The 57,671-nt window shown below is 74.1% G+C and carries 19 protein-coding genes and 2 pseudogenes (1 of these 21 running past the window's edge); all 21 read right to left on the reverse strand.

The window, feature by feature from the left end:
- Positions 1 to 5,759: SDR family NAD(P)-dependent oxidoreductase (locus tag AC068A_RS24855; RefSeq protein ID WP_478588311.1), on the reverse strand; the 5,759-nt coding region annotated here is incomplete at its 3' end.
- Between the two features lie 98 nt (positions 5,760 to 5,857).
- A complete protein-coding gene (locus tag AC068A_RS24860) occupies positions 5,858 to 10,726 on the reverse strand; it encodes a type I polyketide synthase (protein WP_478588313.1) in 4,869 nt (1,622 codons plus the stop codon).
- 2 nt (positions 10,727 to 10,728) lie between these two features.
- A pseudogene (locus AC068A_RS24865) lies at positions 10,729 to 17,862 on the reverse strand (SDR family NAD(P)-dependent oxidoreductase); the annotation flags it as partial.
- A gap of 157 nt (positions 17,863 to 18,019) precedes the next feature.
- Positions 18,020 to 19,417, reverse strand: a complete 1,398-nt coding sequence (locus AC068A_RS24870; protein ID WP_478588314.1) for an NAD(P)/FAD-dependent oxidoreductase — start codon at positions 19,415 to 19,417, stop codon at positions 18,020 to 18,022.
- Positions 19,418 to 19,460: 43 nt separating this feature from the next.
- Complete coding sequence (locus AC068A_RS24875) at positions 19,461 to 20,651, reverse strand: DUF993 family protein (protein ID WP_478588316.1); 1,191 nt, start codon at positions 20,649 to 20,651, stop codon at positions 19,461 to 19,463.
- Positions 20,652 to 21,006: 355 nt separating this feature from the next.
- Complete coding sequence (locus AC068A_RS24880) at positions 21,007 to 23,547, reverse strand: ABC transporter permease (protein WP_478588318.1); 2,541 nt, start codon at positions 23,545 to 23,547, stop codon at positions 21,007 to 21,009.
- Positions 23,547 to 24,338 (reverse strand): ABC transporter ATP-binding protein, encoded by a 792-nt coding sequence (locus tag AC068A_RS24885; protein ID WP_478588320.1) that lies wholly within the window; start codon positions 24,336 to 24,338, stop codon positions 23,547 to 23,549. The genes AC068A_RS24880 and AC068A_RS24885 overlap by 1 nt, the downstream gene beginning before the upstream one ends.
- Positions 24,339 to 24,382: 44 nt before the next feature.
- Positions 24,383 to 26,008, reverse strand: coding sequence for an MFS transporter (locus AC068A_RS24890; RefSeq protein ID WP_478588322.1), 1,626 nt, complete (start codon positions 26,006 to 26,008; stop codon positions 24,383 to 24,385).
- Positions 26,005 to 26,772: a thioesterase II family protein gene (locus AC068A_RS24895; protein ID WP_478588324.1), complete on the reverse strand. Its 768-nt coding sequence runs from the start codon at positions 26,770 to 26,772 to the stop codon at positions 26,005 to 26,007. Before AC068A_RS24895 ends, AC068A_RS24890 begins: the two co-directional genes overlap by 4 nt.
- Before the next feature lie 357 nt (positions 26,773 to 27,129).
- On the reverse strand, positions 27,130 to 28,389 hold the full coding sequence (locus tag AC068A_RS24900) for an LLM class flavin-dependent oxidoreductase (RefSeq protein ID WP_478588326.1): 1,260 nt from the start codon (positions 28,387 to 28,389) through the stop codon (positions 27,130 to 27,132).
- A 48-nt stretch (positions 28,390 to 28,437) separates the two neighbouring features.
- Positions 28,438 to 28,959, reverse strand: a complete 522-nt coding sequence (locus tag AC068A_RS24905; protein ID WP_478588328.1) for a flavin reductase family protein — start codon at positions 28,957 to 28,959, stop codon at positions 28,438 to 28,440.
- Between the two features lie 30 nt (positions 28,960 to 28,989).
- Positions 28,990 to 30,348, reverse strand: a pseudogene (locus AC068A_RS24910) (type I polyketide synthase); the annotation flags it as partial.
- Between the two features lie 9 nt (positions 30,349 to 30,357).
- The gene (locus tag AC068A_RS24915; RefSeq protein ID WP_478588330.1) at positions 30,358 to 46,431 is read right to left on the reverse strand and encodes an SDR family NAD(P)-dependent oxidoreductase; all 16,074 of its coding nucleotides are present in this window, start codon (positions 46,429 to 46,431) and stop codon (positions 30,358 to 30,360) included.
- Between the two features lie 106 nt (positions 46,432 to 46,537).
- A complete protein-coding gene (locus AC068A_RS24920) occupies positions 46,538 to 47,884 on the reverse strand; it encodes a methylaspartate mutase (RefSeq protein ID WP_478588332.1) in 1,347 nt (448 codons plus the stop codon).
- The gene (locus AC068A_RS24925) at positions 47,881 to 48,384 is read right to left on the reverse strand and encodes a cobalamin B12-binding domain-containing protein (protein ID WP_478588334.1); all 504 of its coding nucleotides are present in this window, start codon (positions 48,382 to 48,384) and stop codon (positions 47,881 to 47,883) included. The genes AC068A_RS24920 and AC068A_RS24925 overlap by 4 nt, the downstream gene beginning before the upstream one ends.
- Positions 48,377 to 49,636 carry a type III PLP-dependent enzyme domain-containing protein gene (locus AC068A_RS24930; RefSeq protein WP_478588336.1) on the reverse strand — a complete coding sequence of 420 codons (1,260 nt, stop codon included), beginning with the start codon at positions 49,634 to 49,636 and terminating at the stop codon, positions 48,377 to 48,379. Before AC068A_RS24930 ends, AC068A_RS24925 begins: the two co-directional genes overlap by 8 nt.
- Positions 49,633 to 51,147 (reverse strand): AMP-binding protein, encoded by a 1,515-nt coding sequence (locus tag AC068A_RS24935; RefSeq protein WP_478588406.1) that lies wholly within the window; start codon positions 51,145 to 51,147, stop codon positions 49,633 to 49,635. Before AC068A_RS24935 ends, AC068A_RS24930 begins: the two co-directional genes overlap by 4 nt.
- A gap of 323 nt (positions 51,148 to 51,470) precedes the next feature.
- Positions 51,471 to 52,760, reverse strand: coding sequence for an FAD-dependent monooxygenase (locus tag AC068A_RS24940; protein WP_478588338.1), 1,290 nt, complete (start codon positions 52,758 to 52,760; stop codon positions 51,471 to 51,473).
- Positions 52,761 to 52,825: 65 nt separating this feature from the next.
- Entirely contained in the window at positions 52,826 to 55,861 is a 3,036-nt protein-coding gene (locus AC068A_RS24945; protein ID WP_478588407.1) for an AfsR/SARP family transcriptional regulator, read from the reverse strand.
- Between the two features lie 41 nt (positions 55,862 to 55,902).
- The gene (gene mftE / locus AC068A_RS24950) at positions 55,903 to 56,637 is read right to left on the reverse strand and encodes a mycofactocin biosynthesis peptidyl-dipeptidase MftE (RefSeq protein WP_478588340.1); all 735 of its coding nucleotides are present in this window, start codon (positions 56,635 to 56,637) and stop codon (positions 55,903 to 55,905) included.
- Positions 56,634 to 57,671, reverse strand: the 3' portion of a protein-coding gene (mftF, locus tag AC068A_RS24955) for a mycofactocin biosynthesis glycosyltransferase MftF (RefSeq protein WP_478588342.1). Its footprint extends 753 nt past the window's final position; 1,038 of the gene's 1,791 nt are visible here — the last part of the coding sequence; the start codon falls outside the window, past its right edge; it ends in the stop codon at positions 56,634 to 56,636. The genes mftE and mftF overlap by 4 nt, the downstream gene beginning before the upstream one ends.

Below are 57,671 nucleotides of genomic sequence, written 5' to 3' on the forward strand. Positions count from 1 at the left end.
ACGAACGCCTCGGGGGTCGCCATCACCGCCACACCACCGGCCAGCGCCAGCGAGCACTCCCCCGACCGCAGCGCCTGCACCGCCAGGTGCAAGGCAACGAGCGAGGAGGAGCAGGCGGTGTCGATGGTGACGGCTGGTCCTTCGAAGCCGAAGACGTAGCTGACGCGGCCCGAGGCGATGGCGCCGGTGCCGCTGTTGGCGGCGTAGTCGTGGTACATCATGCCGGCGAACACGCCGGTCGAGCTGCCCTTGAGGGTCGCCGGGTCGATGCCGGCCCGCTCGATCGCCTCCCAGGACGTCTCCAACAGCAGACGCTGCTGCGGATCCATACCGAGGGCCTCGTTCGGGGAGATCCCGAAGAACGCCGGGTCGAAGTCGCCCGCATCGTGCAGGAACCCGCCGTGCTTGACGTAACTGGTACCCGGACGCTCAGAAGCCGGATCGAACAGCTCGTCGACGTTCCACCCGCGGTTGGACGGGAACTCGGAGATCGCATCCACACCGCCCGCAACGAGCCGCCACAGGTCCTCGGGGGTCTCCACCCCACCGGGATAGCGGCAGGCCATGCCCACGATCACGATCGGGTCGTCCTGGGCGGCGAGAGCACCGGTGGCCGTGGCGGCGGGCGCGTCGGTGTCTTGGCCGGAGACCTCGTCGAGCAGGTATGCGGCGAGTTCGGCGGGGGTGGGGTAGTCGAAGACCAGCGTGGCGGGCAGCCGCAGTCCGGTGGCCTCGTTGAGGCCGTTGCGGAGCTCGACGGCGGCCAGGGAGTCGACGCCGAGGTCGCGGAACGCCCGTTCGGGTTCGATGGCGCGGGCGTCGGCGAAGCCGAGGACGAGGGCGGCCCGGGACAGGACGAGGTCCAGGAGGGCGGCCTGGTGTTCTGCCTGCGGCAGGGAGGCCAGGTGGCGCTGGAGGGCGCCGGCCTCGGCCACGGGGGTCTGTGCGGAGCGGCGGCGCCGCGTGGCGGTGGGGATGAGGCGCCGGAAGAGGGGCGGGGCGCCGTCGCCCTGGGCACGCAGGGCAGCCAGGTCGAACTTGGCGGGGACGAGGGTGGCTTCGCCGCCGGCCAGGGCGGCGTCGAAGAGGACGGTGCCCTCCTCGGGGGTGAGGGGGAAGATGCCGCCCTGCGAGATGCGGGAGCGTTCGGCCTCGGCGAGGGTGCCGGCCATGCCGCCGGTCCACAGGCCCCAAGCCAGGGACAGGGCGGGCAGACCGACCGCCCTGCGGTGGGCGGCCAGGCCGTCGAGGAAGGTGTTGGCGGCCGCGTAGTTGCCCTGGCCGGGCGCGCCGAGCGTGCCGGAGCCCGAGGAGAACAGGACGAACGCGGACAGGTCGTGGCCGGCGGTCAGCTCGTGGAGGTTGAGTGCCGCGTCGACCTTCGGGCGCATGACGGTGTCGATGCGGTCGGGGGTGAGGGAGGCGATGACGCCGTCGTCGAGGACGCCGGCGACGTGGACCACCGCGGACAGTTCGATATCGGTGAGGAGGGCGGCGAGCGCGTCGCGGTCGGCGACGTCGCAGGCCGCGACCTTCACCTCCGCGCCGAGGGCCGCCAGGTCCGCTACCAGTTCCTGGGCGCCCGGTGCGTCCGCGCCGCGGCGGCTCGTCAGCAGCAGGCTGCGCACGCCGTGCTCGGCCACGAGGTGGCGGGCGAACAGGCCGCCCAGACTGCCCGAGGCACCGGTGAGCAGCACGGTCCCGCTACCGAACGCCGGGGCCGCCTCGCTAGCGGCGTCGGCCGCCGCCGGGACTTCGGTACGGACCAGGCGGGCGCCGTACGCGGTGGTCCCGCGGACGACGACCTGGGACTCTCCCGCCGCCAGCGCGAGGTCGACGGCGGCGGAGGGGTCCTCGGTGTCGGCGGGCACGTCGACGATCACGAAGCGGCCCGGGTCCTCGGACTGCGCGGAGCGGACCAGGCCCCAGACCGCAGCACCGGCCAGGTCGGTGACGTCCTCACCCGGCAGTGCGACCGCGCCGCGCGTGACGAACACGAGGGTGCCGGTGGCCGTGGCCGATTGGAGGCGCGCCAGGGCCGCGTGGGCGGCGGCGCGTACGGCCGTGGCGTCCGTGCCGGGGACGCTGTCGAAGACGGCGGTGTCCTGGGGGCGCGCTGCGGGGGTGGCCGGCAGCGGCGTCCAGTCCAGACGGAACAGCGACTCGTGGTGGCCGGCGCGGGCGGCCGCGAGCTGCTCTTCGCTGATGGGGCGGAGCATCAGGGATTCGACGGTCGCGACGGGCCGGCCGACGGCGTCGGCGAGCGCGAGGGAGACGCCCGCGCCGGTCGGCGTCAGGCGGACGCGGACGGAGGTGGCCCCGGCGGCGTGCAGGGTGACGCCTGACCAGGCGAACGGCAGGGCGGCCTGGTCGCCGGTGACCCCGGTGAAGCTGACCGCGTGCAGGGCGGCGTCGAGCAGGGCGGGGTGCAGGCCGAGCCGTTCGGCGTCCTTGTGGTCCTGCTCGGGCAGGGTGATGTCGGCGTAGACCGAGTCGCCGGCCCGCCAGGCGGCCTTGAGGCCCTGGAACACCGGGCCGTACTGGAGGCCCAGGCCGGCGAGGTCGGGGTACAGGGTGTCGACGTCGATCGGGGTGGCGCCGGCCGGCGGCCACTGGGAGAGGTCGGCGTTGCCCGCGTCGGCGCCGGAGGCAAGGACACCGGTGGCGTGCCGGGTCCACGGCTCGTGCGCGGAGGAGCGGGAGTGCACGGTCAGGGAGCGGGTGCCGGAGCCTTCGGCGGCGCCCACGGTGACCTGGACCTGTACGGCCCCGCGCGGGGGCAGGACCAGCGGGGCTTCGAGGGTGAGCTCCTCGAGGACGTCGCAGCCGACCTGGTCGCCGGCGCGTACGGCGAGCTCGACGAAGCCGGTGCCGGGGAAGAGGATGGTGCCGCCGACGACGTGGTCGGCGAGCCAGGGGTGGGTGGCCGCGGAGAGCCGGCCGGTGAGCACTGCGCCCTCGGAGTCGGCGAGCATGACGGCGGCGCCGAGCAGGGGGTGGTCGGCTGCGTCGAGGCCGGCGGAGGTGATGTCGGCGGCGCCGTTCTCCGGCGTGATCCAGTAGTGCCGGCGCTGGAAGGCGTAGGTGGGCAGGTCGACGCGCCGGGCGCCGGTGTCGGCGAAGACTGCTTCCCAGTCCACCGACACGCCGTGGACATGCAGCCGGGCGATGGTTGCGAGCAGGGCGGCGGCCTCAGGCCGGTCACGGCGCACCGCCGCAGCCAGCACAGCCGTCTCCGACTCGACCGACTGCTGGGCCATCGCCGTCAGCACGCCGTCCGGACCCAGCTCCACGAAACGGGAGACGCCCTCGGCCTCCAACGCCCGCACACCGTCGGCGAACCGGACGGCCACGCGGACGTGCCGGACCCAGTACTCCGGATCGGCCAGCTCACCGGCAGCCGCAACCGTGCCCGTCAGCGCGGACACCACCGGGATCGTCGGGGCGCTGTACGACAGCGACGCCGCCACCTGCCGGAACTCGTCCAGCATCGGGTCCATCAGCGACGAGTGGAACGCGTGCGACACCTTCAGACGGGTCGCCTTGCGGCCCTCCCCCTCGAAGTACGCCTTGACCTTCAGAACCTCGGCCTCGTCGCCCGAGACCACGACCGCGCTCGGACCGTTGACCGCGGCGATCGACACCGACTCCGACAGAAGCGGAAGCACCTCCGCCTCGCTCGCCTGGAGCGCGACCATCGCCCCACCCGCCGGCAGTGCCTGCATCAGACGGCCGCGGGCGACCACCAGCCGGGCCGCATCCGCCAGCGACAGCACACCCGCGACATGGGCGGCGGCGATCTCGCCGATCGAGTGGCCGGCCAGGAAGTCGGGCTTCACGCCCCACGACTCCACCAGCCGGAACAACGCCACCTCGACCGCGAACAGCGCAGGCTGAGCGAACTCCGTACGGTTCAGACGCTCCGCATCCTCACCCCACACGATCTGCGACAGCGGCAGGCCCAGCTCCGCCACCACCGCATCGAACGCGGACGCGAACACCGGGAACGCCTCGTACAGCCCACGGCCCATGCCGAGCCGCTGCGCACCCTGCCCCGTGAACAGGAACGCCGTCAGGCCGCTGCCGGCGAGGCCGCGCAGTACGTCGGCGCGTGCCTCGCCGTTCGCCAGTGCTCCGAGCGCGGCGAGGGCGGCCTCGCGGTCCTCGGCCAGGACCACGGCGCGGTGCTCCAGGCAGGCGCGGGTGGTCGCCAGGGAGTAGCTGAGGTCGAGTTCGCGCAGCTCGGGGTGGTCGGCCGTGTACGCCTGCACGCGGGCGGCCTGGGCCTCGAGGGCGTCGGCGCTGCGGGCGGATACCAGCCACGGCAGGGGGGTGGCGGCGGGGCGGGTCGCGGGGGCGGGGGCCGGCTCGGCGGGCTGCCCTTCGGCGGGCTCCGGTTCGGGGGCCTGCTCCAGGATGAGGTGGGCGTTGGTGCCGCTGACGCCGAAGGCGGAGACGGCGGCACGGCGCGGGTGGTCGGCGTGCGGCCAGGGGCGGGCCTCGGTGAGCAGTTCGACGTCGCCGGCGGACCAGTCGACGTGGGTGGTGGGCCGGTCGACGTGGAGGGTCCTGGGCATGGTTTCGTGGCGCATCGCCATGACCATCTTGATGACGCCGCCGACGCCGGCGGCGGCCTGGGCGTGCCCGATGTTCGACTTGAGCGAGCCCAGCCGCAGCGGCCGGTCCTTCGGGCGTCCCTGGCCGTACGTGGCGAGCAGGGCCTGGGCTTCGATGGGGTCGCCGAGCACCGTGCCGGTGCCGTGTCCTTCGACGAGGTCGACCTGGGCTGCGGGGATCCGGGCGGCGCTCAGTGCCTCGCGGATGACGCGCTGCTGGGAGGGGCCGTTGGGGGCGGTCAGGCCGTTGCTCGCGCCGTCCTGGTTGACGGCGGAGCCCTTGATGACGGCGAGGACGGGGTGGCCCTTGGCGCGGGCCTCGGAGAGGCGCTCCAGTACGAGCATGCCGGCGCCCTCGGCCCAGGCGGTGCCGTCGGCGGCCTCGGCGAAGGCCTTGATGCGGCCGTTGGCGGCGAGGCCGCCCTGGCGGGCCATGCCGATGAACGGGCCGGGGGTCGACATCACCATGACGCCGCCGGCGAGGGCCAGTGAGCATTCCCGGTCGCGCAGCGCCTGCGCGGCGAGGTGGATGGCGACGAGGGAGGACGAGCAGGCGGTGTCCACGGTCACCGCGGGGCCTTCGAGGCCGAGGGCGTAGGAGACCCGGCCGGCGATGACGGCGGCCACTGCGGCGGTGCCCATGAAGGGTCCGGCAGCCTCGGGGGCCGTGTTGAGGAGGTCGCCGTAGTCCTGGAATCCGGAGCCGGCGAACACGGCGACCTGTCCGCCGCGCACCTTGTCGGCGGGGATTCCGGCCCGCTCCAGCGCATCCCAGGAGACCTCCAGCATGAGGCGCTGCTGCGGGTCCATGGCGACGGCTTCCTTCGGCGAGATGCCGAAGAAGGCGGGGTCGAACTCGGCGGCGCCGGTCATGAAGCCGCCGACGCGGGCGAAGTCGCCGTCCTCGGTGTCGATCTGCCAGCCGCGGTCCTGGGGGAAGTCGGAGACGGCGTCGACCTCGTCGGCCACCAGCTGCCACAGGTCCTCGGGGGAGGTGACCCCGCCGGGGTAGCGGCAGGCCATGCCGACGATGGCGATCGGGTCGGCGTCCCTGGCCTCGTACTCCTGGAGCCGCTGACGTGTCTGGGCCAAATCGGCAGTGACCCGCTTGAGATAGTCAAGGAGCTTCTGATCGTCAGCCATTCCCCGCCTCGCAACGTCCTCTGGAATACGCATGGTTCTGGTGTGGTGAAACGGGCCCTGCGCGCGTCAGTCGGAGACTGCGCGCAGGGCCGGGGCCTTCAGGCGAGGCCGAGTTCCTTGTCGATGAACGCGAAGACGTCGTCCGCCGTCGCGTCCTCGGTGAGCTGGTCGGCCGCGGAGGCCGGTCCGCCGCCCAGGCGGGCCGTCAGGCTCTGCAGCCTCCCGGGGATCTTGTGCCGTTCGATGTCCTCGGGGTGGAGCGCCGTCAACGCTGCCTCAAGCCGGTCGAGTTCGGCCAGGACGGACATCGCGTCTGCGTCGATCGCGGCATCCGGGCACAGTTCGCCGTGCAGGTACGCGGCGAGTGCGGTAGGGGTCGCGTGGTCGAAGACCATCGTGGCGGGCAGGGTGCGGCCGGTGGCCGTGGAGAGCCGGGTGCGCAGGTCGGTGGCGGCCACCGAGTCGAAGCCGAGGTCGGTGAACGGCCGGCCGGGCTCGACCGTCTGTGGGTCGTCGTAGCCGAGGAGGGCGCCGACGTGGGTGCGTACGAGGTCGAGCAGGGCCCGGTGCTGCTGGGCCTGCGGGAGGCCGTGCAGCCGTTGGGTGAAGGCGTCCGCGCCGTCCGTCCCCGCGGTGTCGGGTACGGATTCCAGTGCGGCGCGGGCCTCGGGCACGGTGTCGATGAGCGGGCGGGGCCGGGCCAGCGTGTAGACGGGGGCGAACCGGGCCCAGTCGATGTCGGCGACGACCAGGTGGCTCTCGTCGTGGTCGAGGGTGCCGGCGAGGCCGGCGAGGGCGGGCCGGGCGTCCATGGGCAGGGTGCCGATCCGGGTGAGTGCGGCGCTGAGTTCGGCGTCGACCATGCCGCTGTCCCAGGGGCCCCAGGCCACCGAGGTGGCGGTGGCGCCGCGGGCCCGGCGGTGGGCGGCGAGCGCGTCGAGGTAGGAGTTGGCGCTGCCGTATGCGGCCTGGCCGGCGCTGCCCCATACGGCGGAGCCGGAGGAGAAGAGCACGAAGGCGTCCAGTGGCCGGTCGGCGAGCAGGTCGTCGAGGTGGCGGGCGCCGCTGACCTTGGCGTCGGCGACGGCGGCGAACTCCTCGAGGCTGAGGTCGGACAGGGGTGCGATGCGCTGCATGGCACCCGCGGCGTGCACGACGGCGGTGAGCGGCAGGTCCGCGGGAACGCTGTCGAGCAGGGCGGCGACGGCGTCACGGTCGGCGACGTCGCAGGCGGTGACGGTGACGCGGGTGCCGCGGGCCTCCAGTTCGCCGACCAGTTCCCGGGTTCCGGGCGCGGCGGGGCCGCGGCGGCTGGTGAGCAGCAGGTGCGGCGCGCCGCGGTCGGCGAGCAGCCGGGCCACGTGGGCGCCGAGCCCGCCGGTGCCGCCGGTGATCAGGGTGGTGCCGGAGGGCTGCCGGTCGCGGACGGCGGGCGCGTCGCCGAGGGGTACGCGTACCATGCGGCGGCCGAGCACGTGGCGGCCGCGGACGGCGAGCTGGTCCTCGCCGCCGGGTGCGGCGAGGACGGCGCACAGGGTCCGTACGGTCTCCTCGGTGACCTCGGCGGGCAGGTCGACGAGGCCGCCCCAGGTGTCGGGGAGGTCGAGGGCGAGTCCCGCGCCCAGGCCCCAGAGCGCGGCCTGGAGGGGTTCGGGGACGGTGTCGGCGGGGGTGGCGGCCACCGCCCGGGAGGTGACCGACCACAGGGGGGCGCCGATTCCGGCGTCGCCGAGCGCCTGCACGAGGGTGACGGTGGTGGCGGTGCCCCGGGAGAGGGCCGGGTGGTCCGGGTGGGGGCGGTCGTCGAGGGGGAGCAGGGAGAGCGCGCCGGCCAGGCCGGTGTGGGCGCGCAGTTCGTGGGCGAGCGCGGTCCTGGTCTGGTCGCCGATCACGACGCGTACGGTCCACACGCCGTGCGCGGCGAGGCCCTCGGCTAGGGCGGTCACCCGGGGGTCGCCGGAGAGGTCCGCGGGCACGGCCAGCAGCCAGGTCCCGTCGGGGGCGGCGGGTCCGGAGGCGGCGGGGGTGCGGGCGGGCAGCCACTGGACGCGGTAGCGCCAGGAGTCGGTACGGGCCTGCTCGCGCCGGCGGTGGCGCCAGTCCCGCAGGGCGGGCAGCACCTGGTCCAGGGTTTCGGCGGGTACGCCGGTGTGGTCGGCCAGGGCGGCGCTGTCGGCGCGCTCCAGGGCGTCGAGGACGGCGCTGTCTGCGGCGTCCGGGGTGGTGGGGCCGTTCGGGGCGGGCGCGGCGGCGTCGGGGTCGCGCCAGAACCAGCGGCGTTGGAAGGCGTAGGTGGGCAGGTCGACGCGCTTCGCGCCGTAGGGCGCGAAGTACGCCTGCCAGTCCACGGCCACTCCACGGCAGTGCGCCAGCGCCACCGCGGCCACCAGCTCGCCCTCCTCGCCGCGGCCCCGGCGCAGCAGCGGCACGAACGCGCCGTCACCGCCCGACAGGCAGGCCGGACCCGTCGCCGACAGCACCGCATCCGGGCCCACCTCGACGAACGTGGTGACGCCCTTGTCCTCCAGCACCCCGACCGCATCCGCAAACCGCACCGCGTCACGGACGTGCCGGACCCAGTACTCCGGATCGGTCAGCTCACCGGCAGCCGCAACCGTGCCCGTCAGCGCGGACACCACCGGGATCGTCGGGGCGCTGTACGACAGCGACTGCGCGACCTCGCGGAAGGCATCCAGCATCGGGTCCATCAGCGGCGAGTGGAAGGCGTGCGACACCTTCAGACGGGTCGCCTTGCGGCCCTCCCCCTCGAAGTACGCCTTGACCTTCAGGACCTCGGCCTCGTCGCCCGAGACGACGACCGCGTTCGGGCCGTTGACCGCGGCGATCGACACCGACTCCGACAGAAGCGGAAGAACCTCCGCCTCGCTCGCCTGGAGCGCGACCATCGCCCCACCCGCCGGCAGTGCCTGCATCAGACGGCCGCGGGCGACCACCAGCCGGGCCGCATCCGCCAGCGAGAGCACACCGGCCACGTGGGCGGCGGCGATCTCGCCGATCGAGTGGCCGGCCAGGAAGTCGGGCTTGACGCCCCACGACTCCACCAGCCGGAACAGCGCCACCTCGACCGCGAACAGGGCCGGCTGCGCGAACTCCGTACGGTTCAGACGCTCCGCGTCCTCACCCCACACGATCTCCATCAGCGGCAGGCCCAGCTCCGCCACCACCGCATCGAACGCGGACGCGAACACCGGGAACGCCTCGTACAGCCCACGGCCCATCCCGAGCCGCTGCGCACCCTGACCCGTGAACACGAACGCGGTCAGGTCCTCGGCCCGGCCGGCGCGTCCCTGCACGAGCCCGGCCGCGGGCTCGCCCGCGGCCAGCGCGCCGAGGCGGCGCAGCAGCTCCGCCCGGTCGGTGGCGACGATCGCGGCCCGGTCCTGGAGCGCGGCCCGGGTGCCGGCCAGGGACCAGCCGAGGTCGGCGAGGCGGGTCGTGGTGTCGGCTTCGAGGTGCGCGAGCATGCGCTGGGCCTGGGCGCGCAGCGCGGCCGTGCCCTTGCCGGAGAGCACCAGCGGGATCGCGGCATCGGCGCGGACGGCCGGGGCTGCTGCCGCCGGTGCGTCGGCCTTCGGTTCGGGAGTCGGCTCGGGCGCGGGTGCCTCTTCGAGGATCACGTGGCTGTTGGTGCCGCTGAAGCCGAAGGAGGAGACGGCGGCGCGGCGCGGGCGGCCGTTGTCCGGCCAGTCGCGGGCCTCGGTGAGCAGCTGGATGCGGCCTTCGGACCAGTCGACCTTGGGGCTGGGCCGGTCGACGTGCAGGGTCTTGGGGAGCCTGCCGTGGCGCATCGCCATGACCATCTTGATGATGCCGCCGACGCCGGCGGCGGCCTGGGCGTGCCCGATGTTCGACTTGAGCGAGCCCAGCCACAAGGGCTGGTCCTCGGGGCGGTCCTGGCCGTACGTGGCGAGGATCGCCTGGGCTTCGATGGGGTCGCCGAGTACCGTGCCGGTGCCGTGTGCCTCGACGGCGTCGACCTGTGCGGGGGTCAGTTGGGCGCCGGCGAGGGCCTGGCGGATGACGCGGCGCTGGGAGGGGCCGTTGGGGGCCGATATGCCGTTGCTGGCGCCGTCCTGGTTGACGGCGGAGCCGCGCACCACCGCGAGGACCGGGTGGCCGTTCTTGCGGGCGTCGGAGAGCCGCTCGACAAGGAGCATGCCGACGCCCTCGCCCCAGCCGGTGCCGTCGGCGGCTCCGGCGAAGGACTTGCAGCGGCCGTCGGGGGCGAGGCCGCGGTCCTGGCTGAATCCGACGAAGGAATGCGGGTGTGCCATGACGGTGGCGCCGCCGGCCAGGGCGAGGGTGCACTCGCCCGAGCGGAGCGACTGGATGGCCAGGTGGAGGGCGACGAGCGAGGAGGAGCAGGCCGTGTCCACCGTGACGGCGGGGCCTTCCAGGCCGAGGGTGTAGGCGATGCGGCCGGAGGCGACGCTGGCCAGGCTGCCGGTGCCGCCGCCCACGAGGTAGTCGTGGTAGACGACTCCGGCGAAGACACCGGTCTGGGTCTCCTTCAGCGTGGCGGGGACGATGCCGGCCCGTTCCAGCGCTTCCCAGGCGGTCTCCAGCAGGAGGCGCTGCTGGGGGTCGGTCTCCCGGGCGTCCTTGGGGCTGATCCGGAAGAAGTCGGCGTCGAACTCGCCGGCGTCGTGCAGGAAGCCGCCCTCGCGGGAGTACGTCTTGCCGGGTGTGGCGGGCTCGGGGTCGTAGAGGCCCTCGAGGTCCCAGCCGCGGTTCTCCGGGAACGTGCTGATGGCGTCCGTACCGGAGTCCACCAGCTGCCACAGTGCCTCGGGGGTGTCCACGCCGCCGGGGAACCGGCAGCTCATCGCCACGATGGCGATGGGCTCGTGGGCCCTGGCCTCGGCCTCCCGCAGGCGGCGCTTGGTCTGCTGGAGGTCGGCCGTGGCGCGCTTGAGATAGTCGCGGAGCTTGTCGTCGTTGCCCATGGTCAGGAACCAATCTCAAGGTTGTCCAGGGCCCGGAAGAGTTCGTCGTCCGTGGCCGATTCGAAGTCGTCGTGCGTGTCCTCGCCCGGCTCGCCGCCGTGCGTGTCCCGCCAGTTGCGCAGCAGTGCCTCGAGGCGCGCGGTGATGCGGGCGGCATCGGTGTCGAGGCCGGAGGTGTCGGCGAGGGCGGTCTCCAGCCGGTCGAGCTCCGTGAGCAGGTGCTCGGCGGGGTTCGGCTCCTCCGGCCGGTCGTGGGTGAGCAGGAGCTCGGTGACGGACTGCGCGTTGGGGTGGTCGAAGGCGAGGGTCTCGGGAAGCTTCAGGCCGGTGGTGGTGGTGAGGCGCCTGCGCAACTCGCTCGCGGCGACGGAGTCGAAGCCGAGTTCGGTGAAGGCCCGGTCGGGCTCCACGGCGTCGATCGATGTGTGTCCGAGCACCGCGGCGACGTGGCGGCGGACCAGGGCGAGCGCCTCGCGGCGGCGCTGGCCGTCGGGCAGCGCCATCAGCTCGTGCCAGCGTGCGGTCTCGGCGTCGAGGCCGGCCGCCGGCTCCGGGGCGCCGGTGCCGCCGATGGCCACGGTGTGGCCGGTGGTCTCGGCGAGCCAGTACGGGCGGCGTTGGAAGGCGTAGGTGGGCAGGTCGACGCGCTGGGCGCCGTAGGGCGCGAAGTACGCCTGCCAGTCCACGGCCACTCCACGGCAGTGCGCCAGCGCCACCGCGGCCACCAGCTCGCCCTCCTCGCCGCGGCCCCGGCGCAGCAGCGGCACGAACGCGCCGTCACCGCCCGACAGGCAGGCCGGACCCGTCGCCGACAGCACCGCATCCGGGCCCACCTCGACGAACGTGGTGACGCCCTTGTCCTCCAGCACCCCGACCGCATCCGCGAACCGCACCGCATCACGGACGTGCCGGACCCAGTACCCCGGATCGGTCAGCTCACCGGCAGCCACAACCGTGCCCGTCAGCGCGGACACCACCGGGATCGTCGGGGCGCTGTACGACAGCGACTGCGCGACCTCGCGGAAGGCATCCAGCATCGGGTCCATCAGCGGCGAGTGGAAGGCGTGCGACACCTTCAGACGGGTCGCCTTGCGGCCCTCCCCCTCGAAGTACGCCTTGACCTTCAGGACCTCGGCCTCGTCGCCCGAGACCACGACCGCGCTCGGGCCGTTGACCGCGGCGATCGACACCGACTCCGACAGAAGCGGAAGAACCTCCGCCTCGCTCGCCTGGAGCGCGACCATCGCCCCACCCGCCGGCAGTGCCTGCATCAGGCAGCCGCGGGCCACCACCAGCCGGGCCGCATCCGCCAGCGACAGCACACCGGCCACGTGGGCGGCGGCGATCTCACCGATCGAGTGGCCGGCCAGGAAGTCGGGCTTCACGCCCCACGACTCCACCAGCCGGAACAACGCCACCTCGACCGCGAACAGCGCAGGCTGCGCGAACTCCGTACGGTTCAGACGCTCCGCATCCTCACCCCACACGATCTCCATCAGCGGCAGGCCCAGCTCCGCCACCACCGCATCGAACGCGGACGCGAACACCGGGAACGCCTCGTACAGCCCACGGCCCATCCCGAGCCGCTGCGCACCCTGACCCGTGAACACGAACGCCGTGGTGCCAGCGCCCGTGCGGGCGTTGCCGGTGACCACGCGGCCCGACGCGTCGCCGGCGGCGAGGGCGGCCAGGGAGTGTACGGCCTGGTCGCGGTCCGGGGTGAGGACCGCGGCGCGGTGCTCGTGGGCGGTCCGGGCGTTCGCCAGGGTCCAGGAGATGTCGGCCAGGCGGAGGTCGTCGCGGGTGCGCAGGTGCTCGGCGAGCCGAGCGGCCTGGTCGCGCAGTGCCTGCGGGGTGCGGGCGGAGACGAGCAGCGGCAGGGCTGCGGGGGTGGCGGGGGCAGGGGCCTGGCCGGCGGTGTCCGCGGGCTGCGGGTCGGTGTGCTGCGGGGCCTGCTCGACGATGACGTGGGCGTTGGTGCCGCTGATGCCGAAGGAGGAGACGCCGGCCCGGCGCGGGCGGCCGGTCTCCGGCCAGTCGCGGGCTTCGGTGAGCAGTTCCACCGCGCCGGAGTCCCAGTCCACCTCGGGGGACGGGTGCTCGGCGTGCAGGGTCCTGGGGAGTGCTCCGCGGCGGATCGCCTCGACCATCTTGATGACGCCGGCGACGCCGGCCGCGGCCTGCGCGTGCCCGATGTTCGACTTGATCGAGCCCAGCCACAGGGGTTGGTCCTCGGGGCGGTCCTGGCCGTACGTGGCGAGGATCGCCTGGGCTTCGATGGGGTCGCCGAGCTTGGTTCCGGTGCCGTGTGCCTCGACCGCGTCGACGTCGGCGGCGGCGAGACCGGCATTGGCCAGGGCCTGGCGGATGACGCGCTGCTGGGAGGGGCCGTTGGGTGCGGAGAAGCCGTTGCTGGCGCCGTCCTGGTTGACGGCGGAGCCGCGCACCACCGCGAGGACCGGGTGGCCGTTCTTGCGGGCGTCGGAGAGCCGCTCGACGAGGAGCATGCCGACGCCCTCGGAGAAGCCGGTGCCGTCCGCGCCGGAGGAGAAGGAGCGGCAGCGGCCGTCGGCGGACAGGCCCTGCTGGAGGCCGAACTCGATGAGCACCTCGGGGGTGGCCATGACGGTGACGCCGCCGGCGACGGCGAGGGCGGACTCGCCCGAGCGCAGGGACTGGATGGCCAGGTGCAGGGCGACCAGTGAGGAGGAGCAGGCCGTGTCCACCGTGACGGCCGGGCCCTCGAGGCCGTACGTGTACGAGAGCCGGCCGGAGGCGATGGAGCCGGTGGCCCGGGAGCGGGCGTAGTCGTGGTACATGGCGCCGGTGAAGACACCGGTCTGGGTGCCCTTGAGGGTGGCGGGATCGATGCCGGCGCGTTCGAACAGCTCCCAGGAGGTCTCCAGGAGCAGGCGCTGCTGGGGGTCCATGCCGAGGGCGTCATTCGGGGAGATGCCGAAGAAGCCGGCGTCGAACTCGGCGGCGTCGTGGAGGAAGCCGCCGGAGCGCGTGTAGGTGCGGTCGGGGGTGCCGGGTTCGGGGTCGTAGATGCCCTCCAGGTCCCAGCCGCGGTCGGTGGGGAACTCCGAGATCGTTTCAGTGCCTTCGGCCACCAGCCGCCACAGGTCCTCGGGGGTCTCGACGCCGCCGGGGAAGCGGCAGGCCATGGCCACGATGGCGATGGGCTCGTCGTCGGCCGGGGCGGTGGCCGCGGTGGCGGCCGGGGCGGCGGCGGCGCCGCGCGCGGTGTCCTTGAGGTACTGGGCGGCGGAGCGGGCGGTCGGGTAGTCGAAGACGAGGGTGGCGGAGAGCTTCAGGCCGGTGCCGGCCGACAGCCGGTTGCGCAGTTCGACGGCGGTGAGGGAGTCGAAGCCGAGCTCCTTGAAGGCGCGGTCGGGCTGGACGGCGTCGGCGGAGTCGTGGCCGAGGACGTCGGCGGCGTGGCTGCGTACCAGGTCGAGCAGGAGGCTGTCGCATTCGGCCTCGGGGAGCCGGGCGAGCCGGTCGGCCAGCTCGGAGCCGCCGGCGGCCGTGCGGGAGGCGGCGGCCGCGGCCTTGCGGGCGGGTACGCGGACCAGTTCGCGCAGGACGGCGGGGACGTGTCCGTGGCCGGCCTGGGTGCGCAGTGCGCCCAGGTCGAGCTTGACCAGCAGCTGGAGCGGGTCGTCGGCCCCGAGTGCCTGGTCGAACAGGGCCAGTCCCTCGGCGGTCGCCATGGCGGGGAAGCCCTGGCGGCGCAGCCTCTGGATGTCGGCGGCGTCCAGGGTGCCGGTCATGCCGGTGCCTTCGGCCCACAGGCCCCAGGCCATGGAGGTGCCGGTGAGTCCGGCGGCGCGGCGGTGGGCGGCGAGGGCGTCGAGGAAGACGTTGGCGGTGGCGTAGTTGGCCTGGCCGGCGGCCCCGAGGGTGCCGGCGGCGGAGGAGAACAGGGCGAACAGGGCGAGGTCCCGGCCGGCGGTGAGCTCGTGCAGGTGCCAGGCTGCGTCCGCTTTGGGCGCGAGGACGGTGTCCATGCGCTCGGGGGTCAGGGAGGCGATGACGCCGTCGTCGAGGACGCCCGCGGAGTGGACCACGCCGGTGAGGGGGTGCTCGGCGGGGATGGCGGCGAGGAGGGCGGCGAGCGCGTCGCGGTCGGAGACGTCGCAGGCGGCGAGGGTGACCTCGGCGCCGTGGGCGGCGAGGTCGTCGCGCAGGGCGGCCGCGCCGGGGGCGTCGGCGCCGCGGCGGCTGGTGAGGACGAGGTGGCGGACGCCGTGCTCGGTGACGAGGTGGCGGGCGACGAGGGCGCCGATGCCGCCGGTGCCGCCGGTGACCAGGACGGTGCCCTGCCCGTCGAGGGGGCGGGCGGCGGTGGCGGTGGTGGTGGTGTTCTGGGGTTCGGTGCGGACGATGCGGGGGGCGTGGGCGGTGCCGGTGCGCAGGGCCAGCTCGGGTTCGCCGGTGGCGAGGGCGGCGGGCAGGGCGCGCCGGGACGCGTCGGTGCCGTCGAGGTCGATGAGGGTGAACAGGCCGGGGTTCTCGGCCTGGGCGGCGCGGACCAGGCCCCAGACCGGGGCGGTGGCCAGGTCGGGGACGGTGCCGGCGGCGGGTACGGCGCCCTGGGTGACGAGGACCAGGCGGGAGGCGGCGAGCCGTTCGTCGGCGGCCCAGGTCTGCAGGATCGCCAGGGTCTCGTGGGCGGTGGCGCGCACGGCGTGCGGGACGTCGCCGGCGGGGGCCGTGCGGGTGAGGAGTACGGTCGCGGGGGCGGCGGCGCCCGCGTCGAGCGCGGTGCGCAGCGCGTCGAGGTCCGGGTGGGCGGTGGGGTCGGCGAGGTCGGTGAGGTCGGCGAGGCCGAGGGTGTCGGTTCCGATGAGGGTGACCGGGTGGGCGGCGCTGCGGTCGGTGGCAGGCAGCGGTGCGGGCAGCGGGCTCCAGGTGAGGCGGTAGGGCTGTTCGCCGCGCCCGGTGGCGGCGCCGAGCTGTTCGGTGGAGACGGGCTTGGCGACGATGGAGCCGACGGTGAGGACGGGGCTGCCGCTGTGGTCCGCGGCCTGGAGCAGGGTGCTGCCCTTGGTGTCGGTGACCAGCCGCACCCGCAGGGCGGTGGCGCCGACGGCGTGCACCGAGACGCCGGTCCAGGCGAACGGGAGGAGGGTGTCGGCGCTGGTGTCGCCGAGCAGGTCGGCGTGCAGGGCGGCGTCGAGGAGGGCGGGGTGCACGACGAAGCGGGCGGCGTCCGGGTGCGCCTGCTCGGGGAGGGTGACCTCGGCGAAGGTCTCGTTTCCGCGGCGCCACAGGGCGGTCAGGCCCTGGAAGACGGGCCCGTAGGCGTAGCCGCGGCCGAAGAGGCGCTCGTAGGCGCCTTCGAGGCTCTGGGGCTCGGCGCCGGGCGGGGGCCACTGGGTGAGGTCGAAGGCGGCGGCGGGTGCGCCGGTGGTGAGGGTGCCCTCGGCGTGGCGGATCCAGTCCTGGCCGTCGCCGTCGGCGCGGGAGTGGATGGTCACGGTACGGGTGCCGGAGTCGTCGGCGGGGCCGAGGAGGACCTGGAGGTCGACGCCGCCGTGCTCGGGCAGGATCAGGGGGGCTTGGAGGGTGAGTTCGTCCAGGACGTCGCAGCCGGCCTGGTCGCCCGCGCGGACGGCGAGGTCGACGAAGGCGGTGCCGGGCAGGAGTACGGCGCCGAGGGCCTCGTGGTCGGCGAGCCAGGGCTGCTTCTGCAGGGAGAGGCGGCCGGTGAACAGGTGGCCGCCGGTGGCGGGTTCGGTGGCGGCCCGCAGCAGCGGGTGGTCGACGGGGGTCTGGCCGAGGACGGCGGGGCCTGCGTCGAGGGCGGGCACGTCCATCCAGTACCGCTTGCGCTGGAACGCGTACGTGGGCAGGTCGGTCAGCCGGGCGCCGGTACCGGCGAAGAAGCCGGCCCAGTCGACGGGGACTCCGCGCACCCAGGTTTCGGCGAGGGAGCGGGTGAAGCGGGCGAGTCCGCCTTCGCCGCGGCGCAGGGAGCCGACGGTGGCCGCGTCCTTGCCGGCGGCGTCGGCGGTCTCCTGGATGCCGTTCTTGAGGACGTGGTGGGGGGTGGGCTCGACGAAGAGGGTGAAGCCGTCGTTGAGGAGGGCGGTGGTGGCCTCTTCGAAGCGGACGGTCTGGCGCAGGTTGGTGTACCAGTACTCGGCGTCGAGGCCGGCGGTGTCGAGGGGGGCGCCGGTGACGGTGGAGTAGAACGGCAGGCGTACCGAGCGGGGGGTGACGGGGGCCAGGGCGGCGATCACCTCGTCGCGGATCTCCTCCACGTAGTGCGAGTGGGAGGCGTAGTCCACGGGGATCATGCGGGCCCGGACGCCTTCGGCTGTCAGCTCGGTGAACAGCTCCTGGAGGGCGGCGGTCTCACCGCAGGCGACGGCGATGCCGGGACCGTTGACGGCGGCGAGCTGGAGGCGGCCCCGGCGGTGCTCGAGCCGGGCGCCGATCTCCGCGGCCGGGAGGGGGACGGACATCATGCCGCCCTTGCCGGCGAGGCTGTCGCGGATGATCCGGCTGCGCAGGGCGACGACGCGGGCGCCGTCCTCGATCGAGAGGGCCTCGGCGACGGTCGCGGCGGCGATCTCGCCCTGGGAGTGGCCGACGACGGCGGCCGGCTCGACCCCGTGGCTGCGCCACAGGGCGGCGAGCGAGACCATGACGGCCCACAGGACGGGCTGGACGACGTCGACCCGGTCGAGGGTGGGCTGGTCCTCGTGGCGGCGCAGTACGCCGACGAGGTCCCAGTCGGTGAACGGGGCCAGTGCGGCGGCGCACTCGGCCATGCGCTGGGCGAACACCGGTGACTGGTCGAGGAGTTCGACCGCCATGCCCTCCCACTGGGAGCCCTGTCCGGGGAAGACGAAGACGGTGCGGGGAGTCCCGGAGACCGAGCCGGGGACGACGGCCGGGGCGGTGGCGTCCCCGGCGAGGCCGGCGAGTCCGTCGAGGAGGCTCTCGGTGCCGTCCCCGAGGACGACCGCCCTGTGAGGGAGCGCGGCCCGGGTGGTGGCGAGCGACAGGCCGATGTCGGCCGGGCGTTCGCCGGGGCGGTCCGCGAGGTACCGGCGCAGTTTCTCGGCCTGCGCCCGCAGGCCCGCCGCATTCTTGGCCGAGATGGGCCACGGAATTACCGCAGGAATGTTCTCACTAGCCACCCAGGCCACCCCATTTTGAGTCGGATCTGAAATCGGATTTCGCCGTTTTCACAGGCGATATGACGCTACTGAGGCAGGTGCGGACGGCCAACCCCAGAGAAACGGGAAAAGGGTCCCCCCTACCGGTTTCAAGGGACTATGCGGCTTCGGCCCGCGGGGTCGCGGTGAGAATGCCGCCGATTTCCGGGTACTGGGCGATGGCCTGGTCCCTCGTCAGCGGGGCCCGGCGCGGGCCGCGGGCCACGGTCAGCAGGGCCGGCAGCGTCATCATGCTGCTCGGCGGGGCCTGGAGCGCGGCCACGTCGAACGAGGCCTTGGACAGTGCGGCGTTCTCGGTGGTGAGTCGGGCGAACCGGGAGGTGAAGCGGCGCAGCAGGTCCGGGGCGCGCTTGATGTTCATCTCGACGTCGGGGAACCACTGGTCGGTGCCGGTGGCCATCTGCCAGGGGCCCTCGGAGGACTTGGCTATGGCGGTCTGCGCCCTGTTGCCGAGGCCGGGCGTGATGCCGTGGCGGGCGGCTTCGTTGCGCAGGGCGAGGGCGCCGAGCGCGGCCAGCGACATGCCGGTGGCGTAGTTGGCGTTGAGGGTGGTGGCGGCGTCGCCGACGACGACCAGGCCGTCGGGCAGCGGCAGCTTCTCGTAGCAGCGGCGCCAGTTGGGCAGGCCCCGGTAGGCGCGGATGGGGCCCGCCGGGGTGGCGGTGGCGATGAGGTCGGCGACGATGGGGTCCCGCAGCCGCCGGGCGAAGGCGTTGAAGCCCTCCTCGTCGGTCGGCGGCTGGCCGCCGCGGGTGCCGATCAGGGCGACGATCCAGCGGTTGCCCTCGTTGGGGAGGAGGGCGGCACCGCTGCCGGGGAGCCCGGTGCCGGCCTGGGCTTGGATGAGGACGCCGGGGAAATCGGCGGTGGCGCCGGCCGGGGCCTCGTAGAGCCGGCTGGAGTAGGCGAAGCCGGCGTCGACCTTGAGCTCCTGCGGGGCGGGCAGCCCCAGCTCGGCGAGCCAGTGGGGGGTGCGGGAGCGGCGGCCGGTGGCGTCGACGACGAGGTCGGCGGGGACGGTCTCCTCGTCGGCGCCGGCGCGCTCGATGCGCACGCCGGTGACCTTGGTGCGGTCGCCGGCGAGTCCGGTCGCCTTGGCTGCCTCGATGACGGTGATCCGGTCGTCGGCGAGCGTCTGCCGGCGGACCACGTGGTCGATGAGGTCGCGGCTGCAGCAGACCACGTAGGCGTCGCTGTCGTGGTTGCGGTACCAGCCCTCGGCGGACAGGGTCAGCAGGTCGGTGGGCATCCGGCGGCGCTTGGCCCCGGCGGCGTACAGCCGGTCAGTGGTGCCCGGGAGCAGGGCGTCGAGGGCGTCGGCCCCGCCGCTCATGAGCATGTGGTTGTGATGGCCCTGGGGCAGCCCCTTGCGGGGCGCGGGCTGGTCCGGGAACCGGTCGCCCTCGATGACGGTGACGCGTTCGGCCGTGCCGGCCAGGGCGGCCGCCGCGAGCATGCCGGCCATGCCGCCGCCGAGCACCACTGCACTGGTCATTGTGTGAATTCCTCCTGGTCTGGCGGGTACGGGGTCGGCGAGGTCACTGCTCGATGCCGTTGATGCTGAGGAACTGGCGGACGCGGTGCGCGGCGAGCTCCGGGTCGGGGAAGAGGCCGAGTTCGTCGGCGAGCCGGTAGGCGCGGGCCAGGTGCGGCACCGAACGGGCGCCCTGCTCGGCCCAGACCATGCGGAAGTGGTCGGCGTGGCCGGACAGCCAGGCGGTGAAGGACAGGCCGGTCTTGAAGAACAGGGTGCTGCGGCCGGGCCCCTCGAAGACGTGGCGGGCCAGGGCGAGCGTGGGGTCGAGGGTGGTGCGGAAGCCCGCCGTGTCGCCCTGGTCCAGGGCGCGGAAGGCTTCGGCGGCCGCGGGGGCGATGAGGGCGAACACCGGGGACAGGGCGTGGCTGTGGCCCTGTTCGTCGCCGGCGATGAGGTCGGTGTACGTGTCGTGGTCGCCGGTGTAGAAGCGGATGCCCTCGGGCAGGCGGCGGCGCAGCGCGACCTCGGCCGCGGGGGTGAGCGGGGCGACCTTGACGCCGTCGATGCGGTCCCGGTGGGCGGTGACGAAGTCGATGAACGCCTGGGTGGCGTCCTCCTGGTCGGCGTGGCCCCAGTAGCCGGTGTGGCCGGGCACCCATTCCGGCAGCAGCCAGTGCAGGATGGCGGGCCGGCTGGTCTGCTCCAGCAGCCGCGCGTACACGGCCGTGTACTCCTCGGGGGTGCGGACGGCCTGCGCGAGGGCGGTGCTGGCCTGGATGATCGCGACGGCCCCGGCCTCCTCGGCGGCGGCGAGCTGCTCCTCGTACGCCGCGATGACGTCGTCGACGGTGTGCGGGGAGAACGGGTCGAGCTGGTCGGTCCAGACGCCGACGGCGAGTCGGCCGCCGACGGCGCGGGCCTCGGCTCCGCTGCGGCGGATCAGCTCGGCGGCGGTCGGCCAGTCCAGGCCGGCGCCGCGGTGGGCGGTGTCCAGGGCCTCGGCGACGGTGAAGCCGTGCGCCCACAGGTGGCGGCGGAAGGCGAGCGTGGCGTCCCAGTCGAGGGACTGTGCCGGGGGCGGGCCGAGCGGCGGGCCGAACGGCTCGTTCGGGGCGTAGGGGTCGCCCAGGACGTGCGCGGCGGCCAGGACGGAGCGGCGGGCGAAGGGGCGGGGGTCGGGCGTGAAGGTGCGGGCGGCGGCGGTGGGCTGATAGGTCGTCAGCGTGCCGTCGGGCGCGGGAATGCGGATCACTCGGGCGCTCCTCGGAGGGGTGTGCGAACGCGGTGGTCGCCGAAAGGCGAAATGGAGAGGGGGAACAGGCGGCCGAGTGGGTGCGGAACAGACCTCGGCGCAGGGTTTTCGCATCGGGTGCGGGAACAGCGGACAGCGGATTTCGAGAAGGTGCGGGAAGGAAATTGCCGCTGCCGCCTGATGGCTGCTCGTCCCGGTCGTCGAATTCCAGCCTAGGCCGGTCCTGCCACCCGGGCTGCCCCTAGGCAACCCCTACGCCCTGTGAAGGGGCCGCCGACGACTCGACGCCCGCCCCCCGGGGGTGTGGGGGCGGGCGTCGAGGGACAGGGCGGGCCGGGGGTGCCGACCCGGGCCGTCAGGCGGCCAGCGCGGCTTCGATGGGCCGCTCCTTGAGGGCCTGTCGGGCCGGGAGGAGCGTGGCGCCCATCGTCAGGAGGGCGGCGAAGCCCACCACGGCGAAGTACATCCACGCCGGGCCGGCGGGGATGAGCCGGTCCGCCCGGGCGATGCAGAAGGGGATCAGCGTCATCGGGGCCACGAGCGTGCCCAGTGCGATGCCGATCACGGCGGTCACGCCGCCCTCGACGGCCATCATCCGCAGGACCTGGGCCTTGGTGGCCCCGGTGAGGCGCTGGAGCGCGAACTCGCGGGCGCGGCCGCGGACGGCCAGCCAGAGGCTGTTCATCACGGAGATGGTGATGAAGCCGAGGAGGGTGCCGACCATCAGGTAGCTGACCAGCGCCTGGGCGCCGAGGTGGTGGGCGAAGGCGTCGGTGAGCCGGTCGCGGTCGACGACCTCGGCGCCGGCCAGGCCATTGGCGACGGTGCCGAGGGCAGCTGCCATCTGCCGGTCGTCGACGCCCGGCTTGGGCGCCACGACGATGTGGCTGGGCAGGCCCGCGGTGGTGTGGCGGGCCAGGGTGCGGGCCGACACCATCACCGACTCGAAGCTCTGCTTGGTGTCGGTGAGCGCCACGACCTTCAGCGTCTCCTGGGAGCCGTCGCCGAAGCCGACGGTGACGGAATCGCCGATGCCGGCCTTGAGCTCCTTGGAGAACTTCGCGTCGAGGACGACGGACTTGTCGTCGAGGTCGGCGAGGCGGCCCTCGGCCTGCTTGGCGGCGCCCACCGCGGCGGCGGCGTCGGGGGTGTACCCGAGCAGCTGCCAGCCCTCGAGGTCCTTGTTGCCCCACGGGTCCTTCGGGCTCTTGATGAAGCCGACGCTGGCGGAGAACTCGGAGGCTGCGGCGACCTCGGGAAGGGCGCGGACCTTGTCGAGCACGTCCGGGCCCAGGCCGCCGGGGCCGCCGCGCAGGACGGCGTCGCTGGCCAGGGTCTCGGTGTACACGGACTTGACGCTGCTCTCGGTGGAGACCAGGTACAGGTTGGCGGTGGCGATGCCGGTGAGCAGCATGATCGGTGTGATGACGGAGGCCAGGCGGACCGCCCGCATCTGGGTGTTGAGCCCGGCGAGGTAGCCGGAGAGGCCGGAGAAGCGGCGCAGCACCGGGGCGATGGCCTTGGTGAGGCCCTTGGCGATGCTCGGTCCGAGCAGGGACAGGCCGACGGCGAAGAAGATCGACGCGAAGGTCGAGGGGCTGGCGATGAGCGGGCCGGTGACCAGGTTCAGTGCGACGAACCACAGGTTCGCGGTCAGCAGCAGGCAGATGACCGCGAAGGTCGGGCGGATCTTGCCGAGGCGGTACTTCTCGGTGGCCTCGGCGGCGAGCGCCTCGGCCGGCTTGGTCAGGGTCGCCCGGCGGCCGGCGAGGACGGCGGCGATGCCGGAGGCCAGGAGCGCGACGGCGCCGGCGATGGTGGTCGGCAGCCAGCCCCGGTAGAAGATGAAGCCCTCGGGGGCGATGCCGGTGTCGGTCAGCCGGTCGAAGAGCCATTTGCCGACCAGGAGCCCGGGCACGGCGCTGAGCAGGGTGGCGATCAGCGCGATGCTGAGCGTCTCGCCGACGATCATGCGGCGCAGCTGCTTCGGGGTGGTGCCGACGGCGCGCAGCAGCGCCATCTCCTTGTGCCGCTGCTGGAAGGAGAGCGACAGGGTCGAGGCGACGCCGAGGATGCCGACCATCAGGGCGAGGGCGGCGAGGAGGCCGGCGATGACCAGAAGGTCGGTCATGTCGATCTCCGCGTACTCGGCCTTGCCCCGCTCGTCGCCGGTCAGGGCGATGGCGTTGGTGCCGGCGAGGACCTTCTCGACCTCGGCGACCAGCCGGGGGATGTCGGTGCCCGGTGCGGTCAGCAGGCCGATGTCGTCCGCCTTGTCCGGGGTGCGGGAGAGGCTGCGGATGTCGGCGGCGGAGAAGAACAGGCTGGTCTCCACCGCGTCGGCGGTCGGCCGGGCGATACCGGTGACGGTGAACTGGCGGACCTGGCCGTTGGCGGCGATGTCGACCCGGGAGCCGACGGAGGCGCCGGCCTCGGCCGCGACGGCGGTGTCGAGGACGACCTCGCCGCTCGCCGAGGGCTCCCGGCCGTCGGTGAGCCGGTAGGGCATCAGGGCTGCGGACTGCCAGCCGTGGCCGAAGGACTTGTCCTCCTTGCCGAGGGGCTTGGCGTCCCGGACGACGGTGGCGGCGAACGAGTGGTCGACGACGGCCTGCTCGACGCCGGGCAGCGACCGGAGCCGGTCGGCGAGTCCGACGTCGATGCGGACCCGCTCGTTGTACTGGGCGACCGGGCTGCCGGCCTCCTCGTACGTGCCGTTGCCGGCGACGACGACGGCGGCGGCGTCCAGCCGCTGGGCCGGCAGCACCGCACGCGCGCCGGTCTCCATGAGGGCACCGCCGGCCGTCATGATCGTTCCGGCGAGGAGCATCACGAAGAACGTGGCCGCGAGGCTGCGCCAGCGGAAGCGCACCATGCGCAGGGACAGCTGGAACATCACACGCTCCCGAGGGAGGCGAGCGGGCGGCCGGCGGCGACCGCGTCGCCGAGCAGGGTCATCTGCTCGGCGACGGCGGCGGCCGTCGGGCCGTACATCTCGGATGCGATGCGGCCGTCCGCCAGGAAGACGACGCGGTCGGCGTAGGAGGCGGCGACCGGGTCGTGGGTGACCATGACGATGGTCTGCCCGCCCTGGTGCACGGTGTCCGCGAGGAGGGTGAGCACTTCGCGTGCGGTGCGGGTGTCCAGGGCGCCGGTCGGCTCGTCCGCGAAGATCACCGCGGGCTGGCTGACCAGGGCCCGGGCGATGGCCACGCGCTGCTGCTGGCCGCCGGAGAGCTCCGCCGGGCGGTGGTGGGCGCGTTCGCCGAGGCCGACGCTGTCGATCACCTGCTGGACGAAGGTCTTGTTGATCCGGCGGCCCGAGAGCTGCAGCGGCAGGACGACGTTCTGCGTCACCGTGAGTGCCGGAAGCAGGTTGAACGCCTGGAAGATGAAGCCGATCTTGTCCCTGCGCAGGAGGGTCAGTTCTGTCTCGTTCTTGCCGGCCAGGTCGACACCGTCGATGGTGACCGTTCCGGCGGTCGGCGTGTCCAGCCCGGCCGCGCAGTGCAGCAGGGTGCTCTTGCCCGAACCGGAGGGCCCCATCACCGCGGTGAAGGTGCCCTTCTGGAATCCGATGGACACTCCTGCCAGTGCGGCCACCGAGGTGCTGCCCCGGGTGTAGACCTTCTCCACAGCGCTCAGGCTGACCGTCGCGCGGCCCGTGTCCGTCCCGTTGGTACCCAACACATTCTCCTCGTAGCTCTGTGACGTCATGGTGTTTCCGGGCTTCACCGGCCGGCGGCCGCCGGGGCGGCCTGGGCCTGCTGGTGCTGGGGTGCGCCCGCGGTCTCGGGGGCGCCTTGCGGCTGGATGCTGCGTACGTGCCGCAGGCGCCAGACGACGAACGCTGCGGTGGCGAACGCGACCACGGAGCCGAAGACGGCGGCCGTGTTCAGGGCCTCGGCGAAGGAGTGCTCCGCTGCGGCGAGAAGGGCCTTGGCCGGTTCGCCGCCCAGTCGCGAGGCGGCGTCGGCGGCACCGCCGAGGGTCTGGCGGGCGGCGGCGACGGCGTCGGCGGGGACTCCGGGCAGCGCGCTGTCGTCCATGGCGCTGTGGTAGACGGCGGTGCCGATGCTGCCGAAGACGGCGATGCCGAGGGCGCCGCCGAGTTCCTGGAAGGTCTGGGTCAGCGCGGAGACCGAGCCGGCGCGCTCGGGCGGGGCGGCCGCGACGACCAGGTCGGTGACGAGGGTGAGGACGATGGCGGCGCCGACGCCGATGGCGGTGGCTCCGCCGATGACCAGCGGCAGGTTCTGCTCGACGCCGACCTGTGTCATGGCGGTGAAGCCGGCCGCCACGAGGACGAAGGCGCCGCTGATGACGTAGGCGGGCGGGATCCGGCCGGCCAGGACCACCGCGAACGGTGCGACCAGCATCGTGATCGCCGGCGGCGGCATCGTCCACAGGGCGGCCTTCAGCGGGCCGAAGTCGAGGACGTCCATGAGGTACTGCGTGGTGAAGACGCTGAAGCCGATCAGGCAGAAGAAGGCGATCAGGCTGAGGCTGATGGACGGGCTGAAGCCGCGGCGGCGGAACAGCGCGGGCTCGATCATCGGGTGGCTCAGCCGGGTCTGGCGGCGCAGGAACACGCCGAGCAGGACGGCGCCGGCGCCCATGGCGGCCACGCGGTCCCACTCCAGTCCGTGCGTGGCGACCTCCTTGAGGCCCCAGATCACGGACAGCACACCGGCGAGCGAGAGCAGGGAGCTGAGCAGGTCGAAGCGGCCGGCCTCGGAGCGGGGCCGGCGGAACTCCGGCACCAGCAGCGGCACGACGACGAGGAGCACGGCGAGGACCGGGATGTTGATGAGGAAGATCGAGCCCCACCAGAAGGAGTTCAGCAGCGAGCCGCTGATGACCGGGCCGATCGCGGCGCCGGCGGACAGGCCGATGGCCCAGATGGAGATGGCCGTACGCCGCTGCTGGTCGTTGCGGAACATGTTGCTGACCAGCGACAGCGTGGACGGCATGAGGGTGGCTCCGCCGAGCCCCTGGAGGGCACGGGCGAGGACGAGGAGCTCGGCGCTGCCGGCGAAGGCGGCCAGCAGAGACGCCGCGCCGAAGAGGGTCGAACCGATGAGCAGCAGGCGGCGGCGGCCGATGAGGTCGCCGACGTTGCCCATCGTGATGAGCATGCCGGCCAGCACGAAGGCGTAGATGTCGATCATCCACAGCAGCTGGGTGCTGGAGGGCTGGAGTTCGGCGGCGATGGACGGCACTGCGAAGTAGAGCACCGTCACGTCCATCGACGTCAGCAGCAGCGGCAGGACGAGGACGGCGAGCGCGATCCACTCCTTGCGCCCGGCGCGCGGTCCGTCGGTCAGGGCCGCCGGCCCTTCGATGGTGGCTGTCATACGGTGGCCCCCCAAGTGCGGGTCATGTGGTGGCGGATGGTCCCCAGGACCTCGGCCGCCCGGGTGTTGAGGAAGAAGTGGCCGCCGGAGAAGACCTGGAGGTCGAAGGCGCCTTCGGTGTGGGCGCTCCAGGCCCGGGCCTCGTCGAGGGTGACCTGGGGGTCCGCGTCTCCGGTGAGGGCGACGACGGGGCAGGAGAGCTTCGGTCCGCCCTGGAAGCGGTAGGTCTCCGCGGCCTTGTAGTCGCTGCGTACGGAGGGGAGGACCAGGCGCAGGATCTCGGGGTCGTCGAGCACCTGGCTGTCCGTTCCGCTGAGGCGCTCGATGTCGGCGATGAGCTGGTCGTCCGTCAGCTGGTGCACGCGCTCGTCGCGGAAGGCGGAGGGGGCGCGGCGGCCGGAGGCGAAGAATCCGAGCACGGTGGCGCCGTGCTGCTCCAGTTTCCGGGCCACTTCGAAGCCCACCGAGGCGCCCATGCTGTGTCCGAAGAGGGCCAGCGGGCGGTCGGCCCACGGCAGGAGTTCGGGCAGCAGGGCGTCGGCGAGGCGGTGGATGTCGTCGATGCACGCCTCGTGGCGGCGGTCCTGGCGGCCGGGGTACTGGACGGCGACGACGTCGATGTCGGGCGCCAGTGCCCGGGAGCACGCGAAGTAGTACGAGGCCGACCCGCCGGCGTGGGGCAGGCAGACGAGTCTCGTCGCCGCTTCGGGGGCGGGATGGAACCGCCGAATCCAGGCGCTGGTGCCCGGTGTTGCTACGGCCATGTCCCTCAATATCCCTTCCCTAGAGAATTGGCTTTCCTGCCATGGAGGATGCGGCGATCTCCGTCCCGGATGCCGGAAATGAATCGGCGAGGGTGAATGAAGCGCCGTCCGGTCCGCGTTTGGTCGCCCGTATCATTTAAGGGGTGGCGGGGCTCCGTTTTCCACTCCGCGGACCCCTAAGAGGACCCTTCCCCCACCCCTAACGCGGCGCCGTCGGAAACCCGACGGAAGCCGGACGGAAGACGGCCGGCAGGGGAATTCCGTCGGCTTTGCCGGCCGGTGCGGGAAAACGCCGGCGGCCGGCACCCTGCGTCGTTGCGGGGTGCCGGCCGTCGGGGGGCGTACGGGTCGGGGGCGTCAGCCGGCCAGCTCGGGCGCGATGACGTAGTCCGACACGTCGGCGTCGTGGACCTTGACGCGGGTGAGGGCCTCCTTGACGGCGACCTCCAGGCGGGCCTGCTTCGCGGCGTCGGCCTCTTCGCGGCGCTCGGCGAACTCGGGCAGCACCTCGGAGGCGAACAGCTTGAGCGACTCGACGATGTGCTCGTGCCGGTTCTTGCCGATCTGCACCGAGAAGATGATCTGGTCGACGCCGGCCTCCTCGTAGCGGCGCACCAGGTCGCGGATCTGCTCCGGGGTGCCGATGCCGCGGCGCAGCGAGGTGATCTGCGCCAGCATGCCCTTGACCTCGGGGGTCAGCTCGACGCCGTCGTCGACCGGCGGCGGGTTGCGGACGAGGCCGACGGCCTCGCGGTTGTTCTGGAACTCCTGCCACACGTCGGTGGTTCCCGGCTTGTGCTGGCCGGTGATGTAGTAGTGCATCAGCGAGTACGAGAAGAAGTGGGCGCCGTCAAGGCCGCGGTCCAGGGCGGTGTCCTCGTCCTCGTGGCACATGAACGGCAGGACCACCGAGAAGTTGGGGTTGACGGTCCGGCCGATCGGCGTGCACTCGTCGGACTCGATGATCCGGTAGTAGGTGTCGACCCATTCCTTGGCTTCCTCGGGGGAGACGAAGGAGAAGGACAGGGCGCCGATGCCGTGGCGGGCCGCGGTCTCGATGGTGGTGCGGGCGCTGCACGCCATCCACAGCGGCGGGTGGGCCTTCTGCTTCGGCTTGGGCAGCAGGTTGCGCGGGGGCACGCTGACGTACTTGCCCTCGTGGCCGGTGAACGGCGTCTCCGACAGCAGGCGGGTGACGACCTCCAGGGACTCCTCCCACTGCTCCTTCTTGGTGTCGCGGTCGACTCCGAAGGCCTCCAGTTCCAGCTGCGAGCTGCCGGCGCCGGAGCCGAAGTCCACGCGGCCGCCGGAGACCAGGTCGAGGGTGGCCAGGCGCTCGGCGACGCGCACCGGGTGGTTGACGTCCGAGGGCAGCGAGACGATGCCGTGCGCGAGGCGGATGTTCTTGGTGCGCGCGGCGGCGGCGGCCAGGAACACCTCGGGGGCGGAGGAGTGCGAGTACTCCTCCAGGAAGTGGTGCTCGGTCGCCCAGGCGTAGTCGAAGCCCAGCTCGTCGGCGAGCTCGATCTGCTCCAGGGACTCGTTGAAGAGCCGCTCCTCGCTGTCCTCGGCCCACGGGCGCGGCAGCTGGTGGTGGTAGATGAGGCCGAATCGCATGTCTTTCCTCCGGTTGGTGGTTCGCGTACGTGGGGTGAAGGGCCCGGTTCAGGGCGAGAGCCGGCGGAAGGCCGCGCGGTAGAACAGCAGGGGGCCGGGGCCGGCGCCGTCGTCGGCGGTGCGCAGGGCGCGCACCCGGCCGACGACGATCACGTGGTCGCCTCCGGGGTGGACCGCCTCGATGTCGCAGTCGATGGTGGCGAGGGCGCCGTCGAGGGCCGGCGAGCCGGTGGCCGCGGCGGGGGTCCAGTCCACCCCGGCGAACTTGTCCGCGCCGCTGACGGCGAAGTCCCGGCAGATCTTCTCCTGGGCGGCGGAGAGGACGTTGACGCAGAAGGAGCCCGATGCCTCGATCCGGGGCCACGAGGTGGACGTGCGTGCCACCGAGAACGTCACCAGCGGCGGATCGACGGACAGCGAGGAAAACGACTGGCAGGCAAATCCGACGGGGTCGCCCGCGTGCATCCCCGATATTACCGTCACACCGCTGCCGAAATGACCGAGGACATGGCGGAATTCCTCGGAGGATATCCGCTCGGCGAGCGCGGGGGAATGAATGGTGGAGGTCATGGGCCACTCGTCTCTCATTCAGGCCGCTGCGCCCTCGGGGGCGGGCGGAGCCTCTTCGATGATCATGTGGGCGTTGGTGCCGCTGATTCCGAAGGACGAGACTCCGGCGCGCCGGGGGCGGCCGACCTCGGGCCAGGGCCGCTCCTCGGTCAGCAGCCGGACCTCCCCGGCCTCCCAGTCGACCCGGGGTGTCGGCTCGTCCACGTGGAGCGTGCGCGGCAGGACCCCGTGGCGGATGGACTGCACCATCTTGATGACGGAGGCCACGCCTGCGGCCGCCTGGGTGTGCCCCAGGTTGGATTTGACGGAGCCGAGCCACAGCGGCCGGTCCTCGCTCCGGTTCTGACCGTACGTCGCGAGCAGCGCCTGCGCCTCGATCGGGTCGCCGAGCCGGGTGGCCGTGCCGTGGGCGTCGACGACGTCCACGTCGCCGGTGCCCAGTCCGCCGGAGGCCAGGGCCTGCCGGATGACCCGTCGCTGGGCGGGGCCGTTGGGTACGGTCAGGCCGCTGGAGGCGCCGTCCTGGTTGAGGGCGGAGCCCCGGACGACGGCGAGCACGCGGTGTCCCTCGCGCTGCGCCTGTGACAGCGGTTCGAGCAGCAGGAGCCCGGAGCCCTCGCCCCAGCCGGTGCCGTCCGCGGACGCGGCGAAGGAGCGGCACCGGCCGTCGGGCGAGAGGCCCTTCTGCTTGGTGAAGTACTGGAACGTCTCGGGCGAGGCCATCACGGTGACGCCGCCGGCCAGGGCGAGGGAGCACTCGCCCCGGCGCAGCGCCTGCATGGCCAGGTGGATGGCCACCAGCGACGAGGAGCAGGCGGTGTCCACGGTCACGGCCGGGCCCTCAAGGCCCAGGGTGAACGCGATGCGGCCGCTGACGAGGCTGCCGCCGGTGCTCGCGCCCTCGTACTCGTGGTACATCAGGCCGGTGAACACCCCGGTCTTCGTCCCCTTGAGCGACGTGGGGTCGATCCGGGCGTTCTCGATGGCCTCCCAGGCGGTTTCCAGCAGCAGGCGCTGCTGCGGGTCGACCTCCAGGGCCTCGCGCGGCGAGATGCCGAACAGGTCGGCGTCGAAGTCCGCGACGTCGTGGATGAACGCCCCCTCCCGGGTGATGCTCTTGCCCGGGGCGCCGTGCTCGGGGTCGTAGAGCCCCTCGGTGTCCCAGCCCCGGTCCACCGGGAACTGCGTGACGCAGTCCCGGCCGTCGAGCACCAGCTGCCAGAGGTCGTCGGGGCTGTCGACCCCGTTGCCGAACCGGCAGGCCATGCCGACGATGGCGATCGGTTCCGTCGCCGCGCCGCTGAGGCGGGCGTTTTCCTTCTTCAGACGCTCGTTCTCCGTCATCGACGCCCGGAGCGCCTCGACGATCCGCTCAATCTCCATGCGCACAGCCTCCGGTCACTTGGTCGGGCCCGACTGGAGGGCCGCCCGCACCAGGTCGTCGAGGTCCATCTCCTTGAAGGTGCTCGAGCTTTCCTCGGCCGCCGGCTGCGGGGCGTCGGGCACCTGGGCGGCTTCGGGGACGAGCTCCTCCAGCAGGTACTCCGCCAGCCGGCCGGGGCTCGGGTAGTCGAACATCATCGTTGCCGGCAGCCGCAGACCCGTTGCCTGGCCGAGCAGGTTGCGCAGCTCGATCGCGGCCAGCGAGTCCAGGCCGAGCTCGGTGAACCCGCGCTCGGTGTCGATGGCCGCCGGGTCGTCGTGCCGTACGGCCGCCACCTGGTCGCGGACGAGTTCCAGCAGGAGCCGCAGCCGCTCCTCGTGGGGCAGCCGCGCCAGGGTGTCCTCCAGCGGCTCCGGCTGGGCCGGGGCCGCCTCGGCGGCCGCCGCGGCCCGCGCCCGGTGCGGGCGGCCCGCGGGAAGCGCGGTGGCCGGGCTCGGCGCGACCAGTGCGCTCAGGACGGCCGGCACGGTGGCGTGCGCGGCGGCCGCGGCCGCCGCGTCCAGGCGCAGCGGCACCACCAGTGCCTCGCCCGTGGCGAGCGCGGCGTCGAACAGGGCGAGCCCGTCGGCCGGTTCGAGGGCGGGCGTGCCCAGCCGCTGCTGGCGCTCGAAGACGGCGGCGTCCAGCTGCGCTCCCATGCCGCCGCCGGCCCACAGGTGCCAGGCCAGGGACACGGCCGGCAGGCCGAGGGTGCGGCGGTGCAGGGCGAGGGCGTCGAGGAAGACGTTGCCGGCCGCGTAGTTGGCCTGGCCGGGGTTGTCGAGGAAGCCCGTGGTGGAGGAGAACAGGACGAACGCGGTCAGGTCGAGGCCGGCGGTCAGCTCGTGCAGGTGGTGGGCGGCGTCCGCCTTGGGCCGGAGCACGGCGTCGAGCCGGGCCCGGTCCAGGGAGGCGATCAGCCCGTCGTCGACGATGCCGGCCGCGTGGACCACACCGCGCAGCGGGTGCTCGGCGGGGATGCCGGCCACGACGGCGGCCAGGGCGGTGCGGTCGGCGGCGTCGCAGGCGGCGACGGTCGCCTCGGCGCCGTACCCGGCGAGCTCCGCGACCAAGTCGGCGGCGCCCGGTGCGTCGGTGCCGCGCCGGCTGGTCAGCACCAGGTGCCTGATCCCGTGTTCGGCGACCAGGTGGCGGGCCACCAGCGCACCCAGTCCGCCGGTACCGCCGGTGATCAGGACGGTGCCGTCGGGGTCCCAGTGCGCGGCGCCGGCCGTGTCGCCCGCGGAGAGGGCGGCCAGACGCGGTACGAGGGCCCGGCCGCCGCGCAGGGCGAGTTCGGCCTCGCCGGTTCCGGCGGCCGCGGACAGCAGCGCCTCGGACTCCGGCGTGCCGTCGAGGTCCACCAGGACGAACCGGCCGGGGTGCTCGGCCTGGGCGGCCCGTACCAGGCCCCAGACCGGGGCCTGGGTCAGGTCGTATCCGGGCAGGCCGGGGGTGGTGGCGGCGTCGCGGGTGGCGACGACGAGCGGGACGTCGGCCGTGTCCGGGCGGGCCAGCCAGGCTTGCAGGGTCTCCAGGACGGAGGCGGCCACGGCCCGGACGGCGTCGGCGCCCTCTCCCCCGGCCGGGGCGACCCTGAGCAGGGCCGGGCGGCTCTGCGGGGTGTCGTCGGCCAGGGCCTCGGCGACCGGCACCAGCCGGTCGGGTACGGCGGTCAGTTCGGGGCCGGCGACCCAGTCGAGGCGGTGGAGGCCGTCGACCGGCTCGGCGGCGACGGGGCGCGCGACGAGGGCCTCGACGGTCGCCACCGGCGTTCCGCTCGCGTCGGCGACGTGCAGCTCGGTGGTGTCCGTGTCGCCGAGGCGGCGCAGGCGGACCCGCAGGGAGGAGGCGCCGGCGGCGTGCAGGGTGACTCCGGACCAGACGAACGGCAGGACGGTGTTCTGCCCGCCGTCGAGCAGGTCGACGTGGCTGGCGGCGTCGAGGAGCGCCGGGTGGAGTCCGAACCGGGCGGCGTCGAAATGGGCGTGCTCCGGCAGCTCGACCTCGGCGTACACGTCGTCGCCGTCGCGCCAGGCGGCCTTGAGGCCCTGGAACACCGGGCCGTAGCCGTAGCCCCGGCCGATCAGCCTCTCGTACGCGCCCTCGACGGGCAGCGGGGTCGCACCGGCCGGCGGCCACTGCCGGAGGTCGAAGCCGGGCTCGGGGCTCTGGTCGGTGAGGAGGCCGGTCGCGTGCCGCGTCCACTGCCCGTCGCCGTCCGCGGGCCGGGTGTGGATGCCGATCGGGCGGGCGCCCGTGGCGTCGACGGCGCCGACGACGACCTGGAGGGCGAGCGCCTCGTGTTCCGGGACGACCAGGGGGGCCTCCAGGGTGAGCTCTTCGAGCCGGCCGGAGCCGACCTCGTCGCCCGCCCGGATCGCCAGGTCCACCAGTCCCGTGCCGGGCAGCAGGATCCGCCCGCGGACGCGGTGGTCTGCCAGCCACGACTGCGCGGCGGTCGACAGCCGGCCGGTGAGGACGGCGCCCGCGCCGTCGGGCAGCGCGATGGCGGCGCTGAGCAGCGGGTGCCCGGCGTCGTGCTGGCCGTGTCCGGTGGCGCCGCCCGCGGCGGCCGGGGACGGGGCCGCCAGCCAGAAGCTGCGCTTCTCGAAGGCGTACGTCGGCAGGTCCACGCGTCGGGCTCCGGTGCCCTCGTGGAACGCGGCCCAGTCGATGCCGATGCCTGCGATGTGCAGTCGGGCGACGGCGGTGACCAGCTCGCGCTCGGCGTCGTGGTCGCGGCGCTGGGCGGGGATGAAGGCGCCGTCGGCGCTGTCCTGGCCCATGGCGGTCAGGACCGCGTCCGGGCCGAGCTCGAGGAACGTGCCCACTCCGGCGGCGGCCAGGGCGCGGATGCCGTCGGCGAACCGGACGGCCTCGCGGACGTGCCGGACCCAGTACTCCGGATCGGTCAGCTCACCGGCACCCGCAACCGCACCCGTGACGTTCGAAACCACCGGAATCCGCGGGGCGCTGTACGACAGCGACGCCGCCACCTGCCGGAACTCGTCCAGCATCGGGTCCATCAACGGCGAGTGGAACGCGTGCGACACCTTCAGACGGGTCGCCTTGCGGCCCTCCCCCTCGAAGTACGCCTTGGTTGCGAGTACTGCGGCCTCGTCGCCCGAGACCACGACCGCGTTCGGGCCGTTGACCGCGGCGATCGACACCGACTCCGACAGAAGCGGAAGAACCTCCGCCTCGCTCGCCTGGAGCGCGACCATCGCCCCACCCGCCGGCAGTGCCTGCATCAAGCGGCCGCGGGCGACCACCAGCCTGGCCGCATCCGCCAGCGACAGCACACCCGCCACATGGGCAGCGGCGATCTCGCCGATCGAGTGGCCCGCCAGGAAGTCGGGCTTCACGCCCCACGACTCCACCAGCCGGAACAACGCCACCTCGACCGCGAACAGCGCAGGCTGAGCGAACTCCGTACGGTTCAGACGCTCCGCATCCTCACCCCACACGATCTCCATCAGCGGCAGGCCCAGTTCTGCCACCACCGCATCGAACGCCGCCGCGAACACCGGGAACGCCTCGTACAGCCCACGGCCCATGCCGAGCCGCTGCGCACCCTGACCCGTGAACAGGAACGCCGTCAGGCCGTCGGAGCGGTCCTTGCCGGTCAGCGCCTCTGCAGAGGCCTTGCCCTCGGCCAGCGCGGTCAGCCCGCGCAGGGCCTCGGCCCGGTCGGCCGCGATCACGGCGGCCCGGGTGTCCAGCGCCGCGCGCGAGGTGGCCAGCGAGTGGCCCAGGTCGAACAGGCCGATCTCGAGGCTCGACTCCAGCAGGTCCTTCAGTCGGGCCGCCTGCGCCGGCAGGGTCTGCGCGGTGCGGGCCGAGAGGACCAGCGCGGCGCTGTGCCGGGTGTCGCCACCGGGCTGCTCGGCCGGCTCCGGACGGGCGGCCTCGGCCGCCTCGTCCGCCTGCTCCAGGATGATGTGGGCGTTGGTGCCGCTCAGTCCGAAGGAGGAGACTCCGGCCCGGCGCGGGCGGCCGGTCTCCGGCCACTCTCGGGCCTCGGTCAGCAGCTTGACGCTGCCCGCCGACCAGTCCACGTTCGGCGATGGCTCGTCCACGTGGAGGGTCCGGGGCATGACCCCCTCGCGGATGGCCATGACCGCCTTGATGACGCCGCTGACGCCGGACGCCGCCTGGGCGTGGCCGATGTTGGACTTGATGGAGCCCAGCCACAGCGGCCGGTCCTCGGGGCGGTCCTGGCCGTAGGTGGCCAGCAGGGCCTGCGCCTCGATCGGGTCGCCCAGCGTCGTGCCCGTGCCATGGCCCTCGATCATGTCGACGTCCGCGGCGGCCAGGGCGGCCTGAGCGAGGGCGCGCTGGATGACGCGCTGCTGGGACGGCCCGTTGGGGGCGGTCAGACCGTTGCTCGCACCGTCCTGGTTGATGGCGCTGGAGCGGATGACGGCGAGGACGGGGTGACCGTTCCTGCGGGCGTCGGAGAGCCGCTCGACGAGGAGCAGGCCGATGCCCTCTGACCAGCCGGTGCCGTCGGCGGCGCCGGCGAACGCCTTGCAGCGGCCGTCGGCGGCGAGGCCGCGCTGCTGGCTGAAGTCGACGAAGATCTCCGGGGTGGGCATCACGGTCACACCGCCGGCGAGCGCCATCGAGACTTCGCCCTGGCGCAGCGCCTGGCAGGCCATGTGCAGGGACACCAGGGACGAGGAGCAGGCGGTGTCGACGGTGACGGCCGGGCCCTCGAGGCCCAGCGTGTACGCGACGCGGCCGGAGGCGATGCTGCCGGCGCTGCCGTTGCCCAGGTAAGGCGACAGCTCGTCGGGGGCGGTGCCGGGGGCGCGGGTGCCGTAGTCGTGGTACATCACGCCGACGTACACGCCGGTCTGGCTGCCGCGCAGCGACGCCGGGTCGATGCCGGCCCGCTCGATGGCCTCCCAGGAGCCCTGGAGCAGCAGGCGCTGCTGCGGGTCCATGGCCACCGCTTCGCGGGGCATGATGCCGAAGAACTCGGGGTCGAACTCGTCGGCGTCGTGCAGGAAGCCGCCATGGACGGTGTACGTCTTGCCGGGGGTGCCCGGCGTCGGGTCGTACACGGCACGCGGGTCCCAGCCGCGGTTGACGGGGAACTCGGTGACGGCGTCCCGGCCCTCGGCCACGAGCTGCCACAGCTCCTCGGCGGACCGGACGCCTCCGGGGAAGCGGCAGCTGATGCCGATGATGGCGATGGCGTCGTCGCCGGCGGCGGTGCGCGGCGCGGGCAGGGCGGTGGCGGGAGCCGCGGCCGTCGTGCCTTCCGCCTTCTCGGTGATGAGGGCGGCCACGGCGCGGGAGTTCGGGTAGTCGAAGACGAGCGTGGCGGGCAGCTTCAGGCCGGTGGCTGCGTTGAGCGCGTTGCGCAGCTCGACGGCGGCCAGTGAGTCGAAGCCCAGTTCCTTGAACGCCTTGTCGGGGCCGACCGCTTCGAGGCCGGTGTGGCCGAGGACGGCGGCCACTTCGCGGCGTACGAGGTCCAGCAGGGTGCGGTCGCGTTCGGCCTTGCTGAGGCCGGCCAGCAGTTCCTGCAGGCGGCTCGCCGCCGCGGCCGGCTCGGCGGTGCGGGCGGCACGGCGGGCGGGCCCCCCGGCCAGCCCGCGCAGCAGGGCGGGCGCCTCGTCGCCGCGGGTGCGCAGGACGGACCGGTCGATCCGGACGGGGGCGGCCTGGTGGGCTCCGGTGGCGAGGGCGGCGTCGAAGAGCGCGAGGCCCTCGTCCGCGGTCAGTGCCGGCATGCCGAGCCGCTTCATGCGGTCGAGGTCGGAGTCGGTGATGTCGCCGAGCCCGGTGTCGACGGCCCACATGCCGAAGGCGAGGGCGGTGGCGGCCTGGCCGGCGGCCGCACGGTGGTGCGCGAGGGCGTCGAGGAAGACGTTGGCGGCCGCGTAGTTGGCCTGGCCCGCCGCCAGCACCATGCCGCCGGCGGACGAGAACAGTACGAAGGCCTTGAGGTCCGTGCCGAGCTCGGTGGTGATCTCGTGCAGGTGCCAGGCGCCGTCCGCCTTCGGGCGCAGGACCTTGGCGAAACGCTCGGGGGTGAGCGTGCCGACCAGTCCGCTGTCGATGACGGCGGCCGCGTGGACGATGCCGGTCAGCGGCGGTGTGTCGGTGCCGATCCCGGCGAGCAGCGCGGCGACCGCCTCGCGGTCGGAGACGTCGCAGGCCACGATCTTCGCCTGGGCTCCGAGAGCGGCCAGGTCGGCCGCCAGCTCCTGCGCACCGGGCGCGTCCGCGCCCCGGCGGCTGGTCAGCAGCAGGTGGCGCACGCCGTGTTCCGCGGCCAGGTGACGGGCCACCAGTGCACCGAGACCGCTGGTGCCACCGGTGATCAGTACGGTGCCGGCGCCCTCCCACGGCGAGGCCGGGGCCTCCGCCGGGGCGGGGACGCGGGTGAAGCGCGGCACCGCGAGGTGTCCGTCGTGGACGGCGGCCTCGGGCTCGCCGGCGGCGGCGACGGCGGGCAGGACGGCGAGGGAGGCCTCGGCCGCGTCGGTGTCGAGGAGGGCGAAGCGGCCCGGGTTCTCGGCCTCCGCGGCGCGCACCAGACCCCAGACGGGGGCTTGGGAGAGGTCGAGGGTGTCCGACAGGCGGGCGGCGACGGCGTACTGCGTGACCACGACCAGGCGGGAGTCGGTGAACCGCTCGTCGGCGAGCCAGGTCCGTACGGTGTCCAGGACGGCGAGCGACACCTCGTGCGCGGCGTCCGGCACGCTGCCGCCGGTGGCCGGGGCGACCGGGCAGAGCACGGTCCGCGGGGCCGGCTGCCCTGTGTCGACCGCCGCGGCGAGCTCGGCGAGGCCGACGAACTCCGGTACGTCCGAGCCCAGGCCGGGCAGTCCGGCGAGGCGGGCGACGGTACCGGTGACGGCCTCGGGCACCGGCCGGGCGGTCCAGCCGATCCGGAAGACGGAGTCGTCCTGGTCTCCGCGGGCCTGCCGGAGCTGCTCGGCGGCGACCGGGCGGGACACCAGCTGGTCGACGGTGGCGACCGGGCGGCCGGTGGCGTCGGCGATCCACAGGGCGGACAGCTCGTCGCCGCGCAGCCGGCGCAGCAGGACCCGCAGGGAGGTGGCGCCGGCGGCGTGCAGGGTGACGCCGCTCCACGAGAACGGCAGCAGGGTGTCGCCGCCGGCTTCGCCGTTGGCGTCGACGAGGTCGCCGTGCATGGCGGCGTCGAGGAGCGCCGGGTGGAGTCCGAACCGGGCGGCGTCGGCGTGGGCCTGCTCCGGCAGCTCGACCTCGGCGTAGACGTCCTCGCCGTCGCGCCAGGCGGCCTTGAGGCCCTGGAACACCGGCCCGTAGCCGTAGCCCCGGCCGGTCAGCCTCTCGTAGAGGCCGTCCACCGGAACCGGCCGGGCGCCGGCCGGCGGCCACTGCGTCAGGTCGAAGGCGGGGGCGGCGGGCGTGGCGGTCAGGGAGCCGGCCGCGTGGCGGGTCCATGCGCCGTCGGAGCCCTCGGGCCGGGAGTGGATGCTCACCGGGCGGCTGCCGGAGGCGTCGGCCTCGCCGACGACGACCTGGAGGGCGAGGGCGCCGCGCTCGGGAAGGACCATCGGTGCCTGGAGCGTGAGCTCTTCCAGGCGGCCGCAGCCGACCTCATCGCCGGCCCGCACGGCCAGTTCGACCAGGCCGGTGCCGGGCAGCAGGATCGTGCCGAGCACGTCGTGGTCGGCCGTCCACGGCTGGCCGGCGGTGGAGAGCCGTCCGGTCACGACGATGCCGTCCGAGTCGGGCGAGGCCACGACCGCGCTGAGGACCGGGTGGTCGACCGCGGTCAGGCCGGCGGAACCGACGTCTCCGGCGGTGTTCTCCACCGGGTTCAGCCAGTAGTGCGTGCGCTGGAAGGCGTACGTCGGCAGGTCGAGGTGGGAGGTGGGCCGGTCGTCGAAGTGGCGGCTCCAGTCGAGGCCGGCGCCGCGGCTGAACGCCTGGCCGAGCGCAGCCAGCAGCTCACGGGCACCGGGGCGGTCGCGGCGCTGGGCGGGGATGAAGGCGCCGTCGGCGCTGTCCTGGCCCATGGCGGTCAGGACCGCGTCCGGGCCGAGCTCGAGGAACGTGCCCACTCCGGCGGCGGCCAGGGCGCGGATGCCGTCGGCGAACCGGACGGCCTCGCGGACGTGCCCGACCCAGTACTCCGGATCGGTCAGCTCACCGGCACCCGCAACCGCACCCGTGACGTTCGAAACCACCGGGATCGTCGGGGCGCTGTACGACAGCGACGCCGCCACCTGCCGGAACTCGTCCAGCATCGGGTCCATCAGCGGCGAGTGGAACGCGTGCGACACCTTCAGACGGGTCGCCTTGCGGCCCTCCCCCTCGAAGTGCGCCTTGATGGCGAGTACTGCGGCCTCGTCGCCCGAGACCACGACCGCATTCGGACCGTTGACCGCGGCGATAGACACCGACTCCGACAGAAGCGGAAGAACCTCCGCCTCGCTCGCCTGGAGCGCGACCATCGCCCCACCCGCCGGCAGTGCCTGCATCAGGCGGCCGCGGGCGACCACCAGCCTGGCCGCGTCCGCCAGCGACAGCACACCGGCCACGTGGGCGGCGGCGATCTCGCCGATCGAGTGGCCAGCCAGGAAGTCGGGCTTCACGCCCCACGACTCCACCAGCCGGAACAACGCCACCTCGACCGCGAACAGCGCCGGCTGCGCGAACTCCGTACGGTTCAGACGCTCCGCATCCTCACCCCACACGATCTCCATCAGCGGCAGGCCCAGTTCTGCCACCACCGCATCGAACGCGGACGCGAACACCGGGAACGCCTCGTACAGCCCACGACCCATCCCGAGCCGCTGCGCACCCTGGCCCGTGAACAGGAAGGCGAGCTTGCCGGTCGCGGCCTCCGCCACTGCGTTGCCGCGGGCGATCGCCTCGAGGGCCGCCGCCAGTTCCGCGCGGTCGGCGCCGACGGCCACGGCACGGTGCTCGAGCGCCGCACGGGAGAGCGCCAGCGCCTTGCCCGCGGCGGTCAGTTCACCGTCCGGCAGGGTGTCCAGGTAGGTCCGCAGGCGCTCGGCCTGGGCTCGTACGGCCTGCTCGGTCTTGCCGGTGACGACCCAGGGGACGACCGGGGCCTCAGCGGCGGCGGGCAGGGCCGCCGGCTGGTCGGGGGCCTGCTCGATGATGACGTGGGCGTTGGTGCCGCTGATGCCGAAGGAGGAGACGCCGGCCCGGCGCGGGCGGCCGGTGTCCGGCCAGTCGCGGGCCTCGGTGAGCAGCTCCACCGCACCGGAGTCCCAGTCCACCTGTGGCGAGGGCTCGTCGACGTGGAGGGTCCTGGGCAGCACGCCGTGGTGCATCGCCTCGACCATCTTGATGATGCCGGCGACGCCCGCGGCGGCCTGGGTGTGGCCGATGTTGGACTTGATGGAGCCCAGCCACAGCGGCCGGTCCTCGGGACGGTCCTGGCCGTAGGTGGCCAGCAGGGCCTGCGCCTCGATCGGGTCGCCCAGCGTCGTGCCCGTGCCGTGCGCCTCCACCGCGTCCACGTCCGCGGCGGTCAGGCCCGCTCCGGCGAGGGCGCGTTCGATGACGCGTCGCTGGGCGGGGCCGTTGGGGGCGGTCAGGCCGTTGCTCGCGCCGTCCTGGTTGATGGCGGAGCCCTTGACGACGGCGAGGATGCGGCGGCCCTTGGCCTGGGCGTCGGACAGGCGTTCCAGGACGAGCATGCCGGCGCCCTCGCCCCAGCCGGTGCCGTCGGCGGCGGCCGAGAAGGACTTGCAGCGGCCGTCGGAGGACAGGCCGCGCTGGCGGTTCATGTCGATGAAGGTGTCCGGGGTGGACATGACGGTGACACCGCCGGCGAGGGCCAGCGAGCACTCGCCCGAGCGCAGTGCCTGGATCGCCCAGTGCAGGGCCACCAGGGACGAGGAGCAGGCGGTGTCGACGGTGACGGCCGGGCCCTCCAGGCCCAGCGTGTAGGCGACGCGGCCGGAGACGACGCTGGCGAGGCTGCCGTTGCCGACGTAGCCGGCGTACTCCTCGGCGATCCGGCCGCCCAGGCGGGTGCCCCAGTCGTGGTACATGACGCCCGCGAAGACGCCGGTGTCGGTGCCGCGGGCGGCCAGCGGGTCGATGCCGGCCCGCTCGAACGCCTCCCAGGAGGTTTCCAGGAGCAGGCGCTGCTGCGGGTCCATCGCCTGCGCCTCGCGCGGGCTGATGCCGAAGAACTCGGGGTCGAACTCGCCGGCGTCGTAGAGGAATCCGCCCTCGCGGGTGGAGCTCTTGCCGGAAACACCGGGCTCCGGGTCGTAGAGGGCCTCCACGTCCCAGCCGCGGTCGGCGGGGAAGAGGGAGACGCCGTCGCGGCCCTCGGCCACCAGGTTCCACAGCTCCTCGGGCGAGGTGACTCCGCCCGGGTAGCGGCAGGCCATGCCGACGATCGCGATGGGTTCGTCGGCGGCCTGGCGGGCCGCGGGTGCCGGCGCGGCCGGTGCGGCGGCTGCGGCTGCTGCGCCGTCGGCGGGCGCGAGTTTGCTCGCGAGGTGCTCGGCGAGGGCGCGGGGGGTCGGGTAGTCGAAGACGAGGGTCGCCGTGAGGCGCAGGCCGGTGGCCGCGTTGAGCCCGTTGCGGAGCTCGACGGCGGCGAGCGAGTCGAAGCCGCTCTCGCTGAAGGCCCGGTTCGGCTCGACGGCGTCGGCGCCGTCGTGGCCGAGGACCGAGGCGACCTGGGCGCGGACGAGGTCGAGGAGGGCCTCGTCGCGGTCTGCCGCGGAGAGGGGGGCCAGCCGGTCCGCGAGGGTGTCGGCGACCGAGACGGCGCCGTTGTCCGCTGCGGAGGCGGTGGCGCGCTTGGGGGCGCGGGCGGGCACCAGGTCGCGCAGGACGGCGGGTACTCCGTCGGCCCGTTCGCGCAGTGCGTGGGCGTCGACGCGGACGGGGACGGCGTTGGCCGCGCCGGTTTCCAGGGCCCGGTCGAGGAAGGCGAGGTTCTCGTCCGCGGACAGGGGTTCGAGGCCGAGCTTGGCGATGCGCTGGAGCGCGGCGGCGTCGAGGGCGGCGCCCATGCCGGCGTCGCCGGTCCACAGGCCCCAGGCGAGGGCGGTGGCGGCCTGGCCGGCGGCCGCGCGGTGGTGCGCGAGGGCGTCCAGGAAGATGTTGGCCGCAGCGTAGTTGGCCTGGCCCGCGCCGTCGAGGAAGCCGGCGGTGGAGGAGAACAGGACGAAGGCCTTGAGGTCGATGCCCAGCTCGGTGGTCAGCTCGTGCAGGTGCCAGGCGGCGTCGGCCTTGGGCCGAAGGACCGCGTCGAGGCGCTCGGGCGTCATGGCACCCGTCAGGCCGTCGTCGACGATGCCGGCGGCGTGGACGATGCCGGTGAGCGGCGGTGTGTCGGTGCCGATCCCGGCGAGCAGCGCGGCGACCGCCTCGCGGTCGGAGACGTCACAGGCCGCGATCGTGGCCTCGGCACCGGCCTCGGCCAGCTCCGCCCGCAGCTCGGCCGCGCCCGGGGCGTCGATTCCCCGGCGGCTCGTCAGCAGCAGGTGGCGCACTCCGTGTTCGGCGACCAGGTGACGGGCCACCAGCGCGCCCAGGCCGCCGGTGCCACCGGTGATCAGCACCGTGCCCGCCCCCTGCCACGGCGAGGCCGCGGGCTCCGTCGGGACGCTGCCGGCGACCAGGCGGGGCACGTGGACGGTGCCGTCGCGCAGGGCGGTTTCCGGCTCCCCGGTGGCCAGGGCCGCGCCGAGCAGTGCGTCGGCGGTGTCGCTGTCGGTGTCGACGAGGGCGATGCGGCCGGGGTTCTCGGCCTGGGCGGCGCGGACCAGGCCCCAGACGGGGGCCAGGGAGAGGTCCGGGGTGTCGTCCGCGGTGGCGGCGACGGCTCCCCGGGTGACGAGGGCGAGCTTCGGGTTCTCGGCGGACTCGTCGGCGAGCCAGGTCTGCAGGATCTCCAGGGCCCGGCCGGTGGCGGTGCGGACGGCGTCGAGCGTGTCGCCGCCGTCCGCGTCCAGGCGGACCACGGTCCAGCCGTCGGTGCCGGCGGCCGCGGGGGCCGGCACCGGCTTCCACTCGATGCGCATCGGGGCGGCGCCGGCCCGGCCGGCCGAGCGCAGGGTCTCGGTGTCGACCGGGCGCAGGACGAAGGAGTCGATCCGGGCGACGGGCCGGCCGGCCGGGTCGGCGATGGCGAGGGAGACCGCGTCCGGCCCGGTGGCGGCGATCCGTACGCGGATCGAGGAGGCGCCCGTGGAGTACAGCGCGACGCCCGTCCAGGCGAACGGCAGCCGCGTCTCGTCGGACACCGGCTGCGGGGAGGCGAAGTCGGTGGCGTGCAGGGCGGCGTCGAGGAGCGCCGGGTGCAGGCCGAAGGCGGCCGCCTGGCCGGCGGTGTCGGAGCCGAGGGCGACCTCGGCGAAGACCTCGCCGGAGCGGCGCCACACGGCGCGCAGGCCGTGGAAGGCGGGCCCGTAGCCGTAGCCGTTCTCGGCCATGTCGGGGTAGAGCGTGGAGATGTCGACCGGTTCCGCACCGGCCGGCGGCCACACGGTCATGCCGAGGGTTTCGGCGGTGGCGGCCGGTTCCGGGTCCTGGGCGGTGGCCAGGACGCCGGTGGCGTGCCGGGTCCAGGCGGAGTCGTCGAGGCTGTCCTCGGCGCGGGAGAAGAAGCCGATGTCGCGGCGGCCGGTGGCGTCGGCCGCGCCGACGACGACCTGCACGGCGACGCCGCCGGTGGCGGGCAGCGCGAGGGGCGCCTGGAGGGTGAGCTCTTCGAGGAGGTCGGCGCCGACCTCGTCGCCGGCGCGCAGGGCGAGTTCGACGAAGGCGGTGCCGGGCAGCAGCGGGACGCCGGCGATGGCGTGGTCGGCGAGCCAGGGGTGGGTGCGCAGCGAGACGCGTCCGGTCAGGACGACGGTGTCCTCGCCGTCTCCGGCCAGGCGCAGCACCGAGCCGAGCAGCGGGTGGCCGGCCGCGATCTGGCCGAGGCCGGCCGGGTCGCCGTCGTGGCGCGGCTCCTGGAGCCAGTAGTGGCGGCGCTGGAAGGGGTAGGTGGGCAGTTGGACGCGGCGTGCGCCGAGGCCCGCGTAGCAGGCCTCCCAGGCGACGTCGGTGCCGCCGGTGTGCAGCAGGGCGAGGGCGGACAGGAGCTCGCGCTCCTCGGGCCGGTCGCGGCGCAGGGCGGGGGTGAAGGTGGCACCGCGGTCGCCGCTGACGCAGTCCTGGCCCATGGCCGAGAGCACGGCGTCGGGGCCGAGTTCGAGGTACGCGGTGACGCCGGCGGCCTCCAGGAAGCGGATGCCGTCGGCGAAGCGCACGGCGTCGCGGACGTGCTGGACCCAGTACTCGGGGGAGCACAGCTGCTCGGTGGTGGCGAGGGTGCCGGTGATGTTGGAGACGACGGGGATCTGCGGGGCCCGGTACGCCATGATCTGGGCGACGCGGCGGAACTCCGCGAGCATCGGCTCCATCAGCGGCGAGTGGAAGGCGTGGCTGACCCGCAGCCGCTTGGTCTTGCGGCCCTGCTCGGCGAGGCGGGCGGCGACGGCGAGGGCGGTCTCCTCGTCGCCGGAGACGACCACGGACGTGGGGCCGTTGATCGCCGCGATGGTCACCTTGTCCTCGTGGCCGGCGAGCAGCGGGAGGACCTCGGCCTCCGAGGCCTGGACGGCGATCATGGCGCCGCCGGCGGGGAGTTCCTGCATGAGGCGGCCGCGGGCGGCGACGAGGGTGGCGGCGTCCTCCAGGCCGAGGACGCCGGCGGCGTGCGCGGCGGCTATCTCGCCGATGGAGTGGCCGGCGAGGTAGTCCGGCTTGACGCCCCAGGCCTCGACCAGGCGGAAGAGGGCCACCTCGACGGCGAAGAGGGCGCACTGTGCGTACCGGGTCTGGTGCAGGAGTTCGGCCTCGGCCGTGCCGTCCTCGGCGAAGAGCACGTCCCACAGGGAGTGCTCCAGCTGGAGGTCGAGGTAGCCGATGGCGTCCTCGAGGGCCTTGGCGAAGACGGGCTGGGCGGCGTACAGCTCGCGGCCCATGGCGAGCCGCTGGCTGCCCTGGCCGGTGAAGAGGAAGGCGAGGCGGCCGGAGCCGTCGGCGCCCTCGGGGTTGAGGAACAGCCCGGGGGCGGAGTGCCCGGCCGTGATGGCGCGCAGGGACCGCTCCAGGCCCGGCCGGTCCTCGGCGAGGACGACGGCGCGGTGGGAGAGGGCGGCGCGGGTGGCGGCCAGGGTGTGGCCGGTGTCGGTGACGGTGGCCGCGGGGTGGGCGTCGAGTTGGTCGAGCAGCCGCTCGGCCTGGGCGCGCAGGGCGGTGGCGTTGCGGGCGGAGAGGACCACGGGCAGCAGCCGGCCGTCCTGCGGGGCGGCCTGTGCTGCGGCCTCCCGGGCGGCTTCGTCCTCGGCGGGCGGCTCTTCCAGGATGACGTGTGCGTTGGTGCCGCTGATGCCGAAGGCCGAGACGCCGGCGCGGCGCGGCCGCCCGGTGCGCTCCCAGGGGCGGGCCTCGGTGAGGAGGCGGACGTTGCCGGCCTCCCAGCGGATGTTGGTGGACGGGGCGTCCACGTTCAGGGTCTTGGGCAGGGTGCGGTGGCGCATCGCCATGATCATCTTGATCATGCTGGCGACGCCGCCCGCGGCCTGGGTGTGGCCGAGGTTGGTCTTGACGGAGCCGAGCCACAGCGGCTGGTCCTCGGGGCGGTCCTGGCCGTAGGTCGCGATGATCGCCTGGGCCTCGATGGGGTCGCCGAGCCGGGTGCCGGTGCCGTGCGCGTCGACGGCGTCGACGTCGGCGGAGGTCAGGCGGGCGTTGGCGAGGGCCTGGCGGATCAGGCGCTGCTGGGATACGCCGCTGGGGGCGGTGAGGCCGTTGCTGGCGCCGTCCTGGTTGACGGAGGTGCCGCGGACGACGGCGTGCACGGTGTGGCCGAGCCGGCGGGCGTCGGAGAGGCGTTCGACGACGAGGAGGCCGACGCCTTCGGAGAAGCCGGTGCCGTCGGCGGCGTCGGCGAACGCCTTGACCCGGCCGTCGGCGGCCAGGCCCTGCTGGCGGCTGAAGGAGGTGAAGATGCCGGGGCTGCCCATGACGGTGACACCGCCGATGAGGGCCAGGGAGCATTCACCGCTGCGCAGCGACTGGGCGGCCAGGTGGAGCGAGACGACGGCGCCCGAGCAGGCGGTGTCGAGGGTCATGGCCGGGCCTTCGAGGCCAAGGGTGTAGGACACGCGGCCGGTCGCGACGCTGGGCGCGTTGCCGATCATGAGGTAGCCGTCGAGGCCCTCGGGGGCGTCGACGGTCTTGACGCCGTACTCGTGGACCTCGGCGCCGATGAAGACGCCGGTGCGGCTGCCGCGCAGCGACGTCGGGTCGATGCCGGTGTTCTCCAGCGCCTCCCAGGCGGTCTCCAGCATGAGGCGCTGCTGCGGGTCCATGGCCTGGGCCTCGCGGGGGCTGATGCCGAAGAAGTCCGCGTCGAAGAGGGCGGCGGTGTCCAGGAAGCCGCCCTTGTCGACGTAGCTCTTGCCGGAGGCGGTCCGGTCGGCGTCGAAGAGGTTGTCCAGGTCCCAGCCTCGGTCGGTGGGGAAGTCGGAGAGCACGTCGCGGCCCTCGGCGACCAGGCGCCACAGGTCGTCCGGACCGGCGACGCCGCCGGGGAAGCGGCAGGCCATGCCGACCACGACGATCGGGTCGCTGTCGTCGACGGCCGCGGCGGTGACCGGGCGGCGCGTGTCGATCGCGATGCCGTCGCCGAGGAGTTCGGCCCGCAGGAACGCGGCCAGCGCGGCCGGGGTGGGGTGGTCGAAGGCGACCGTGGGCGGCAGGCTCAGCCCCGTGGCCGCGTTCACCCGGGCCTGCAGGGTGATCAGGCCGAGGGAGTCCAGGCCCTGCTCCTTGAACGGCTGCTCCGGCAGGACCTGGGCCGGGGGCTCCTCGCGGACGGTGCGCAGGAGCTCCAGCACCTCCGACCGTACGAGGTCGAGCAAGACGCGCACCTGCTCGGCGGCCGGCAGCGGCTCCAGCCGGCTCAGCAGGGCGGACCGTGCGCCGGGCGCGTTGTCCGCTCCGCGCTGGTCGGAAACGAAGCTTTCGGACCCGCTCATCTGCACACTCCACACCTAAATTGCTGTTGCCAGATCAAGAATTGGAGAAAACCCCGGGAGATCACCGGAGTTCCACTATGGCCGGTACCCGTGAATGCCCACACCCCTAAGCCACCCCGGACGGATAACCCCGAATGAGGTCCGCGGCGGCCCGTCCGCCGAGTTCACGGTCCGGCTCGTCGAACTTCCTGCGCACATAGTGGAGGTCGTTCATCAGGTCGTAGGAGGTGATTTTCCTGGGGGCGGTCCGCTCGGCCACACCGGCCAGCGGAAGGTTGCCGGTGTTCGCCCACCTCAGGCGTCCGTCGGAATCGATGTGGCTGCGCACCCGCCCGGCGTTGTCGGGGTGGACGCAGTAGGGCACGTCGAGGTATCCGATGCGGAACGCGTCCAGCAGCGCGGCCCCGATGTCGTCGTCGAGGTCGAGGACGGCGTCCACGATGGACCGGGCCTCCGCATAGGTCTGGCTGTCGCCGGACGGCTCGCCGTGGAAGGGGGTGCGCTCGGCGGTCCGGGCCGCGTACTCCAGTGCCTGGACGTTCTCGCCGACGGTGGGGATGCGGCGGGCCTCGGCGGCCGTCTTGACGATGATGCGCTCGGCACCGGTGGTGACGGCGAGCTCGGCGGCGCTGCCCAGCAGTCCGTACGCGCCCCGGGTGGTCTCCGGGTAGACGCCCATGTACGTGTAGATGACGACGTGCCAGTTGTCGGTGGGCAGCAGCTCCCGGCACAGCCGGCGCAGCGCGGCGACGGCCTCCTTGTCCTGGCCCATGTGCGTCTGCTGCGCGTAGCTCAGCGAGACGGAGCGGATGCCGTGCCGGGTGAAGAACATCGCCTCCAGGAAGCTGATCGCGACCAGCATGCTCGGCGGGCAGAGCTGGCCCATCATGCATCCGCCGAAGGTCTCCAGGTGCGGCTCGACGCCGACTTCGCGCAGGCGCGCGTACAGCCGGCAGCAGTCTTCCCAGTTCCTGACCGCCTCGGCGAGCGGGGTGCGCCCGTAGGGCAGGCAGTACGAGGCGGGGCCGCCCTCGGTGGCGTTCAGGCGCAGGCGCATCATCGCCCAGAAGATGTCGGCGGGGGTGGCCGATCCGTGCCGCACCTGCACGGGGAAGGTGCGGTCCCACAGTCCGTCGAGGACGGCGGCCGTGGTGGCCGGGGGGTGGCTGACGATGGGGTAGCCGTTGAGGTCGATGCCCTCGCGCAGGGCGCTCTCGACGGCGTCCAGGTTGCCCACGCGGGTGTAGCTGTCGAGGGTGAGGGTGCCGACGGTGGTGGCCCGGGCGCCCCGGGTGGCGGCGAGGCCCTCGCGCATCCTCAGCGGGCCGCCGAAGCCCATGCGGGGCTGGACGACGAGCCGGCCGTTGCCGCCCTCGCGGCGCACGAACTCCCCGAAGTCGACCGGGGCCGGGCGCTGCGGGGCCCCTTCGACGGGCGTGTCGAGGCTGGTCATGCGGCGATCCGGGACCGGTCGGCGAGGGCCTTGGGCTCGGCCTCGGGCAGCGCCGCCAGGAACGAGTGGAAGGCTGCGATCGGGTCCTTGCCGTCCTCGAAGACGGCGTCGTATCCGGCGGCCATGAGCTCCCCGGTGCGGTCCGCGCCCTGCCCGCCGTCGGTGCCGAGCTTGCCGCCGATGACGATCGGTGTGGCGGCCAGCCCGTCGCAGGCCCGCAGCAGCGGGATGACGCGCATCCCGTCCTGGTAGCCGTGGCCGTTGACGCTGCTGACGACGATCATCTCCGGCTGCCGGCCCGCGCACTCGGCGACGAGCACGTCGTCGGGCACGCACGGGCCGAGGTTGACCACGTCGTAGCCGCACTCCTCGATCAGCAGCTGCAGGAAAACCAGGTTCCAGGTGTGGGAGTCCGAGGCCAGGGTCGTGACGACCACCGTGCCCTTGGACTGCGCGGCGGGCTCCCCCGGCGGGAGCGGGGCCGGCTGCGCGTCACTCATCGCCGCTCCCCCGGTCGAGCCGGGTGCGGACGTGCTCGATCCGGGTGACGGAGACGATCTCCCCGCCCTCGACCGCGATCTCGGTGGGCGCCGGGCGCCCCAGGAACATCAGCAGGCTCGACGTGGGGCCGTACGCGCCCGCGTTGGGGATGGTCACGAGATCGCCGGGGGCCAGGACCGGTACGTCGATCTGGCGGCCCAGGACGTCGCCGGGCGTGCACAGCGGGCCGACGAGGCTCGCCTTCTCCGTCTCGCCGCCGGCCTCGACGTACACCGACACCGGCAGCAGCCGGCCGAGGCCGGACATCCCGCCGAAGGTGTTGATGCCCGCGTCGGCGATGACGAACTTCTTGCCGCGGCTGACCTTGACGTTGGTGACCTGGGTGACCAGGGTGCCGCTGTCGCCGGACAGGTAGCGGCCGGACTCGACGGCCAGCCGCGGCGTGCCCTCGCGCCAGGCGGGGAAGTGCACGTCGAGGGCGGCCTCCAGCTCCCCCTTGAGCTTGGGGTAGCGGGCCCGCTCGCCGTGCTGGGCGTACGGCACGGAGAAGCCGCCGCCGATGTCCAGCAGCCGCAGCGGGACCCCGAGGTCCTCCTGCATGGCCGCGGCCACCGCGATGGTGTGCGTCAGCTCGCCGATCAGTGCCTCCTCGTCCCGCGCGTTGGACTGCGAGAACAGGTGCAGGCCTGCGATCCGGGTGCCGGGGACGGCGCGCAGCTCGGCCGCGATGCCGACGACGGTCTCGCTGTCGATGCCGAACTGGGTGGGCGCGCCCGTCATCCGGATGCTGGTGGTGGCGCTGGCCTGGGCGCTGTTGATGCGCAGCAGGCAGTCGGCGACGGTGCCGTGCTCCAGGGCGGTCTCGCCGATGTGCGTCAGGTCCGTCAGGGACTCGGCGGAGAACGTGCGCACGCCGGCGGCGATGGCCTCGCGCAGTTCGCCGTACGTCTTGCCGGGGCCGGTGTAGAGGATGTCGGCGGGGTCGTAGCCGCCGGCGAGGGCGGCCGCCAGCTCGCCGGTGGAGCTGATCTCGGCCTTGCAGGCGGGGCCGTCGCCGTCGCGCAGGGCGCGGACGAGGTCGGTGTGCGGGTTGGCCTTGAAGGCGTAGAAGACCTCGAAGCCGTCGGGCAGGGAGGCGAACAGGTCGCGCCGGGCGGCCCGGACCCGGTCCAGGTCGTAGACGTACAGGGGGGTGCCGTACGTGCGCGCCAGCTCGGCCGGGTCGGTGGGACGGGGGGTGGCGGTGGTCATTTCCCACTCCTGTCGAGCAGCGCGGCCAGCTCCTGGCGGGCGTTCTTTCCGTGGCGGGTGAGCGGGAGCTCGGTCAGGCAGCGGCAGATCGCCGGGACCTTGGCGGGCTCCAGGCGCTCGGCCAGGCCCTTGAGCACGGCGGCCGGTGCCAGGTCGCTCTCGACGAACAGGGCCAGGTCGTGCCCGTCGCCGGGGGGCAGTGCGGCGGCGGCGCGGACGCCCGGGATGTCCATGGCGGCGCTCTCGATCTCGAGCGTGCTCATGCGGAAGCCCTTGCGCTTGAACATGTCGTCGCGCCGGCCCTCGAAGTACAGGTAGCCGTCGGCGTCCAGGCTGCCGTAGTCGCCAGTGTGCAGGCAGGGCTCCCCGGTGTCGGGGGCCGTGCGGAAGGCCTTGGTGCAGGCCTCGGGGTTGTCCCAGTAGCCGGGCATGACGTGCGGGCCGACGGCGACGATCTCGCCGGTCCGGCCGGCGGGCAGCTCGCGGCCCTCGTCGTCGAGGATGAGCACGCGGGTGCCGGGCAGCGGCAGGCCGCAGGAGCCGGGGCGCTCCAGGTCCTCCTCGGGCGGCATGACGGTGATGCGCTTGGCCTCGGTCTGGCCGTACTGGCGGACCACGCGCACGCCCGGGAACAGCTCGCGCAGGCTGTCGATCGTGGCCTGCGGCAGGGCGGCGCCGGTGTTGGTGAACATCCGCACCGGCGGCAGGTCGCGGCCGTCGCGCCGGGCCAGGCTGACGATCATGGAGGCGAAGGAGGGGACGAGGGGCACGACGGTGGTACCGGTCTCGCGCATGCGGCGCAGCAGCGTCAGGTCCGAGTCGCCGTCGGCGAGCACGATCTCGCTGCCGGCGATGCAGGTCATCAGCACCTTGTAGAGGCCGTAGTCCCAGGACATCGGGAAACGGCAGAAGACCACGTCGTCGGGGCGGTAGCCGAGGGCCTCGGTCAGCGCCCGGGAGGCGAAGGCGACCTGGGAGTGCGGGCAGATGACCGCCTTGGGCGCTGCGGTGGACCCGGAGGTGTAGATGAGGGTGGCGATGTCGTCGGGGCGCACCGGCTCGGCCTCGAAGGGGGCGTCCTCGGCGCGCAGCGCCTCGACCTCGTCCCACAGGGCGTCCGCGTGGTGGACGGTGGCGGCCGCCTCCTGGAGCCGGCCGGCCGTGGCCGCGTCGCCGATGAGGAGCTTGGGGTCGGCGTTGGCGATGACCTGGCGCAGCTGGAAGGGCTTCATCGCCGGGTTGAGCGGTACGAAGACCACTCCGCAGCGGGCCGCGCCGTAGAACATCGCCGCGAGCCTGCGGTTGGTCGGCAGCTGGAGCACGACCCTGTCGCCGCGGCCGGCGCCGCGGGCGCGCAGCCAGTGGGCGAACGCCCGGCTGTAGGCGTCGAGTTCCCGGTAGGTCCACGCGCCGGTGGCGTCGCGGACCGCGGGGGCGTCCGGCGTCCCCGCGACGGCGGCTTCCAGCAGGCCGTGGACGAGTTCGCCCTGTGCGGGATTCCCGCCGGAAATTCCGGTCTCCCCGTGTATCCCATTCGCGTGGCTGACCAACACCGCACTCCCGCCTCGTCGAGTTAAGCCTCGGTTCGTCGAATTCATGGCTTAATTACCTCGACGCCACGGTAGGGGCGGCCGGGCGGCGGCCAAACCCCTACCTCCCCCCTTAGAGGGAGGCCCGTTCCCGTATGGGAAACGGTGTGGCATCGGGCGTGCCGGCCTGTTCGCACACCGGCCTGGAAAACAGGTGGAGCGGTGCCGGAACGCGCGGGTGTTTCCGTACGGGGATCCCTCCTTTCCGCGTGGTGTACGGAAAGGAGGGATCCCGCCTTTCGCGGTCACGCCGCCGCGGCGGTGGTGCGCGGGGCGGCCGGGCGGGCGCCGGCGAGGAGGGCGGGGTAGTCCTTCAGCTTGATGTTCTCGGCGGACTTCAGGCTCAGCCGGGCGAAGACCGCGGACATCACCTTGGTGGTGAGCATGCGGTAGGAGAGGTTGCGGCTGCGGATCTTCTTCTCGGTGGCGGGGGCGAGGAAGCGGCCGGCGCCCTCCGCGGTCTTCTGGCAGCCCTTGACGTACGCGCGGATCGCGGCCTCGTAGCCGGCGAACGCGGCCCGGTGGTCGCTCTGGGTGGCCAGCTCGCCGGCGAGGACATAGGCGCAGACCACGGCCAGGCCCGTGCCCATACCGCCCATGGTGGCGCCGTATCCGGCGTCGCCGAGCAGGACGACGCGGCCCTTGGACCAGCGGTCCATGCGGACCTGGGCGATGGCGTCGAAGTACAGGTCCCCGGCCTGTTCCAGGCCTTCGAGGATGCGGGGCACCTCCCAGCCGAGCCCGGCGTACCGCTCGGCGAGGATCTGCTTGTGCCGGGCGGTGTCGCGCCGGTCGCAGGCCAGTTCGGGGGACTCGAAGACCATGGTGACGCCCGCCTTGTGCGGGTCGCCGTCGTAGTTGTTGACGCTGACGGCCCGGCCGGGGGCGTTGAGCCAGCGGGCGGTGCGGTCCAGGCCCAGGTGGTTGGGGACCTCGAAGCCGGCCACGTAGTAGCCGAGGTGGTGCAGGAAGAGCGACTCGTCGCCGAAGGCGAGCCGGCGCACGTTGGAGTGCAGTCCGTCGGCGCCGACCACCAGGTCGTAGGTGCGGGGGGCGGTGCGCTCGAAGGTGACGCGGACCTCGTCCGCGGTCTCCTCCAGGGCGGTGATGGAGTCGCCGAAGATGTACTCGACGCTGTTGCGGGTCCGCTCGTGGAGGATCCGCGACAGGTCGCCGCGGAAGACCTCCACATCGCCGCTCATCACCGAGGCGGGCACGGTGACCTGCTCGGCGCCGCTCTCGTCGACGAAGGTCTGCGTGCCCATGTGGGTCTGGTGGCGGTGCAGGTCCTCCCAGATGCCCATGCGCTCCAGCACCGTGCGGTGCGCGTCCCCGCGGAAGTCCACCGCGAAGCCGCCCTCGCGCAGCGCCGGGGCCTTCTCGACGACGGTCACCGCGTAGCCGTAGCGGCTGAGCCAGTGGGCCAGGGCGGGTCCGGCGACGGATGCGCCGGAGATCAGGACCGTCCTGGCGGTCCTGGCGGTCTCGGCGGTCCCGGCGGTCTTGGCGTACTGGGTGCGAAGGTTCGCGGTCATGGTCGGCTCCTCTGCCTGGGGTGTCTCCCGCTTGCAGAATCAGCTTCCCGGGGGCCGCTTACCGGTCAGGTACCGTCCGCTGACCGCCCCTGACCGAGGACGGTCAGCGCCTGGTCCTGGCTCAGTGCCCTGCCCCGGGCGTACGCCTCCTCGTAGGCGTCGGCGCCGGTCAGCGCCCTGGCGGCGGCCTCGATACGGGCGGCGTCCGGGTCCCCGGCCACTGCCGTGCCGCGCAGTGCGGCCGCGGCGCCGAGGAGCAGGGCGGCCCGTTCGCCGTCCCCTTCGAGGGCGGCCAGCCCGGCCAGTCCGTCGGCGGCGTGCGCGAGCTCGGCGGGGGTGCGCCGCTCCAGGGCGATGGCGAGGGCCTTCTCGTGCCAGGTGCGCGCCTCCTCGGGGCGCCGCTCCGCCTCGGCGGTGCGGCCCAGGCCCGTGAACAGGTGCTGTATCTCGGCGACGCTGTACCAGTTGTCGGCGACCGTGGCCAGCGCCCGCTCGTAGTGGCCCCGGGCGTCCGCGAGCCGGCCGGTCAGCCTGGCCACGTCACCCAGGCCCCGCCGGGCGGCGGCGGCCTTGTCCGGGATGCCGAGCCGGGCGGCGAGTTCGGCGGCCCGCCGGTAGTGGGTGCGGGCCTGCTCCAGGTCGCCGCCGTGCACCAGGGTGTCGGCGCGGCGGCGCAGCAGGTCCGCGGTCTCCTCGGGGGCGTCGAGCTGTCCGACGAGGGTCAGCGCCTCGTCCAGGCGGGCCAGCGCCAGGTCCCGTTCGCCCCGCCAGCCGGCGAACATGGCCAGGGGGTCGAGCGAGTTGGCCATGCCCCAGCGGTCACCGGTCTCGCGGAACTCGGCGAGGGCGGCGGCGAACCAGGCCTCCGCCTCGTCCGGGCGGCCCTCGAACCAGGGCTGGAAGCCGCTGCCCATGCGGATGACGGCCCGGGCCCACGGGTCGGTGCCGATCTGTTTGCGCCGGGTGATGTCGTTGGCCCGGTCGGGGCCGCTGAGGGTGGCCCACAGCACGGTCACGATGGGGCGGCGCAGCGGCCGGTCGATGCCGAGCAGCACCGACTCGGCCCGGTCCAGGCGGGATTCGGCGTCCGCCGAGTCATCCTGCGCCAGGTGGGCGTTGAGCACGCACAGGATGTACTCCTCGTCCAGACCCGGGGGCGCCTCGCCGCCGATCGCGGTGAGCAGCCGGGCCGCCAGCGGCGCGGTCTCGCCGTGCAGGCCGCGCAGCCACCAGTACCAGGTGAGCCCGGCGAGCAGGCGCAGGGCGAGGGCGACGTCGGCGTCCGCGGACCAGCGCAGGGCGGCCTGGAAGTTGTCCTGTTCGGCGGCGAGCCGGGCCAGCCACTCGACCTGCTCGGTGCGGCGCAGGTACGGTTCCGCGGTCTCCGCCAGGGTGAGGAAGTGCAGGGCGTGGGCCCGGCGGAACTCCTGCTCCTCCCCCGACTCCGTCAGCCGCTCCGCGCAGAACGCCCGTACGGTCTCGAACATGCGCAGCCGTCCGCCGCGCGCCTCCACCAGCGACTTGGCGACCAGCGAGTCCAGCAGCTCCTCGGCGTCGGGCAGCCCGCACACGGCCTCGGCCGCGCCGAGGGTGGCGCCGCCGGCGAACACGGTCAGCCGCCGGGCCAGCGCCCGTTCGTCGTCGTCGAGCAGGTCCCAGCTCCACTCCACCACGGCCCGCAGGGTCTGGTGCCGGGGGGCGGCGGTGCGGTCCCCGCGGGAGAGGAGTTTGAAGCGGTCGTCCAGGCGGGCGGCGACGTCCTCGACGGACAGGGTCCGCAGCCGGGCGGCAGCCAGCTCAAGGGCGAGCGGCAGGCCGTCCAGGGCGGCGCAGATGCGCTCGACGATCGCGGCCCGCGCGCCTTCGGGGGCGAAGCCCGGCGATACTGCGGCCGCCCGGTCGGTGAACAGCTGGGCGGCCGGCCCGGGTTCCAGCGGCGCCAGCGGGCACAGCGCCTCACCGGTCAGGCCGAGCGCCTCCCGCCCGGTGGCGAGCACGCGTACGTCCGGGCAGGCGCCCAGCAGCCGCCGGACGAGGCGGGCGGTGTCCTCCACGACGTGTTCGCAGTTGTCCAGTACGAGCATCAGCCGGCGCTCGGCGAGTGCGGTCACCAGCCGCTCCTCGGGCCCGGGCCCGCCGCCGGAGGAGGGCCGCAGGCCGAGGGCGCCGAGCACGGCGGCGGGGATCTGCGCGCCGTCGGCGAGCGGGGCCAGCTCGACGAAGCACACCTCGCCGGTCTCCCGGGCCGCGGCCTCGACGGCCAGCCGGGTCTTGCCCACTCCGCCGGGGCCGATCAGGGTCACCAGTCGGGCGGCGGCCAGCAGGCCCCGGATGCGGGACAGTTCGCTGTCGCGGCCGACGAAGCTGGTGAAGGCGGCGGGCACGCCGCGGGGCGCCGCCTCGGACACGGGGCGGTCGGCGCGCAGCAGTTCCAGGTGGATACGGGCCAGTTCGGGCGAGGGGTCGGCCCCCAGCTCGTCGGCGAGCGTGGCGCGGGTGCGGTCGTAGACGGTCAGGGCCTCGGCCTGGCGTCCGCTGTCGTGCAGGGCCCGCATCAGCTGGCCGCACAGCCGCTCCCGCAGCGGGTGGGCGGTGAGCAGCTGCCGGAGCTCCGGGACGAGCGAACCGTTCTCGCCGAGTGCCAGTTCGGCCTCGAAGCGGTCCTCGGCTGCGGCCAGGCGCAGCTCCTCCAGGCGCTCCTGTCCTGCCCCGGCGGGGCCGCGCCACAGCCCGAGGGCTTCGCGCAGCACGGAGGCGGCCCGGGGGTGGTCGCCGAGGGTCAGCGCCTGCCGGCCTTGTCGCGCGAGGCGTTCGAACCGGTGTGCGTCGACGTCGTCGGGGTCGACGTCGAGGCGGTATCCGGAGGGCAGCGACTCGATGGTGACGCCGAGCCGGCGGCGCAGCCGCGATATCTGCGACTGCAGGGCGTTGGCGGCGCCGGCCGGGGGCTCCTCGCCGTAGACCTCGTCGATGAGGCGGTCGGTGGTGACCACCCGGCCGGGGTCGGCGAGGAGCAGCGACAGGACCGCGCGCGGGCGCGGCCCGCCGAGTTCGAGGCGCTCGCCGTCGGCGCTCCGCACTTCCATCGGGCCGAGAATCATGAACTGCACGCGGTGATTGTCTCGCATCAAGTAGCGCCCGCTCAGGGGGGTCCGGGGGCGGACCGGGGGGCCGGGGCGGGGGCGGGGGCGGGCCGCCAGCCCTCGGACGCGGCGATCAGGGCGGCCGCCCAGCGCTCCAGCACCCGCTCCCCCGCCGCCGCGTCGGCGCCGGTGGGGTCGCCGAGGACGCCGGTGGCGGTGACGGCCCGCAGGCCGCCGCTGCGCAGGGCGGGCAGGATCTGCGGCAGCGGGCGCAATTCCCCCGGTACGGCGGCGCCGGGCCGCACGGCCGTCGGCCGCAGGGCGAGCATGGCGGAGGTCTCGGTGTGGCCGGCGTGCGAGTCGGCGGGGTCGCCGCCGGGTTCCCAGAAGTGGACCCGGCGGCCCTCGCCGCGCAGGGTCCTGACGGCCCGTCGCAGCGGCTGGGCGTTCCCGCCGTGCGCGGAGACGAGGAGGACTGCGGCGAAGGCGTCCGCGGAGCGCACGAGTTCGGTCAGCAGCAGCTCGACGGCCTCCTGGCCGATGGAGAGGGTGCCGGGGAACCCGGCGTGCTCGCCGGAGGATCCGTAGTGCACCGGCGGGGCGAGCACGATCCAGTCGCGGGCGCGGGCGAGACGTTCGGCCAGCGCGCACGCGATGTCGGTGTCGACGGTGAACGGCAGGTGGGGGCCGTGCTGTTCGGTCGAGCCGACGGGTACGGCGAGCACGCTGGCGGCCGCGGTCCGGGCCAGCTCGGGCCACGCGAGGTCCGCCAGACGGCGCGGGCCCCCGCTCACGTCCCCTCCGCCCCGGCCGGACCACACGCCACCGCACCCCCGGCGCACGACCCCGCGGCCCCGGCGTGCGCGGCCGCCGCCCCGGTGGGCGGCACCGCTGCCTCCGCGCACGCGGCCGCGGTCTTGGCGCACGACACCGCAGCCCCGGTGGACGACCCCGCAGCCCCGGCGGACAGCACCGCGACCTCGGCGGACGGCACCGCTGTCTCCGCGTACGGGACCACGGCCCCGGCGTGCGGCGGCGCGGCCTTCGTGTACGGCTGTGCGGCCCCGGCCTGCGGGACTGCAGCCTCGGCGTGCGGCGGCAGTGCGGCCTTCGCGTACGGGACCGTGGCGCCGGTGTGCGGGGCGGCGGCCTCGGCGTGCGGCGTTGGGGCCTTCGTGTGCGGCAGTGCGGGCCGGGATTTCGGCGGCGCGGGCGGGCTGGGGGGCGGGGCGGGGCGGGGGGTGGTGCGCGCGGCGGCGGGGCGCAGGGGGGCGGTGGTGCGGTGGCGCAGGGCGCCCCACCAGACGCCCGCGCCGTAGGCGAGGTCGTCCGCGACCCGTGCGGCCAGCCAGTGCGGCAGGCCGCAGTCGGGGCGCTCCCGCGCCCAGTCGACGGCGTGCCGGGCCAGGGCGGCGCCCAGCAGGAGCCGGCCGCGGGGGGTGGCGGCCAGGGCAGGCGCGACGGCGGGCCACCAGGTCCGGGTGGCGGCGTCGGCCAGCTGCCGGCCGGCGGCCCAGTGGCCGAGTGCGGCGAGCCGGAGGCTCTCGGCGGCCGGTACGCCGGCCCGGGAGAGCCGGCCGGGCAGCAGCGCGGCGGTGGCCAGTGCCGCGGCGGCCGCGGTCGCCGGGCGGCCGGCCGCCAGCGCGGTCCAGGCGGCCAGGCTCCAGGCGGAGGCCCGCACGGGGGCGACGGCCGCGCCGTGCCGCAGGGCGAGCGGGGCGGCCGAGGTGCCGTACGCGAACCTCTGGCGTGCCCAGGCCCGCCAAGTGGCGCGCGGGGTGTGCAGTACCCGGGCGGCCGGCTCGTAGCGCACCCCGGCGCCGGTCGC

Source organism: Streptomyces sp. NPDC043854 (assembly GCF_056436005.1).

Coding starts and splice junctions, on each gene's coding strand:
- AC068A_RS24860 (WP_478588313.1), bottom strand. CDS start 10,726: ATGGGCAACGACGACAAGCTCCGCGACTATCTCAAGCGCGCCACGGCC.
- AC068A_RS24870 (WP_478588314.1), bottom strand. CDS start 19,417: ATGACCAGTGCAGTGGTGCTCGGCGGCGGCATGGCCGGCATGCTCGCG.
- AC068A_RS24880 (WP_478588318.1), bottom strand. CDS start 23,547: ATGTTCCAGCTGTCCCTGCGCATGGTGCGCTTCCGCTGGCGCAGCCTC.
- AC068A_RS24890 (WP_478588322.1), bottom strand. CDS start 26,008: ATGACAGCCACCATCGAAGGGCCGGCGGCCCTGACCGACGGACCGCGC.
- AC068A_RS24895 (WP_478588324.1), bottom strand. CDS start 26,772: ATGGCCGTAGCAACACCGGGCACCAGCGCCTGGATTCGGCGGTTCCAT.
- AC068A_RS24900 (WP_478588326.1), bottom strand. CDS start 28,389: ATGCGATTCGGCCTCATCTACCACCACCAGCTGCCGCGCCCGTGGGCC.
- AC068A_RS24905 (WP_478588328.1), bottom strand. CDS start 28,959: ATGACCTCCACCATTCATTCCCCCGCGCTCGCCGAGCGGATATCCTCC.
- AC068A_RS24915 (WP_478588330.1), bottom strand. CDS start 46,431: ATGAGCGGGTCCGAAAGCTTCGTTTCCGACCAGCGCGGAGCGGACAAC.
- AC068A_RS24920 (WP_478588332.1), bottom strand. CDS start 47,884: ATGACCAGCCTCGACACGCCCGTCGAAGGGGCCCCGCAGCGCCCGGCC.
- AC068A_RS24925 (WP_478588334.1), bottom strand. CDS start 48,384: ATGAGTGACGCGCAGCCGGCCCCGCTCCCGCCGGGGGAGCCCGCCGCG.
- AC068A_RS24930 (WP_478588336.1), bottom strand. CDS start 49,636: ATGACCACCGCCACCCCCCGTCCCACCGACCCGGCCGAGCTGGCGCGC.
- AC068A_RS24940 (WP_478588338.1), bottom strand. CDS start 52,760: ATGACCGCGAACCTTCGCACCCAGTACGCCAAGACCGCCGGGACCGCC.
- AC068A_RS24945 (WP_478588407.1), bottom strand. CDS start 55,861: ATGATTCTCGGCCCGATGGAAGTGCGGAGCGCCGACGGCGAGCGCCTC.